This is a genomic window from Pseudomonas caspiana (assembly GCF_002158995.1).
Lineage (GTDB): Bacteria > Pseudomonadota > Gammaproteobacteria > Pseudomonadales > Pseudomonadaceae > Aquipseudomonas > Aquipseudomonas caspiana.
In genome coordinates this window covers 143,529-201,199 of the sequence record NZ_LOHF01000008.1, presented here as the reverse complement: position 1 = coordinate 201,199, position 57,671 = coordinate 143,529, and the positions used below count along the sequence as shown (strand labels likewise).

Below are 57,671 nucleotides of genomic sequence, written 5' to 3'. Positions count from 1 at the left end.
CAGGTCTTCCAGTACTTCCTTGTCTTCCTGCATCAGGCTGTCATCCAGATTGATGCGCTTGACGTCATGGCGCCCGGTCATCACGACGCTGACCAGGCCTGCACCCGATTGGCCGGTCACTTCGGCATTGGCCAGTTCTTCCTGCATCTTGGCCATTTTTTCCTGCATTTGCTGCGCCTGCTTCATCAGGCCAGCCATGCCACCTTTCATCATGGGATATCTCCTCGAAAGTTGATTGTTGTATCAGGCGAGACACCGTCGGGCATCACACCTTCAGTTAATGAGTCTGAGCCACCGGGGCATCCACGGGCTTGATCGTATCCTCCCGGATGACTGCGCCAAACTGTTCAAGCATCTGCTGGATGAACGGATCAGCATGAATCGACGCTTCTGCCTGCCGCTGACGCTCCACACGCAACCGCGAAGCCGCCTGCGCAGGGGTTTCCTGCTCGGGCTTGATCAACTCGATCTTGAGGTTGATCTTACGCCCGGTGAATTGATTCAGGCCATCGTTGATACGGCGCAACTGGGTCGCATTGAACAACGCGCTGTGCCCTGGATCCAGGTGCAGCAACCAGTCATCACCGTCCATCGAGACCAGCGTGCAGTTGGAGGCGATACTGCTGGTCATGCCGGAAATCGGCAACGTGTTAAACATGTCCAGCCATTCAGCGGCCAACCCCGTCGCCGGTTTTGCCGCCGGAGCAGGTTCAGCTTCGACCGTTTCAGTGACCGTTTCGTGCGCCAGTTCATCAAGGAAACTATAGGACGCCGGATCGATGTCCACATCCGGCTCGACGTAATCATCATCCGGTGGTGGCTCGTCGTCGCGATCCATCGGCGCAGGCACGTAGGCATCGGGGATGGCTTCAAGCATCGCCGGAGTGACCGCCTGCTCGGCAACCGGCTCAGGCTGCGACGCTTCAATCTCTGGTGCATCCGGCACGGGACTGGCTGGCGCCGGGGCTGGCATCGGAGTGAGTTCCGGCTGCTCGGCAACAGTGTCGAGTACTGGCTCGGCAACAAGTTCGTGAGCAGGTGTAGCGAGCGGTTCAGGTTCGTCTTCGACTGGCGGCAATGCCCGTGGCTCGTTCCATGGCAAGTCGACTTCTGCGACCGGCTCAGGCTCAGGCTCAGGAGCGGCTGCCACGGGAGTCGCCGCGGTCACTGGCAACTCAGCCTCGACAACCGGCGCGGTAACAACCGGAGCGGCCGCCTGTACGGGAGCAACTGCTACCGGCGCGACAGCTGTCGCACCGGCCACTTGTTGTGGGGAATCAACTGTGGCCGGGTTGATTCCCACTGTCTTTAGCGGCTGTCTTGGCGCGTCGCTGCTGTCTGCGGGTCGGAACGCCAACATGCGCAGCAGGACCATTTCGAAGCCGCCGCGAGGATCAGGAGCCAAAGGCAGGTCACGACGACCTATCAAGCCCATCTGGTAGTAGAACTGCACGTCTTCGGCTGGCAATGCCTGAGCCAGCGCAAATACCCGGTCGCGGTCGCCATGGCCGTTGTCGACACCTTCAGGCAGCGCCTGGGCAATCGCCACGCGGTGCAGCACGTTGAGGATTTCCGACAACACGCCATTCCAGTCCGGGCCCTGTTCGGCCAAATGACGGACGGCTTCCAGCAGACTGCGGGCATCGCCGTCGATCAAGGCGGTCAGCACGTCGAACACCTGACCGTGATCCAGCGTACCGAGCATGGCCCGTACATCAGCAGCCATGACCTTGCCTTCACCGAAAGCAATCGCCTGATCGGTGAGGCTCATGGCGTCGCGCATGGAGCCGTCGGCAGCACGCCCCAACAGCCAGAGTGCGTCGTCTTCGAACGGCACATTTTCGACGCCCAGCACATGGGTCAAATGCTCGACCACACGCTCCGGCGTCATGTTTTTCAGGGAAAACTGCAGGCAGCGAGACAAAATCGTCGCTGGCAGCTTCTGCGGATCGGTGGTCGCCAGGATGAATTTGACGTACGGCGGCGGCTCTTCAAGGGTTTTGAGCAACGCGTTGAACGAGTGGCTGGAGAGCATGTGCACTTCGTCGATCAGGTAGACCTTGAAGCGCCCGCGGCTCGGGGCGTATTGCACGTTATCCAGCAGTTCACGCGTGTCCTCGACCTTGGTACGGCTCGCGGCGTCGATCTCGATCAGGTCGACAAAACGCCCTTCGTCGATCTCGCGGCACACCGAACAGGTGCCGCAGGGCGTCGACGTGATGCCTGTTTCGCAGTTCAGGCACTTGGCGATAATCCGCGCGATAGTGGTCTTGCCCACCCCCCGGGTACCGGTGAACAGATAGGCATGGTGCAGACGCTGACTGTCCAGGGCATTGATCAGGGCCTTCAGCACATGGGTCTGGCCGACCATTTCGCGGAACGAGCGCGGACGCCATTTACGTGCAAGAACCTGATAACTCATCGAAAACCGTCGCAACTGGGAAGCGGAAGACCGCTAATGCTAGCGGAGCAGGGGCAAAATTGCATCTGGTGTCCTCTTCTATTCTGGCTAAGCTGTGCAAATGGATGTGAAGACACGCATTAATCGGGTCTTTAGAGAGCGTTTTATATATGGCTCGTAGTTGAGGGACCTTCTATGCGACGAACCCGTACCATTCTAATAGCGCTGTTGCTGCTGATTGCCTTGCCGGTTGATGCGAAAGAGCCGCCACTGCGGTTTTCGGTGGCGGAAAGCTGGTCGATGCCGCTGGTTCAACTGGAGGACTATCAGCCCACGTCCGGGATCCTGTTCGACATCATGCAGAGCCTGGCGCGTCAGGTAGGCCGTGAAGCCGAGTATCACGTCTTGCCGCGATTGCGGGTTCAAGCGGCGCTGGAGCGCGGTGAGATAGATATTCGATGCTACGCAGCCCAGGCCTGGGTGCCGAACCTCTCGGGTGATTACTTCTGGAGTTTGCCGATCATCTACCAGCGCGACTTGCTGATCGCCTCAGCCGCAACCGCCGCAGGGCCCTATCCCGAGCAGTTTGATAACGAAACCATCGGCACAGTGCTGGGCTACAACTACCCCGACCTGCAATATCTGTTCGATAACCATCAACTGGTTCGCGAGGACGCCCGCAATCAGGAGCAGACACTTCGAAAGCTGGTTGCGGGCCGCTATCACTACGCAGTGGCCAGCCAGCTGGTGCTGGATTGGCTCAACCGTGACTTGCCCGCCGATGAACAATTGAAATCCATCGCCCTGATCGCTGATCAGCCAGCCGGCTGCATCATCCGTAACGACCCTGGTCTGCCCACGCAGAAAATCCTGCGCACATTAGTACGCATGAGGGTTTCAGGAGAAATTCAGCAAATTATCGACCGTTACACCGCCCCTCGTACCTGACCTGCGCCGTACCCCGATCAGACCTGCTGTCGCAATACCGTCATATAGCGTGGATACCCTCGCCTGAAATATTTGGCAACATTTATACCGGGCAGGTAATCCACGATGAGCGACAAGTCAGACGATAACTCGCAGACCGACCCAAGCCGTCGCCGCTTTCTGGGCGGCATGGCTGCATTAGGAGCGGGTGTAACCTTGGGGAGCTACGCGACAGCCCAGGAAAAACAACCTGCATCAGCACCCGATACCGCACCGCTGACCGGCATGGCGCTGGACAAGGCTCTGCGTGACAACGTCAAAACCGTCGTCGTGATCTACGCCGAGAATCGCAGCTTTAACAATCTGTTTGGCAACTTCCCAGGTGTCGAGAAGCCTTTGTCCTCGCTCCAGCCCGCCGACTACCAACAGCGCGACCGCGACGGATCACTGCTGAAGACCCTGCCACCGGCCTGGGGCGGCGTGTTGCAGCTGGGGCCTCAAACGGTTGACGGAGTGAGCTATCCCGCTGGCGGCCAGTTTCAGGAGAACCTGCCCAACGCACCCTTCCCGCTCAAAGGCATGAATGGCGAAGACTTGCCGCTTAGCCTCGTCACCCGGGACCTGTGGCATGTGTTCTATCAGAACCAGATGCAGATCAATGGTGGCAAGAATGACCGCTTCGTGGCGTGGGCCGATTCGGGCGGTTTGCCCATGGGTTACTACGCGCAGAGTCAGTATTCATTGCGTCTGTGGGACGTCGCCAAAGAGTTCGTGCTCTGTGACAACTTCTTCCAGGGAGCTTTTGGTGGCTCGTTCCTCAATCACCAGTACCTGATTGCAGCCACCGCGCCGATTTATCCGAACGCGGCAAACTCGGCGGCCAAATCACAGATCGCCCAATTGCAGAGCGACAACCCGAAAGATCCGCGCCTCAAGCCACTGGAGCAATCACCGGCCAGCGCCATGACCGGTGCGCCGCAATTCGGCCCCAGCGCACTGACGCCCGATGGCTTTGCGGTCAACACGCTGGCACCGCCGTTCTGGCCGACCTGGCTGCGCGACCCGGCAAATCCGGACTATTCCAAACCGGACCTGCCCAATGTGCTGGTGCCACAAACTCACGAACATATCGGCGACAAGCTGTCGAAAAAGCACGTCGACTGGGCGTGGTACGCGGGTGCCTGGCAGGTCACCCTTGATGAGTTCAAGGACTCGACCGGGATCCCGAAGATCCCTAACTTTCAGTACCACCATCAGCCGTTTAACTACTTCGTTCAGCAAGGGCCGCAAAACCCGGCAGAGCGCAAAAAGCGCCTGCGCGACGGCGGGCTGGGGGACGAAGTCAGCAGCAATAAATTCCTCGCCGATGCCGAAGCCGGCAAGCTGCCTGCGGTGACGTTCTACAAGCCACAAGGCAACCTGAACATGCACGCTGGTTATGCCGACGTCGCCGCAGGTGATCGGCACATCGACCGGGTGATCAAGGTGCTGCGCAACAGTCCACAATGGGAAAACATGGTCATCGTCATCACGGTGGACGAAAACGGCGGCTGGTGGGACCACGTGGCGCCACCGCAAGGCGATCGTTGGGGGCCGGGCACACGCATTCCGGCGTTGGTAGTTTCGCCCTTCGCCCGCAAAGGCACGGTCGATCACACGGTTTACGACACGGCATCAATTCTGCGCTTGATCACCCGTGTTCATGGGCTGGAAAAGCTCGACGGCCTCAAGGAACGAGATCAGGCGATGATCGCGCGCGGGCAAACGCCCATGGGCGACCTGACCAATGCATTGCAATTTCATGCCTGACGGGCTGAATCTGAATTGAAATGAGATTGGGTTTTTGCCCGCAAAACTGGAGTGGGATCGGCTTTGAGCCGGGAAGACGCCGGAACAGCTTCTGAATGTGTAGCATCTGCAAGGCAGCTTTCCCGGCTGAAGCCGGTCCCACGCTCACCCCGCCAGCATCACCTTATTACGCCCCTGTTGCTTACCCAGATACAACGCCTGATCCGCTCGATTAAGAGCGCTTTGAAACGTTTCTCCCGAACGGATTTCGCTCACCGCCAGGGTTGCCGTTACGGTAAGCGGCCCCTGGTCCACCTGCCCGACCCATTCGCGGATACGCAATAGAATTCGATCGGCAACAACCTGCGCAGCCTGTTCAGAGGCATCCGGCATCAATACCAGAAACTCTTCGCCACCCCAGCGCGACGCCACATCCGAGGCTCGCACGTTGCTATTGATGGCTTCAGCCACCCGCTGGAGGATCAAGTCACCTTGCTCGTGCCCCAGACGGTCGTTGATCTGTTTAAAGTGGTCGATATCCAGCAGGATGATCGCCGCAGGTACGGAGTCAGCCAACTGTCGCACCCCATGCATCACCCTGCGCCGGGTGTAAAGATTGGTCAGACTGTCGCGATTGGCGGTATGGAACAGGTTCAGTTGCATAGACCGCGTAAAGCGCACAGACAAGGCCGTGCCATGCAATAACACGCCGACGGCGGTCAGCACGTTGACGATGCCAAATACCTCAAGCAACTGCGGCGCAACACCTGAGTTGATCCCCATCTGCCCGCGCAACGCGAAGCCCCCCACCGATACGACGAGAATGGCCAGGTTAAGCAGCAATCGTGGTCGACGCGCATTTTGAAAGCTGAACGCGATAATCGGGATCACGCAATACAGATAGAAATAGAAGTTGCTGTTCCAACCCAGCACCCATGTCGCCAGCAAGGCATGCAGGATGATCTCCATGCTCATCAGCATGCCGGCAAATCTATAACGCCCGGCCCGGATCGCCCTGAGACACGCCACGTAAACCAGAATGCTGAAACCGTTGCCCACCGCCAGCAAGGGTATTTTCAGTGTGCTGAACAAGACGAACAGGACGAGATGAATACAAAAAGCGATCTGCACGACAGGGACAATGTGCTGCCAGAACTGCGCAGTGGTTTCACGCAACAATTGCGCACGATCACTCGCCGATAGGGTGTTCATCAAGCAGCCTCAGTGGGGTGATGCATCGCAGCCGCGTGGGGCGAATCAGCATTGGATTTATGTCTATATTATCGGCTGACATCGAGTGGCCTTGATGTCGATCACAGACTGGAGTTGTGTTAATTCGGTTACTACGAGCACCTGATGGCACATTGAGTTCCCTGACCGGAGCGTGTCATGCAGTCAGCATACACATGGACACCCTATGCATTGGCAATCAACCCCAGCAAATCCGTAGATCCGACATCAACTCCGGCCTGAGTCAGCAACGTTGTCGCTTGCCCGCGATGATGGGTCTGATGATTGAAAAAGTGGATCAACAAGCCATAGAAATCGCGAGCGGCAGCAATCCCGGCGGTATTGGTGTAATGCAGCACCACGTCCAGGTCGTCCTGTTGCAACTCTGCCGTCCATTCAATGATCGCCTGGTCAACCCGTCTGCGCTGCACGGTCAGCTCAGCCAGGCTGTTGAACACTTGCTCATTCAAGGCTTCAGGATCACGCATACCCCGAATCACATCCAGAGTTGGAAACCCTGCCGGATGCTGTGCGAAGCGCTTGAGCCAGAGAATATCGCCCACCAGCAGATGATTCAGAGTCCCCAGAATCGAACCGAAAAATGCTTTGCGGTCTGCGCTTAATGCCTCGGCATCCAGAGTGCCGGCTGCCGTACAGAGCTTGTCGTTCATCCACTGGTTGTACGTGGCCATTAACTGGAGATGATCAAGACGATTCAAGGTGTGGGCTCGGGTGTAATAGGTGATGCTGGCAAGTGTGCCAGTTTTGATGGTCTTGCAGGCTATCTCGCAGGATCCACCGACAGATAAACCGAACGACTCAACACCTGCCCACTCTCAACTTCATGCCGATAATTTTCTCGTTTAAAGGTAATGACATGATTGAGATCAACAGCTACACCACCGTAAAACGCCGCGAGCGCGTCCCCCATGAGATTTTCGCGACTTACTGGCGCGACGTGCATGGCCCGCTCTGCTCCCGCCTGCCGGGGCTCGGCTTGTATATTCAGCATCACTTTTCGCGAAATCAGGATGCCCACCTGTGGCCTTTGGCCGATGGCGTTGAAGAGATAACCGATTACGAGCTGGACGGTGGCGTCGAGATCGGTTTCGCTTCAGCCGAGGATCAAAAACAGTTTCAGAACGCCAGCTCGATCCTGTTCTCGGACGAGCAAAACATGTTCGAGGAAACCCTGGCTTATGATCTCCCAGACGGCTCGGCGACTGTCGTCAACCGGCTAAATGACGAAACCTTCAACGGCACGGACAGATCTGACCGGATTCATGTGCATTTCAGCCCGCGCACCAGTCTTGCGCAGTTGCAGCAGTATCTGGCCAATGATCTGGGCGACGTGTTGGCTGGCGCGGAGGAAGTATTGAAATTGCGTCTGCACCTGTGTCAGCCGTTCAACAATGACGGCATGCATCCCCCTGCCCCCAACGTCGCGCACTACGCCAACCCTGCGCGGGCAGAACTGGTGATCATGGAAATAGCCTTCGAGAGTCCGTTAGCCCGGCGTCGCTTCTTCGAAAGCCCGGTATTTCAGGCCACGCTGGCGGGACAGTCTGAACACATTGCCCAGTTGAAAGCCTTCGCGGTATCCGGGCTCTACACCTACGTGCGCGACGGTAAGATCACCACGGCAGGCCTGCGTGGCAGCCGGGCAGCCGAGCTGATCGAGTATCTGGGGGCAGCCAATCAGCGGACTCCGGAGGTTGAGCATCTGCTGTTGACGGGTGCGTTGGACGCCGTCAGAACTTGACGGCCTGACTTGTCATGCATTTCTGTAGCTTACGAGCACCGCGAGGCGGCGATGGCGTTATGTCTGATACACCGCTCTCGCGGCCTCGCGGTGCTCGTGCACTCCTACAGGTCTACTATTTGCCGCAAAACAGCGCGACGGCATAGGCATAAGGGGCCGCTCCTGTCCGTCTGCAAAGCATGACCCTATGCCCAACAGTTATTTGACCATTTGATCAACTCTGCCTAGGGTAGCGGGCTTTGTTTCTGCCTGAGATACCTGCACCAGATATGACCAGCATGACTAGCCCTTCCAAATTGCCGCCTACCGTCTACCTGTTGAGTTTGACGATCTTCTCTCTGGTAACCGCCGAGTTCATGGTTGCCGGGATGATGCCCGCGCTGGCCGATGCGTTTTCGGTCAGCCTGGCGCAAGTGGGTAATCTCATCGCCTTCTATGCTCTTGGCATGGCATTGGGCGGGCCTCCTGTCACGGTATTACTGCTCAGCCGGGGCATCAGCAACAAACGTGCGCTGGTTGGACTGCTGGCTGTCTATGTAGCCGCCGGGATTCTGGCCGCCATTGCGCCCAGCTATCCGGTGCTGGCTTTCGCGCGAATCCTTATGGGCGTGGCAAGCGCCGCCTGTATCGGGCTGTGCCTGACGGTCTGTGCCGGGCTGGTCGCACGCGAAGTTCGAGGTCGTGCCGTGTCGGTGGTGCTGGCGGGCCTGATGCTCTCCCCAGTTGCCGGGGTGCCGTTGACCGCGTGGGTCGAGCAGCATTTCGGCTGGCGCGCCAGCTCCTGGCTGGTCGTGTTGCTGGCGCTGATCTGCAGCGCACTGGCCGCCGTCCGGTTGCCTGTCAGCGAAGCGGGCAGCGAACCGGCCCTGAGTACGCAGTGGGCCGCATTGAAAAACCGCAGTCTTTGGGCCGCTTACGTCACGAGCGGGCTGATTATCGGCGCGACCTTTGCTGCCTTCAGTTACTGCACGCCGATCCTGATTCAAGAGGTGGGCTTAAAGCCGAGTTACGTAGCGCCCATGCTCGCGTTGTATGGCGTGGCTAATTTACTGGGCAACATGGTGGTGGGACGCGTCGCAGATCGCTACACCTTCCAGGCACTCGGCTGGGGTCTGCTTTTGCTGGTTCTCGCGTTGACGGGTTTCGCTCTGGCGGGTGAGCACCTCTGGCTGAACCTGACCTGTTTCATCGCTCTGGGGCTGACAGGCGTGGCATTGAACCCGGCAATGGTCGCGCGCGTGATGAAAGCCGCCGAGCCAGCTGCGCTGGTCAATACATTGCATACATCGGTCATCACCGCCGGGCTGGCACTGGGCAGTTGGGCAGGAGGCACCGCGATCGATGCCGGGTACGGCCTGCGCGCTCCGCTGTGGGTGGGCGCCGGGCTGGCTTTGCTGGGACTGCTCAGCCTGGCGCGGCCGATGGCAGCGCGCAGTGTCGTCAGGCCTTGTCCACAAAGCTGACGGTGACGCTGGTCGCTACAACCTTTCACTCGAGCACGACGTCTACTACGGTGAATGCTGGACTTTATCCATTCGGGAGTAGGACACATGTTCAGAAAGCTATTACTGGCATTCGCAAGTCTGGTCCTGTGCAGCAGCCAGGTGATGGCAGACACCCTCAAGATCAGCGTGATTGGCGCCGGTAACGTCGGCGGTACGCTTGGCACGTTATGGGCAAAGGCGGGTCACTCGGTAATGTTTTCCTCACGGCATCCCGAGGAATTGAACGATTTGGTCAAGACTGCCGGGCCAAACACTCGCGCAGGCTCGGTCACTGATGCCGCCGCATGGGGTGATGTGATTGTGTTGAGCGTCCCCTATGGAGCGATGCCAGCGTTGTCCGAGCAACTGAAGGACAAGCTGAAAGGAAAAGTCGTATTCAGCGCCAGCAATCCATTCAGCGGCCGTGACGGTGAAGTCGGACGCAAAGCCCTGGATCAGGGAGTCGCCCTGGCAGACCAACAGTATCTGCCAGGGGTGCATCTGGTACGGGCATTCAACGCCATCGGCTATGCGTCGATGGAGAGCCAGTCGGGTAAAAACAAGTCGATTGCCACCTTCGCCGATGATGCAAAGGCTCGGGAGGTCGGCGCCCGACTGGTGCGCGACGCAGGTTTTACCCCGGTCATTCTGCCGCTCGCCCGAGCCAACGAAGGCTTACCCGGCGGCCCGGCCAGTGGTGTCTGGACCGAGGCTGAACTCAAGCAAAGGCTGGGCCTGTAGTCGCAAAAGCTTTTAGTCGCGATCGTGCCTCTAAGTACCACTGCGCCTGCCAGCAATGCGCTCTTGCAATGCAGCGCTTTATGCCCCTGCCCTGCCACCTGATCACTACGAGCGGCCGAAACCGGCACCGCGACCTGTTTAAAGTAGCCGGATATATATCCTCAGCCGCGATGTAATGCCCCTGCATGGTGCATCGCCAAATGCCCGGTCTTGTCACTCTTGACCTCATATTGAGGATCATCTTTTGAAGCCGGGCGATGCTTGCCCATGAACTCTACGTCCTTGGTATGGACCTTGATCACCTTGCCGTGGATTTCACCCGCCTCCGAATTCCAGCGCACGGTATCGCCAGCTTTGAATGAATGGGTCATCGAGTTCTCCTGGTAGAAAGCCTAACGGTTGTCGACGCATTGCATCAGCGCCGTTTCTTATCGAGCCAGCCGCGACCGATAAATTCACTTCGATAGCACCAGTAGTCGAACACCCCGCAAATCCTCTACAGAACGCTCTGAAATATCCGCCTGAACGCTTACAATCCTGCCCTTTATTGCACATTGGAAAGGCCAGTCCGTTTATGGCGCTCGACCCACCCACGTTACTGATTCTCACCATCGCCCTTGCAGCGGCTGCGGCCCTGTATCTGGCGATCGAGTGGCGCAGCGTTCGTGAATCTTCACTGCTTTACTGGAGCGCCGGTTTCGCAACAATCAGCGTGGGATCGACACTCGCGTTGCTGCGCATGAGCGGTTTTCTGCTGATTGGTATCTGGTTCGCCAACGGCCTGCTGATCACGGCGCATTGGCTGTTTCTGTTCGGCGTGGCGCGCTTCACAGAGACGCGCCTGTCGCGTGCCTGGGTCCTGATCCCTGCCGTCTGGCTGGCACTGCTTTTATTACCGAGCGATCCTTCGTGGTCGAAAGTCATGCTTGTGGTCAACTCATTGCTGATCGCCCTGCTGAGCCTGAGAGCCAGCTTTCTGCTGCGTCCCCATGGCAAGTCCTTGAGTGTCGGAGCGGTACAACTGCGCTATGTACTGTTGATTCACGGGATGTTCTACGCCGCCAAGGCCATACCGGCGGTAGTGCCGGGCACGCTCATTGATCTCGCCGCCTTCCGTGGCGAGATCATTCAGATATCGCTGGTCGAAGGTGCGATGGCGATCATGCTCATCGCACTTTCGATGACCGGAACCGAACGCTATCGCCGGGAGAAACGAATAGCTCGCCTGGCCGCACGTGATCCGTTGACAGCGCTTTACAACCGCCGCGCTTTTGAAGTTCGCGCACAGCGGGTGCTTGATCAAGTGACAGCCCATCGACCGGGCGCCTTGCTACTGATCGACATCGACAACTTCAAGCTGGTCAACGATCTGTTCGGACACACTGCAGGCGACCGATTGCTGGTCACGCTAAGCGAGATGATTCGATCAATCCTCCCCGAAGGAGCGCTGGCGGCACGATTGGGCGGTGACGAATTCGTCATCCTCCTGAGCAACACATCACAAGAGAAAATCCTGAAACTGGGCAACGAGCTGCGCAGCCAGTTTTACAACGCTACGTCACAGACGTTCGCCACTCCCCAAGCGGTGACCTTGAGTATCGGCGCTAACCTATTTGACCAACCACCTGCTGACCTGGCGACGTTGATTGAACAAGGCGACGCTGCGCTTTACAGCTCCAAGCGTGATGGGCGCGACAGTATTCGTCTGGTCGACCAGACAGGAGCGCCCCGCGAATCTTTAGCGGCACACTAATCCGTAATCAGCACGAGTGGCGTCTACTGGCATGGAGCGGCGCGGGATGGGCGTTTCAATATTCAGGAGGTGCGGTTAGAGTGTCGCCCCCCGAGAAATTGGATCCCGGGTTTTAGGCTATGGAGTTTCTATGAAGTACATCAGCAAAGTCGCGGCGTCTGCCGTTCTGGGTCTGGCTCTGGCGGGTTGCACCGGCACCGCAATCAAGTCCCCGCACTACGACAGCAATCAATACACCGTTCTGGGCCACAGTGAGGCAAGCGCCACTGGCCTGATGTTGTTCGGCGTTATCCCTATTCGCCAGAACAACCGCTTCGTGCGCGCTCAAACCTCCGCGATCAACGCCAAAGGCGGCGATGCGATGATCAACACTCAGGTTCAGGAAAACTGGTTCTGGGCGTGGATCCTGAGCGGCTACACCACCACCATCTCCGGTGATGTGATCAAGCTGAAAACCGCGCAATAATCCTGCCCCGATCAAGCAGCGCCGGGCTGCGATAGCGGTATGTCTGACACACCGCTTCGCGGCCGTCGTACCCTCCGAGCGCTCCTACAGGGGCTGATGTTTGACGCTAGACAGCGCGGTGCAATGTACACCGAGGTCAAGTGGAACTGACTGAAGTACCGACCAGTCAGATGCTGGCTCGTTACCTTGCCTACGCCTGCGCCATTCCTGATCGCAATGCCCGGTAACCCGCCACACCGTCAAAGGCTCGCCAGTGCAAAACCCGGTGTTTTCTGATTTGATGCGGTTATAACGGAACGACAATGCGAAAGTGGGAAATGCTTTGAACGATATGACTCGCGAAGAGCTTGAGGCCGAGATCGCGCGTTTGCGCAGAGTCCTCGAGGATGCAGGAATCAATCCACAGCCTCCCGCTGAACTGTCGACCGAGCACAGCGGCACTGATCGCCTCAGCCAGACCTCTCTGCGTGCAGCCGCCACCGCGCAAAGCTTTTCAGCCAATACAGTCGTTCCTCCCAAAGCAAGTCCTGCAGCGCTCGCCAACAGTGAAACGCGTCAGCAAGCAATCTTCGAAAGCGCCATCGACATCGCCATGATCGTCACCAACCCTGCCGGGCTCATAACCGACTGGAACCCCGGTGCCGAGCGAGTACTGGGCTGGACCGCTGAAGAAATGCTTGGCCAGACCGCTGAGCGATTTTTCACCCGGATCGACCGGGCCAATGGCCAGATCGAGCGCGAGATGCAGCGCGCACTTCAGAGCGGGCGTGCCCTGGATGAGCGCTGGCACCTGCGCAAGGGGCACCAGCAGTTCTGGGCATCCGGCGAAATGATGCCGCTCTATGGTGACGATAACGCCCACTTGGGGTACGTGAAGATTCTGCGTGACCGCACCAGCGAACACCTTGCAGGTGTCGCTATGGAGGAAACCCAGGAGCGCTATCGCCTGGTGGCCAAAGCGACCAGCGATGCCATCTGGGACTGGGACTTGCAGGCTGACCAGATTCTGTGGAACGAAGCGCTGGAAGAGGCTTACGGACACTCTTTGACATCCATCGGCACCACCGGTCAATGGTGGATCGATCAAATACATCCGGATGACCGGATCCGTATTTACAACTCGATTCACGCCGTCATCGACGGGGCCGGCAGCGCCTGGACAGACGAGTACCGCTTCCGCCGTCAGGACGGCTCATACGCAGACGTTCTGGACCGGGGCCACGTGATACGCAACGCCGCAGGCTTGGCAGTGCGCATGATCGGCGCAATGCTTGATCTGTCCCGGACACGCACTGCTGAAACCGCCTTGCGTCAAAGCGAAGAACGCTTCCGCACGATTCTGGAGACGATCGAGTCAGCGTTTGCCATCGTCCAGGTGAAGTTTGATGACAACGATCAACCGATTGACTATTGCTTCGTCGAGGCGAACCCGGCCTTCGAACGCCAGGCCGGGGTAAACCTGCGCGGCAAGTGGGTTACCGAGTTTGCTCCGGACCTCGAACGCTTCTGGTTCGAGACTTATGGGCATGTCGCCAAGACCGGTGAACCCGCTACGTTCGAGAATTATGCCGAAGCGTTCAAGCGCTGGTTTGATGTTCGGGCGGTCAGCGTCGGTGACCGGGCCGACAGGCAGATCGCGATCATCTTCAGTGATGTCACTGAACGGCGTAACGCACAGGAACGTTTGCGCATCAGCGAGGCAGTCGCACGACAGAACGTGGAGCGTGTTCAGTTGGCACTCGCGGCCGGCGCGATTATCGGCACATGGCACTGGGACGTGCCCAACGACCGCTTCACCATCGACGAAGCCTTCTCCCGCGCCTTTGGCCTTGATCCCGCACTAGGGCTGGAGGGCATGACCATGGCGCAGGTCGTCGAGTCGGTTCACCCTGAAGACAAGGCAAGCCTTGAGCAAACGATCAGTGCCGCCATTGCCAAGGGCGGTGCCTATGCCCATCAGTACCGGGTGCGTCGTGCCGATGGCAAGTATTACTGGATCGAGGCGAATGGACGGGTTGATCTTGCCGAGGACGGTAGCCCGCTCAGCCTGCCGGGCGTCGTCATCGATGTTGAGGGACGTCGTTCCATTGAAGCCGAACGCGACCGTGCGACGGCTGCGTTGCGTGCACTGAACGAGACACTGGAACAACGTGTGGCAGAGCGCACCGTCGAACTTATGCAGGCAGAGGAGAAACTGCGCCAGTCACAGAAGATGGAAGCGGTCGGACAACTGACCGGGGGCCTGGCGCATGACTTCAACAACCTGTTGGCGGGTATCTCCGGCGCCTTGGAACTATTGGGTGCAAGAATCGCGCAGGGCCGCTGGGCCGAGACCGACAAGTACATTACGACAGCGCAGGGTGCAACAAAACGCGCCGCAGCGCTGACCCACCGTCTCCTGGCTTTCTCCCGTCGACAAACCCTTGATCCACGACCGACCAACGTCAACATTTTGATCGAAGGCATGGGCGAACTTATCCAGCGCACCGTTGGGCCGAGCATCACCGTCGAGATTGCAGGCGCAGCAGGTGTCTGGTCGACGCTCGTCGATGCCAGCCAGCTTGAAAACGCCCTTCTTAATTTGTGCATCAATGCTCGGGATGCCATGCCGGAGGGCGGGCGGATCACGATTGGGACGGCCAATGTGTCGATGGCTCATGACACGGCCCGCACGCACGAAATGCCAGAGGGCGAGTATCTGGCGCTGAGTGTCACGGACACCGGCACGGGCATGACACCGGAAATTATCGCCAAGGCGTTCGATCCCTTCTTCACAACCAAGCCGATAGGCCAAGGCACAGGGCTGGGTCTGTCCATGATCTATGGATTTGCCAAACAGTCCGGAGGTCAGGTACGTATCAATTCGCAGGTAGGACTGGGCACAACCATCTGCGTCTACCTGCCTCGTTACGAAGGCGAGGCAACCGAAGAGGTACGCGAGACGAACCAGACGCCAGTTGCGCCGGCAGACACGGGAGAAACCATTCTGATTGTGGATGACGAGCCAACGGTCCGTATGCTGCTCATGGAAGTTCTGAGCGAGCTTGACTACCGGGTGATTGAGGCCGGTGACAGCATCGCCGGTCTCAAGGTACTGCGCTCCGATGTCCACATTGACCTGCTCATCACCGATGTCGGGCTACCAGGCGGCATGAATGGCCGACAAATGGCCGACGCAGGGCGGGAGGTCAGACCTACTCTCAAGACACTGTTTATCACCGGATACGCAGAAAACGCCGCCATCGGCGATGAACAGCTCGGCCCCGGCATGCAGGTGCTGACCAAGCCATTCGCGATCGACACCCTCGCCTCTCGGGTACGTGAACTCATCAAGTTATAGAGCGGTCGCTTAAGGCGTACCAATAAACCTGACGGCCTCGGTAACCTGGAAATATTGAGTTGATGCTGCGAGATAGCCCGGTGCCGGACACCGCGCTATCTCGCAGCAAACATTGGACCCGGCGTGCACCATCAATCCGTAGGACAGGCTTTAGCCGGGACGGCGTCATCGGCAACAGCGCCTATGTCGGGCATGAACGCTGCTAGCGGCTGAAGCCGCTCCTAAAACATAGACAGGAACTGTGCATGAGATACCCCGAGGCGACATCACTCACCTCGGGGCACTGGGATCAACGATTACGCGTTACTCTCCAGACCGTGTTGGCAAGGTCGTCGGCAATGATCAGTGCGCCTTTCGGGTCGACCGTCACACCGACAGGCCGACCACGGGTTTTCCCGTCAGCACCCCGGAAGCCAGTGGCAAAATCAACCGGCTCACCCGCAGGGCTGCCGTTGTTGAACGGCACAAAAATCACTTTGTAGCCCACCGGATTCGGACGGTTCCAACTACCGTGCTCGCCGACAAAAACGCCGTTGGCGAACTTGTCACCCATGGCCGGAATGGAAAAGTCTACGCCCAGCGCAGCGACGTGCGACCCGAGGCTGTAATCCGGCTTGATCGCCGAGGCGACCTTGTCAGGGTTCTCCGGTTGCGCACGCGGGTCGACGTTCTGACCCCAATAGCTGTAAGGCCAGCCGTAGAAACCGCCCTCCTTCACCGACGTCAGATAATCCGGAACCAGATCAGGCCCCAACTCGTCACGCTCATTGACCACCGTCCACAACTTCCCGGTTTCAGGCTGAATGGTCAGCGCCGTCGGGTTACGCAGGCCAGTAGCGTAAGGCTTGTGCGCGCCCGTTTCGGCATCAATCTGCCAAACCATGGCCCGATCAATCTCAACTTCCATGCCACGCTCGGTCACGTTGCTGTTCGAGCCAATCCCCACGTAAAGGTAACGACCGTCGGGGCTGATCGTCAGCGCCTTGGTCCAGTGGTGGTTGATCTGCGATGGCAGGTCGGTGATTTTGGTTGGGGCGCCGTTGGCTTTGGTCTGACCTTCCTGATAATCGAAGCGTACCAAGGCGTCCTGGTTAGCCACATAGAGCTTGCCATCGGCAAACGCCAGGCCATAAGGCGCATTGAGATCTTCAGCGAAAATCGTCTTCAACTCGTAATTGCCGTCGCCGTCAGCATCGCGCAACAACGTCAGACGATTGCCGCCTTTGACCTGAGTGTTGCCCTTGGCCTTGATCACACTGGCAATCACGTCCTTGGGTTTCAGTTTGGCCGCGCTGCCGCCACGCCCTTCTGCGATGAGGATATCGCCATTGGGCAGAACCAGAGTCTGACGCGGAATTCTCAGATTGGTAGCAATCGCCGAAATGCTGTAGCCCTCAGGAACTGTAGGCTTCTGGTCACCCCAAGCCACCGGCTCAGCGATCTTCATGCTCGGCAACAGTGTGCGTTGTGGCTCCGGCAACTTCGGATCCGGACCGCGTGCCTGGGTGCTTTCGCCATCGCCACCACATGCGCTTAATACCAGCGACATGCTCAAAATGGTCAGTGCGCCTGAATGCTTCATTCAGCACCTCCCGAACGTAGATTGGTAAGCCCGGTCCACGCGGCAACAACAGATAGCAAAGTCACGACTATCGACAAAATCAGGCCCGTCGGCATCATCGCCCAAGCGTCTTTGGCATGTTCAAAGGCGTTAATCAGGCCCAGCGCCCAAGTGACCAGCAGAAGCAGGAAATACGCTACCGGGCGGCCTGCCTTGTGGTCCGCCCGGATCAGATTGACCAGTGCAAACAACAACGCCAGACCACAAAAAAGCAGCCCTCCGGCAATAAGCCAAGCAGCGAAGTTGGCCCACTGAATCTGGTAGGTCTGGGCGTAAGCGATGTCACTCAGCAAGGCGCCGAGAAACAGCGGAACGGTACCGGCAAGCAAGATCGCGTGTAGCGGGCTTGGCGTGCTCCGGTAAAGGGGATGAGTAGTAACGGTCACGGCGGCTCCTTATCGTTGAGCGACCCTGGGCAATACTCAGCGCAAATGCACTGGCAGACAGGGTCGCGCTGACTGCGCAAAGAAAAGGATCGTTGTAACGGAGCGTTAGTTCAGTGCAGTTCGTGTCGAAATATTTTGAAAAATGACAATGAAGTGCATAGCTCGAATAGCGGGTAAGCGTTGGTGGGCTACACATACGGGGAAGAGATACTTATACCCCGCCTGGGCAAAAAACATATAAACAGCTGATCTGGAATGCTTTTCTGTGGGAGCGCACGAGCAGTGCGAGGCCGCGACGGCGCTCTGCCTGATGCACCGCTGTCGCGGCCTCGCGATGCTCGTGCGCTCCTACAGGTCCGTGCCGTCGCCGTGCCCAAAGTAGACGCCCCCCTGAGAAAGGAAAATTGCGTTGCAGGTCTGGAATACCCAAACCAGCAGCGCCACGACATTCACCGCTGCACCCTCAAAACCTGGTTTCAGCGACGTCGTAGAGACCAACAATCGAACGTGGCGAACGTTCGTACTGGATGACACCTAATCCAGTCTCAAACCGGGGCGGACGTGTCCGTCTGGAAAATCGTCCGTCTGGTGGGTTGCGCGTAACCCTTGAGATACGCGCGTAAACAGGGAGCAAAGCTAAAGCGGCGGACGCTGCAACCTGACCCACTCCTGCACACTCGCCCGTTGCCACTGGCGCTGGGCGTATTCCACCAACCCGGACGGCATCGAGTCGCCATTGAGTATCAGACGGTTCAGCATCACGGCCAGATCCACATCGGCAATCGACCATTCGCCGAACAGGTACTCGGGGCTATCCGCAAGCAGCGCTTGTGCGGCACTAATCAACTTACGTTTTGCGGCCTCGGCATCGGGCGATAACGGGCCTGCCTTCAGGCCATAGAACACCACCAGCGTGGACCGCTCCTGACGAATCGGCAGCAGGTCGCTGCGGATCCATGCCTGAACCTGCCGCGCTTTTGCGCGCTGCATCAAGTCGCGTGGATAAACCGGCGTTTGTGGAAAAGCATCCTCCAGGTACTCGGTGATCGCTGAGGACTCTGACAGTGCAAAGTCGCCATGCACCAGTGTGGGTACTCGCTGAGTCAGCGAAAGGCTGGCGTAATCAGCCGACTGATTTTCGGACGCCTCCAGATCCAGAGTGCTTAGTTCAAATTCGACGCCCTTCTCGCGAAGCGCTACGAATACCGACATGGCGTAGGGGCTGGTCAATTGCGAGTCAACATACAAGCGCAGGCTATTCACAGGGTCATCTCCTTATGCAGAAGACGACACGCTACGAGGTTCATTGAGATAAATAAAATTCATGATTTTCATGGGCGTATTCCGGTGCGGAATAGCTTTTGGCTGATGACGCTGACTGTAGAAAAAGTGGCGGTTAACGCTGCATTTCGGCAAGGGCACGACGCAAGGGTTCATCGGATACCAGGATCGGCCCATGAAGGACCTGCGGCGCGGCCTCGCGTAAAGCGGAAAACCTGTAGGAGCGCACGAGCACCGCGAGACCGCGATGGCGTCCTGCCTGATGCACCGCTATCGCGGCCTCGCGATGCTCGTACGCTCCTACAGGTTCATTGTTTGCTGAGCGAGTGCATTTTCCGCACGCCGCGTCATGAGGTCTCGCGAGCCCGTTTACGCAGCAAATCAATGAAGTGCTGCAGCTCGCGACTGACCGGTTCGCCTTTACGGCGCAGCAGCCCGAACGGCGCCATCTGCGCGTCCAGCGTGACGGGTAGCGCCTTGACCAGCCCCATCTTCAGATAGTCACGCATCGCCGACTCGGAGAGCACCATCAAAGCATCGGTCAGTTGCACCAGTTGCTGCATGGAGTACACCGAGCTGCACTCGATGATGTCGGCCGGTATTGGCAGTTCGAGCTTTTGCAGCGCTTGCTCGATAGCAATGCGGGCCGGGCTGGTTTCGGGTTGCAGGATCCACGGCCAGTCCCTGACCAGTTCTGCCCATTCCAGTTTGCGGCGCCGGGCCAATGGATGCCCGCTGTGGACCACGGCAATCAATCGCTCGTTGCCCAAGGGCTCGAACTCGTATTGCTCACGATCGGTGATGAGGTTGCGACGGGTAACCGCGATATCAACACGGCCTTGTTCCAGTAACTGGACCACCTGATCGCTGGTATCGCCCATGATCCGGATGCGTAATTTCGGGTTGAGCCCTTTGATTTCGGCGACGGCGTTCATCACCAGGTCCGGTGCCGCGCCCATGATCGTGCCGATCGACAAGTATCCGTAACCACCCTGCTTGCGCACGGCAATATCCGCAGCGCAGCGATCCAGCCCACTCAGTGCAGCCTCGGCAAAGCGCAGCAGTTCACGCCCCAATGCGGTCGGGCGCATGCCCCTCGGCAAACGCTCGAACAACTCGCAGCCGAACATGTCTTCGATTTCCTGAAGCATCCGCGTTGCAGCAGGCTGGGACATGCTCATGCTCAACGACGCGCGGTGTAAATTGAGGCTGGAGCCAAGCACGACCAGCATCTGCAAATGCTTGTAACGCAGCCGACCAAACAGCTGATGGGGAGACCGCTCGACACTCATGCTGCCCTCTGCAATCGATAACTTTAAGGTATCGACTATAAGCTTAATTCGATTAGTCACGCATCCCAGGTAGCAGTAGAGTCCTCAGCACAAGAAAACAACACCCACCGAGGTGAATCCAATGAAACGCTCTGCCGTCCTTTATTTGCCGCCCGCTTACACCCCTCGCGCTCCGCAACCCAGCCCGTCATCTGCATCCTGTTGAGGCTCAACGCCCTTCACCTGCTTTGAAAATTTACGCAGTCAAATAATTCCAAAAAGGAAACTGACGTGAACACTCTACCCGCGACTTTACTGCGCAAGGTCTCTTGGCGGCTGCTGCCGTTTCTGTTGCTGATGTACATCATGGCGTTTCTTGATCGTGCCAACGTCGGCTTTGCCAAACAGGCATTCCAGGCCGACACCGGTATCAGCGACGCCGCCTTTGCGTTCGGCGCTGGCGTTTTCTTCGCCGGTTACGCGTTGCTGGAGGTGCCCAGCAACCTGATCATGCACAAGATCGGCGCTCGCCTGTGGATGTGCCGGATCATGGTGACCTGGGGGCTTGTCTCCGCCGCCATGATGTTCGCCCACAACGAAACCACCTTTTACATCCTGCGCTTTTTACTCGGCGTGGCTGAGGCCGGTTTCTTCCCAGGCGTGATTCTGTACCTCACCTACTGGTTCCCCAGCGCCTCGCGCGGCAAGGCCATGGGCTTCTTCTATTTCGGCGCACCACTGGCGTTCATCTTCGGCAGCCCGTTGTCTGGCTTGCTGCTCGAACTGGACGGTTTCATGGGCACCCACGGCTGGCAGTGGCTGTTCGCGGTGGAAGGATTGATGGCCAGCGTGGTCGGTGTGTGGGCTTATTTCTATCTGGACAATCGCCCGGCCGATGCCAAATGGCTCACGCCCGAAGAACGTAGCCAGTTGCAAGCCGTGCTGGATGCCGAGGACAGCCAAAAACAATCCCATGGCAGCCTGCTGAAAATCCTTTGTCAGCCTGCGGTCCTGTATTTGTGCCTGATCTACATGCTGATTCAGGCCAGCGTTTACGGCGTGGTCTTCTACCTGCCGAGCCAGGTTGCAGGGCTGCTGGGCACCAAGGTCGGCTTGATGGTCGGTCTGGTCAGCGCCGTCCCATGGATCTGCGCGTTACTGGCTGCCTGGAAAATCCCCGGCATCGCTGACCGCACCGGCCAGCGCCGCACGGTTGCCGCGTTGACTCTCGTGGTTTCAGGGCTGGGAATCGCCGCCTCGGTGACTTTCGCCAGCCCGCTGCTGGGCATCCTCGCCCTGTGCTTCGCCGCCTCGGGTTTCATCGCGGTACAGCCGGTGTTCTGGACGTTCCCCGGAAGCTTTCTGGCAGGTGCCGCCGCAGCCGGTGCCATCGCGCTGATCAACTCTTTCGGCGCACTGGGCGGGTTCATCGCGCCCATTCTGAAGAACTGGGCGGAAGCCTCCTTCCACTCTCCGGCAGCAGGCTTGTACGTGCTGGCCTTCACCACACTCATTGCAGCAGCCCTGATCATGGGCATTCGCCCGCCGAGTCAGGCTGTCCCTCGTAAGCAACCGACTTTCCAAGTCTGACCAGGAGAAATCACATCATGGCCATTCCAACCATCAAACATGTTCGCGCCTTTGTCCTGCGCGGCGGTGGCGCTGACTATCACGATCAGGGCGACGGTCACTGGATCGACGACCACATCGCCACGCCGATGAGCAAATACCCGGAGTACCGCCAGAGCCGCCGCAGTTTTGGTATCAATGTGCTCGGTACTCTCGTCGTTGAGGTCGAGGACTCGGAAGGCAATATCGGTTTTGCCGTGACCACTGGCGGCGAACCGGCGGCCTATATCGTCGAGAAACACCTGGCGCGGTTTGTCGAAGGCGCGAAGGTCACTGACATCGAGCGTATCTGGGATCAGATGTACTTTTCGTCCCAGTATTACGGGCGCAAAGGGCTGGTGATCAATACGATTTCCGGCATCGATCTGGCGCTTTGGGATTTGCTCGGCAAAGTCCGTAAAGAACCCGTGCACCAGTTGCTCGGCGGTGCAGTGCGTGACGAACTACAGTTCTATGCCACCGGCGCCCGCCCGGACCTCGCGCAAAAAATGGGTTTTATCGGCGGCAAGCTGCCACTGCATCACGGCCCGGCAGAAGGCGAAGAAGGCCTGCGCAAAAATCTCGAGGCGCTGGCCGTCATGCGTGAACGCGTCGGCAAAGACTTCTGGCTGATGCTCGATTGCTGGATGAGCCTGGACCTCAACTACGCTACACGTCTGGCTCAGGGTGCCCACGAGTTTGGTCTGAAATGGATCGAAGAAGCTTTGTCCCCCGACGATTACTGGGGCTACGCCGCGCTTAAAAAAGCTGTCCCACCCGGCATGTTGGTCACCACCGGCGAGCACGAAGCCACACGTTGGGGTTTCCGAATGCTGCTGGAAATGGGCTGCTGCGACATCATCCAGCCAGACGTCGGCTGGTGTGGCGGTATCACCGAGCTGATCAAGATTTCGGCACTGGCCGACGCTCACAGCGCGATGGTCGTGCCCCACGGCTCGTCCGTTTATAGCTACCACTTTGTCGCGACCCGCACCAACAGCCCGTTTGCCGAATTCCTGATGATGGCGCCCAAAGCGGATGAAGTCGTGCCGATGTTCCATCCGCAACTATTGGGCGAACCGATACCGGAAAACGGTCGCATGCGCCTTTCAAAACTCGATCAGCCAGGTTTTGGCGTTACGCTGAACCCTGAATGCCAACTGCATCGCCCTTACCAGCACTGAATCAGTCAACCCTGGATGTCGGGTTTGGCTCGACGGGAGTCCACGATGAAAATGCCACGCAACGGCTTCAAGGCCGCCTTGGCCAAAGGCGAGCCGCAATACGGTATATGGGCAGGATTTGCCACGGGATACGGCGCGGAAATCACCGCCAGTTTTGGCTACGACTGGATGCTGATCGACGGTGAGCACGCGCCCAATACCGTGCCTTCGATCCTTGCCCAATTACAGGCAGTCGCGCCCTACTCCACAGCGCCCATCGTGCGTGCCGTCAGTCACGATCCGGTGCTGATCAAGCAGTTGCTGGATATCGGCACTCAGAGCCTGATGATCCCCATGGTCGAAACCGCCGCGCAGGCTCGCGCACTGGTGCAAGCCACTCGCTATCCGCCACACGGTATTCGCGGCGTGGGTGGCGGTTTGACCCGCGCCACTCGCTGGGACGGCGTGCCCGATTACATCAATACGGCCCATGAAGAGCTTTGCCTGATTGTGCAGGTCGAGTCTCGCGCAGGCGTCGATAACGTCGCTGAAATCGCTGGGGTGGAAGGCGTCGACGCGGTTTTCATCGGCCCCGCAGACTTGTCCACGGGGCTGGGCCATATCGGCAACCCGTCACACCCTGAAGTGCAGGAAAAAATCCGCCATGCGATTGATGCCACCCTCGCGGCTGGCAAGGTCAGCGGGATACTGGCCCCGGCCGAAGAGGATGCGCGCCGCTATCAGAGCTGGGGCTGTCAGTTCATCGCCGTGGCTATCGACATCAGCCTGATGCGCCAGGCCGCCCTCAGCAACCTGGCGCGCTACCGCGACAGTTGCGAACAACGCCCGGCCTCACGCACCTATTGATTGCAAAGGAGCCCGTCCATGTCTTCAGTACCGGTTTACGAAAACTATATAAACGGCGAATTCGTCCCCAGCGCGGAGCACTTTGAGGTGCTCAACCCGGCAACTGGCGCAGTGCTCGCCAGAGTCCCCGCCTCGGATGCCGATCAAGTGGATCGTGCGCTGGCCGCAGCACGCTCGGCCCAGTCCGCATGGGCAAAGCGCCCGGCCAACGAGCGTGCAGGTTATCTGCGCAAGATCGCCAGCAAACTGCGTGAAAACGTCGCCCACCTCGCCCGCACCATTACCCTGGAGCAAGGCAAGATCTATGGGTTGGCCGAAGTAGAGGTCAACTTCACCGCAGACTACCTCGACTATATGGCCGAATGGGCACGACGCATTGAAGGTGAAATCATCACCAGTGATCGTCCTGGCGAAAACATCTTCATGTTTCGCAAACCGCTAGGCGTCGTAGCGGGCATCTTGCCGTGGAACTTCCCGTTTTTCCTGATCGCCCGCAAGATGGCTCCCGCCCTGGTTACGGGCAATACCATCGTGATCAAGCCAAGCGAAGAAACACCCAACAACTGCTTTGAGTTTGCCCGACTGGTCGCGGAAATCGACCTGCCACCCGGCGTGTTCAACGTAGTCTGCGGCGATGGCCGGGTGGGCGCAGCGCTGACCTCACATCAGCAAGTGAACATGATCAGCTTCACCGGCAGCGTTGAAACCGGCGCACGAATCATGAGCGCCGCGGCACCCAACATCACCAAACTCAACCTTGAACTGGGCGGCAAAGCCCCTGCCATCGTGCTGGCTGATGCGGACCTGGACCTCGCCGTCAAAGCGATTCGCGACTCACGGATCATCAACACCGGGCAAGTGTGCAACTGCGCTGAGCGGGTGTATGTCGAGCGCCGTGTCGCGGATGAATTCATCGACAAGATCAGCGCCGCAATGGCAGCGACCCGCTACGGTGATCCACTGGCCGACAGCTCGGTAGAAATGGGCCCGCTGATCAACCGACAAGGCCTGGAAAGCGTCGCCGCCAAAGTCAAAAAAGCCCAGGCACAAGGCGCCAACCTGATCACTGGCGGCAACATCGCCGACCTCGGCCAGGGCTTCCACTTCCAGCCAACGGTACTGACCGGCTGCAGCGCCGACATGGAAATCATGCGCAAAGAAATATTCGGCCCGGTGCTGCCCATCCAGATCGTCGATGACCTCGATGAAGCCATCGCCCTGGCCAATGACTGCGAATACGGCCTGACGTCATCGCTGTATACCAAGGATCTGAGCAAGGCCATGTACGCCATCCGTGAAATCGACTTCGGCGAAACCTACATCAATCGAGAGAACTTCGAGGCCATGCAGGGCTTCCATGCCGGCGTCAGAAAGTCTGGCGTGGGCGGTGCCGATGGCAAGCATGGCTTGTACGAGTACACCCATACGCATGTTGTCTATCTTCAGGTTTGAAACATCGACAGGGCACATCAGTTGAACTGAATGTGCCCGCCAGCTTTCCCACCTTTTCAACGCCTCGAAAGCAGCCAATGCCCACGGGGCGTTTTACCGTTCAGCGAGAGATTCTGAAACCTTGTAGTCAACTTTACGGACTATCTGTAACGCGTTGCTGTAGGCGTCGCGGGCCTTATGGGCTTTTCGCCTTGAATTTAGTAGATGGCAGCTTTCGGCGCGATAGAGGATCATGGTCAGCGTAATTCACCTACAGACCCACTGAATCACGTTTAGAATCACCGCGAATCATTCAAGAATTACCAGTTGAGCAGAAACATGAACCGCCAGAAAAAACTACAGCAGCTATTCAAGGCTAAAGCCAAAAAGGCCAGTGCCAAACTGGCACCCAAAAAGCCTAAATACATCAGCAAGGCTGACCGGTTAAAGCTCGAGGCTGAACCCGGCCAGGAAGTCGGCGCGCCCTCCGAAGGTTGATAGATTGCTGCGAGAGCCGGGCTTGATCATGCATCCGGTTGCGTGATCAAGCCGCGCCGACTAACCGGCTCCGAGTCAGTCAACCACTCGACCTTTACTTCGCAAACTTATACTCACCGCCCTGCTCCAGCGCCTTGCGATACGCAGGTCGCTCCTGGAAGCGCTGCACCCATGCCGCCACATTCGGATAAGGCTGCAACTTGCCTTGAGCCTTGGCGAGTTCGCCAATAAAGCTCATCTGGATATCCGCACCGGTCAACTCTTCACCGACCAGAAACGGGGTCAATCCCAGCGCTTCGTTCAGGTATCCGAGATAATTGGCCACCTCCGATTCGATACGCGGATGCAACGGCGCACCCGCTTCGCCCAGGCGCCCGACATACAAGTCGAGCATCAACGGCAGCATTGCCGAACCTTCAGCGAAGTGCAGCCATTGCACGTATTCATCGTACGTGGCGCTTGCCGGGTCCGGTTGCAGACGACCGTCGCCGTGGCGGCGGATCAGGTAGTCAACGATAGCGCCGGACTCAATCACAACGTGAGGACCGTCCTCTATCACCGGGGATTTGCCCAGCGCATTAATGGCCTTGAGTTCAGGTGGCGCAAGGTTGGTTTTCGGGTCGCGCTCATATCGCTTGATTTCGTATGGCAGGCCGAGTTCTTCGAGCAGCCAGAGGATGCGCTGCGAACGCGAGTTGTTGAGGTGGTGGACGATGATCATGAAAGCTCCGTTAGCTGAGAGTGGGTCTATAGGAAAAGACTACTGCGTCCTTTTGGAGTGCCCTGATTTTTCAGCACTCATCCATACCCGTTGGCAGTCAGAGTTTCACAAATTTTTCACATTAGCCTTTAACGCTGACAAATTTCCTGACACTATAAATAGCAACAATTCTCATAAGCATTACATTTAACTATCTGGTCAGGAAGCCGTTCATGTCACGCTTTGCCCCGCTGCATTGTTTCAGCCCGTCCCGTAATTTATTGGCCGTGGCCATCTGCATGGCCACATTGACTCCGGCAATGGCCGATGACAGCAGCGAGACGAAGGCGAAACCCGTCCCGACTACCGTGGAACTGGGCGCCAGTGAAATCAACTCGACGCAACTGCAACTGGGCAGCACCACAGAAGGCAGCAATTCTTACACCACCGGGGAAATGGCGACGGCGACCAAGCTGCCGCTGACCATGCGTGAAACACCTCAAGCTGTTACCGTGATTACCCGTCAGCGCATGGACGATCAGGCCATGACCAGCATCAATGATGTGGTCAGAGCCGCCCCGGGCTTGTTCCTCAACTATGCCAATGGCCCCGGTCGGCAGTCCTACATGTCTCGCGGTTTCGACATCGATAACCTGATGTACGACGGTATCCCCAGCGGCTATAACGGCGTATCGGTGGGTGTTCAGCCTAATCTGGCGATGTTCGACAGGGTTGAAGTGGTACGCGGCGCCACCGGCCTGGTTACGGGCGCAGGTAATCCATCAGCGGCTATCAACCTTGTCCGCAAGCGGCCACTGGCCGAGCAAAAAGTCACCCTGACCGGCGCTGCTGGCAGCTGGGACGATTATCGCGGCGAGCTGGATGCCTCCAGCCCGCTCAACGACAGCGGCACCTTGCGCGGCCGTGTTGTCACCTCCTATCGCGACGCCAACAGTTTCATTGATGGCGTGGAAGAGGACCACGGCCTGTTCTACGCCGTGACCGAGGCGGACCTTAACGAAGACACCACGTTGACAGTCGGCTTCTCCCATCAGAAGGACAAGACCAACTACTTCTGGGGCTCTTCGATGATTGGCGAGAATGGCCATCACCTGGATCTGCCCCGCTCGTACAACCCCGGCACCAAGTGGGAAAACAAGGATCAGGAGACCAACACCGTTTTCGCCGAATTGCGTCATCGTCTGGCCAACGACTGGAAGCTTCAGATCAATGCCAACTATGCCGAACAGAATGCGCTGTTCTCAGGCTCTTACCAGTCGCGCTGGGCTGCCGACAGGGAGCTGCAGCGTACGGTTTACCAGTCCGCAAACGATGAAAATCAGGCCGGGCTGGATGCCTTCGCCAGCGGGCCTTTCGAAGCGTTTGGGCGCACACATGAACTGGTGGTGGGTGCGAGCAAGCGTATCTACGACATGACCACACACAGCTACTCGCCGTACGACTTGTTCTGGCCGATCGATGCAGGCAAGCCGGACTTCACTCATACCGGAAATGATCGCGAAGTCACGACTCAGGATGGTGTGTACATGACCACCCGCTTGAGCCTGGCCGATCCGCTGAAGCTGATTCTTGGTGGTCGTCTGGACTGGTATGACTATGACAACCGTGATGGCGATGGCGACTACAAAGTCACCCGCAACGTAACGCGCTATGCAGGTTTGATCTACGATCTGGACGATCACCACTCGGTCTACGTCAGCTACAGCGACATTTTCACCCCCCAAAGCGCCAAAGACACTTCCGGCACTCCGCTCAAACCCATTGTGGGCAAGAACTACGAGGTTGGCATCAAGGGCGAATACTTCGACGGCGCACTGAACGCAAGCATGGCCGTATTTCGTGTAGATCAGGAAAACCGTGCAGTGAGCGTGGTGGTGCCGAACTGCCCACAAGCGTCTTGCTCAGAGGCATCCGGCGAGATTCGCAGCCAGGGCATCGACTTCGAACTGCAAGGTGCGCTGACCGAGAATTGGCAGGTTGGCGGTGGCTACACCTACGCTCGCACACACACCGTCAAAGATGCCTCTGCGCCACAAAACGTTAATCAGCGCTTTGACACCGACTTGCCGGAGCACCTGTTCAAACTGACCACCAGCTATCACTTCCAGGGCCCGCTGGAAAAACTGCGCGTCGGCGGCAACGTCTCTTGGCAGAGCCGCATGTACAACGACATCGACCTGGCCGACGGTGGCAGCTATCGCCTGGAACAAGGTGGTTACGCCATCACCGACCTGATGGCTGGCTATCAGGTTAATAAAAACCTCGACCTGCAGCTCAACGCCAACAACGTCTTCGACCGCAAATACTACTCGAGCATCGCCAACTCCTCGGATTATGGCGGCGACAGTTATGGCACTCCACGGAACATGATGCTGACAGCCAAGTACAGCTTCTGACTTGTCGAGGCGCAGGGATGCGCTTTGGGTGATGCAAGAACTCGCCGCAGCTTTGCCTGGCGCCAATGGCACTGCGCTGTTTCGCATCAAATAGTAGATCTGTAGGAGCGCACGAGCACCGCGAGGCCGCGATGACGGCCTGTCTGATGCACCGCTATCGAGGCCTCGCGGTGCTCATGCGCTCCTACAGAAAAAAGCATCTCAAATTAGATAGTTGAATTTTGTACGGTAACAGCCACTGTTTACTGCGCTACATCTTCGTTTCGACTATCCCCTACGTGCTCACGCCAGCAATTCAGTAATCCACCGAACCTGCCGCGCAGCGTCCTCAAGTTTCTGCTCGGGGAGCGCCTGCCGAGCCCGGGCAAAGTGGTTCAGGGTCTGTTGCTTATGGCGCAGCATGCGTCGCCACTTGAGCAGAAATGCCGGGCTACGAGCTTTCATCTGTAGCGGGCCGAAGTACAGTTCCTCGGCGGTATACGTCACCGGTCCAGCGCGCTCGGCGACGATGACTTCATAGTCGAAACGGTTTTCCCGCAGGACTTCCTCACTGAGGATGCAATAACCGTTGTCCATCAGCCATTGACGCAGTGGCTGCTCGCCGCCGTTGGGTTGCAAGACCAGACGCTCATCACCACTCAAATGCGCTTTACCACTGTCCAGGATGTCGCGGATCGTTTCGCCGCCCATGCCGCAGATGCTGATTGCGGTTATCCCGTCCTCTGGCTGAATTGCTGCCAGACCATCTGCCATGCGCACGGTAATCAACTGATCCAGATCGTTCTCGCGCACCGTGCGTTCGGCCGAGCGAAACGGCGTCAATGCAACTTCACCCGCCACGGCCGCCGCGATAGATCCACGGCGCATCAAAGCCACCGGCAGGTAGCCGTGATCCGAGCCGATATCGGCCAGCCGCGCACCGGCTGGCACATGCGCCGCCACGCGCTCCAGGCGCATGGACAATGTCTGTTCGTTCAACTGCAGCCCCTTTCACCACTCATGTCCGGCGCGATTGGCTGGACAGGGGCGCGATTCTGGCGAGCAATGCCGGGCATATCAACCTTGAACGACAAATGCCTTGGCTCGCTGCCAGCCTGACGCTTGTCTATCAAGCGAAAGCAGACACAAGCTCAGTATCTCGTTTACCAAGCGGCCTTAACAGAATGCAGCAACTCTTGAATTGTCGGATACCGCAAATGCATGCGACTTAAGTTGTTGGCAAAGTGTGGACAGTAGCGCGAGGAACTCCTCGTTGACGGCTTCAGACCACTTGCTGCCAAACCTGAGTGTCAGGTGCACGGAACTGACCGGATCGCCGCTCTGAGTGGATTCAACGCTATAGAACTGCCCTGCAGAATACGTACCTTGAGCACAGCCTGGAAAAAACGAATCCAGTGTGGCGTTAACCGAATCCAAAGCGCCGATATCATTCAGACTCTCGACGGCACTCAGGTCCTCGGCATCAGCGTTCGAGGGTCTCAAAATGATAATGTCAAAGCTCATTGCTGATCCTGCTTACGTTTATCAAATGATGGATATCCCTGCGCACTTGCTAATTCCCCCAATGCCTCTGAAGCACCGAACAAACAGCAGCATGCCGATCAATGTCCAATAGCGCGGCATGAAACCCCGGCCGTGATGTTTGCAGGTGTTCACGAGCACTGGCCCAGCGCGTAACGACACAAGCGAGAATCTCGACGGCACCGGGCTCTTCAGGTCGCCACGCCGAGGTATTTTCAAATACATCACTGAAAGCGTCCCAGTGCTCATACAGCCGGGACGTTGCACCGTTAACCAGGTGCTGTAACTGATCTTTATTCGCGGCAGACAACCAGCGCTCCGGGTAATCGATAACGCCAATGGCTGCATAACAGTTGGCGGCGATGTAAGCCAGACTTCGCAGTTGCAGGGCTCGTTCATACGGATTAAAGGACAGCAGTCCCGAGGCAGGAAACTCCAACCCGAGACAGGTCAATATCGCGGCGCTCTCGGTCAGCACGGTGCCGTCGGGTAAAACCAGAGTCGGCACTTGCAGTAACGGATTGAGCCGACGCAGTTCATCACGGCCACTGCCCTCCTCCCAGGAACTGGCTGTCACCAAGCGGTACTCGGCACCGCAATATTCCAGCGCTGTCTCGATAGCGGCCGAACCGGACCTCTTTGCCCCAAAAAGCGTGTACATGCTTCAACCCTCAGTTGGCCGAAAGCACGAGGGTAAGATTTGCCCGCTATTGCGTCTACCTGCCGTAGCGAGCGGAGGCAAATACCGACAACCGCCTTTAACGCGTCCGAATCAGCATCAAATCTCTGGTGAAGAAATGCTCGCGCCGCATCGCAAAGAGTGCGGCATCGGCGTTGGCGCTGGTCCTTCATGAGCTGGGCGCGAACGCGTTGCTGACTCGCCTATTGAGCGGGGTGCTCCTCTGACGAAGTTGGTCTGGGAATTGGACTTTTTAAAGTCCTGACTAATCGATGCCCTACCGGGGCATCGGTGCAGGCATTACCTGTAATTTTCTACAACACCGCCCCATGGCTGGATCTTGCAACCCGCTATTTATGCCAACTCAATCGACCAGGTGCCCTGCTTGTGTTGAGTACCATAACGTTGATGCCACTGCCCCTCATAAAGATCATCGGCCTGCCGATTAAGCGTCGCAGTGAAAAGATAATCGTCGCCTTCAAGTTCTTGACGGATGTTGAACTGCCCATCGGCTGTTTGAACCGCCTGATAAGTATTGCGGCTGCCTGCCTCATCAACATATTCAACCACCATTAGATTGTCGCGCATCACCACTTTACAGGCGCTGAACTGCTCATCGCTGACGCCTTCTGTGGTGTGGTACATACGGGAATCCGGAAAATTCATAAAGTCTCCTTACTTTGGGAACACGCGATCGCGGCACTTTACTCTGAATTCATATACGCGAAAACAGAATGAGAAAGCAGCCTGATATCAACCACTTAATCCGCCTGTATCCACGGCATTCAATGGTATTCAAGTACCACTCTCCCGCCCCTCAACTACCTCACCCTGCCCCCTCAATACCGTGATATCGCGCTTGGGAGGCACGCCGAACAGGCGGCTGTATTCGCGGCTGAACTGGGAGGGGCTTTCGTAGCCGACCTTGAAGGCCGCAGTGGATACGTCCTTGTGTTCATTAAGCATCAAGCGTCGTGCTTCGTTCAGACGCAGCCATTTCTGGTACTGCAAAGGGCTCATGGCGGTGAGCTGACGGAAGTGATGGTGAAAGGTTGCGGCACTCATTTGCACACGTGCTGCAAGTTCGTCGACGCGCAGCGCAGAGGTGTAATTCAGTTTCAGCCAGTCAATCGCTTTGGCGATGCGATAGCCCTGCCCGTCAACCGCTGTAATCTGCCGCAGCCTGTTCGCTTGGTCACTCATCAATAGTCGGTAGTGAATTTCACGCTTGATCAGCGGAGCCAGAATCGGAATGGCTTCGGGCTCCTCCAGCAACGCCAACAAGCGCTCGAAAGACGCCAATAACGCATCGGTCACAGAGCCGATGCCAACGCCCGCCACAACCGATCGATCCCGAACCGGCGACAGGCCGCCCTGCGCCACCAGCTCAGCCAGCATGCGCACATCCAGCTTCAATGTCAGCCCAAGGCACGGTTGCGCCGGGCTTGCTGCGAGTACCTCTGAATTGGCAGGCAAATCCAGCGAGGTGATCAGGAATCGCGATGTGTCGTACGGATATCCCTCGCCGCCGACCCACAGCTGCTTCTCGCCATGGGCGACGAGGATGATGCTCGGCTCGACCATGCACACCACCGGTGACGATGGATGTTCACGCCGGAAGAAACCAAGCCCTTCAATGGCTGTGCCGAAATCACCCGGTCTGGCAATTCGGTCGCCAATAATTTGCGCCAGCCTTTCCTGTGTCGATGAGTGTTGAGCAGCAGTGTTCTGATTGATCGCCATATTCGTCTCGCACCTCTTCCCTGAACTCTAACCCGGCGATATTCGGACGTCCTGCAAAAAAACAGAGACTCAGAGGATCGGGCAAGTAACTCATTGGAATGCACTACAAAGCTCGCATGGGGCCCGGGAAAATAGGCCGCCATAAGGTGCTGTGCGCAAAACCTCCAACCCACCGTTCCACTTTTGCAGCATCGACTCTGCTGCAACGCTTCAAATCTTCAAGGATCCATCAGCCAATGACCGATACCTCTCTCCCAACCCGACAGGACAGCGCGCACTCCTGGGGCGCTGTTCTGGCGATGTCGCTTGCTGCATTTGCGCTAGTGGCCTCAGAGTTCATGCCGGTCAGCCTGCTGACACCTATCGCTGCCGACCTGGGTATTACCGAGGGACAAGCAGGGCAAGGCATCTCCGTGTCCGGCCTGTTCGCCTTGTTCACCAGCCTGTTGATCCCGACGGTGGCGACGCGGGTTAACCGCAAGCCGTTGCTGCTGTCGCTCACCCTGTTGATGATCGTCTCGGGCACCGTCGTGGCGTTTGCGCCTACCTACACCATATTCATGGCCGGACGCGCGCTGATCGGCGTCGCCATCGGTGGGTTCTGGTCACTGTCGGCAGCGACCGCAATGCGTCTGGTGCCGGAGGACCAAGTCACACGAGCAATGGCCATCGTTAATGGCGGTAACGCGCTGGCAACAGTCATAGCAGCACCTATGGGAAGCTTTCTGGGCGCATTGATCGGTTGGCGCGGGGCGTTTTTCTGCGTCGTGCCGGTCGCCCTGCTGGCTTCTGCCTGGCTGCTGTTCAGCCTGCCCAACATCAAATCGGTCGCCAACAAAGGCAGCAGTAACGTCTTACGCCTGATGAGAAAGATGCCCGTCGCATTAGGCATGGTAGCGGTCAGCGTGTTTTTTATGGGTCAGTTCATGCTGTTCACTTACTTGCGCCCATTCCTTGAAACGGTCACGCATGTCAGCGTTTCCATGCTTTCACTGATGCTGCTCATCTTGGGCCTGTCGGGTTTGGCGGGCACCTTTCTGATTGAAATGTTCCTGAAAAACGGCCTGCATCGAACGCTGATTGTTATCCCGATACTGATGGCGGTGATTGCCTTGGCACTGGTTTTATTCGGTAGTTCGGTGATGACGACCACCGTATTGCTGGGTCTCTGGGGCCTGGTTGCCACAGCGGCCCCCGTAGGCTGGTGGACGTGGCTAGCCAAAACTCTGCCCGACGATGCAGAAGCAGGCGGCGGCCTGATGGTCGCTATTGTTCAGTTGGCAATCGCACTAGGCGCCACAGTAGGCGGCGTTGTGTTCGACCTGAGTGGCTACAGGGCAACTTTTGAACTGAGCGCGACGTTGCTGGTGGTTGCCGCAGTTTTCGCGCTGATGGCGGCACGGGCAGCATCCCGCCAGTCGTTGATGAGCGCCGAAACGGTGAGCTGACTCGTCAGCGCAGTAGAACCTCTGTGCTGACTCGAAGGAGACGTTCATGAGCAAGAAAAACGGTCATCTACGGTACTTGCGCCTGAGTACCCCGCGCCTGCTACTGGGGCTGCTGATGCTCGGCACTACGGTCATTCCAGCCTCAGCCATCGCGCAGACAACCGCGACGTCCACACGAGCAAATGAGCAACGCGTCTGGATGACTGTTGGCCAACGCCGGTTCTCAATCATCCTGGCTGACAACGAGACCAGCCGGGCATTCGCGGCGAGACTACCGCTCAGCCTGGACATGCCTGACCTGAACAGCAACGAGAAACACGTAACCCTCGCGCACAAGCTACCCACGCAACCGTACCGTCCAGGTGTGATCCATAACGGTGATCTCATGCTGTACGGCTCGAGTACTTTGGTACTGTTTTATCTGACCTTTGACTCGCCCTACTCTTACACCCGTATTGGCCGGGTTGAAGATGTAGACGATCTGGCTCGGGTGCTTGGCCGTCACAGCGCTCGGGTAGTGTTTTCTGCGCAATAGGCAAACCGGGCTATCCAACAAAAACAGCGCACTCATATCTGCCGAATGAAAAAAGCCGCAGTTCTTTCAAAACCGTAGTCGGCCATTCTTTGGCAGAGCAGGACGTTGAGACGGCATCTGACTTGAAGCCCCTGGCCGCCTCAAGACTCGCCCCCCAGCAGAGACAGGCTTGCCGCAAGCTCGTCCTTGCGGAACGGCTTGGTAAGCCGCGGGATATCCGGGTCCAGTCCTTCTCGTTCGGCATAACCAGAAACGAGGAGGATCGCAGTCCCAGGCCGGGAAGTACTGACTGCCCTGGCAAGATCGGTCCCACTGATGCCCGGCATCAGATGGTCCGTAACGAGCAGATTGAATGGCTGCCCGGTGTGCAGCAGGTGCAAAGCCTCCTCGCCCGACGCGGCCTCGATCACGCGGTAGCCCAAGTCAGCCAGCATGTACGAAGTGCTTGCGCGTACAAGCTCTTCGTCGTCGACCAACAGCGCAACACCACGCACCGATTGACGCTCCAGAATTTCGACAACACGCAAGGCCGCTGTCGGCACGGCCATGCTGCGTGGAAGCCAAAGCTCCACGTTAGTCCCCAGACCAGGCAAGCTCTGAATAGTGAGCGCACCGTTCAACTGGGATGCCAGTCCATGCACCATCGAGAGGCCCAGACCAGTTCCTTTGCCGACGCCCTTGGTCGAGAAGAACGGTTCCACCGCCCGGGCGAGCGTGGCGGCGTCCATACCCGTGCCGGTGTCCGCGACAGACAGACAAAGATACTCGCCCGCCGGAAGCTTCGAGCGGTGGCCATTACCGACCAACTCCGTGATGGCCGATATCCTCATCGTCCCCCCTTCAAGCATCGCGTCGCGCGCGTTCACGGAGAGATTCAGGAGTGCCATCTCGAGCTGGTTCGGATCCGCCATCGCCGCAGGCAGATCCTCCGGAGCATCGACGACTACCCTGATTTGCGGACCGGTGGTGCTGGCTACGAGGTCGCCCATGTCGCTCACCAGCTTCGCCACGTCGACGGGAACCGCCTGGAGCGGTTGACGGCGAGCGAAGGCAAGCAATCTCTGCACGAGCGTCTTCGCACGATCGGCCGACTGCAAGGCTCCAGAGATCAGTCGCTGTTCCCGCTCGCCGCCCACGCCTCTGCGCTGGAGCATGTCCAGCGTGCCGACGATTGGGGTCAGCAGGTTGTTAAAGTCATGAGCTACGCCGCCAGTAAGCTGCCCCATGGCTTCCATTTTTTGACTCTGACGCAACGCCTGTTGGACCTCTTCCCGCTCGGCGATAGCCTGGGCTACCCTCGCCTCAAGCGTGGCATTGAGCTCGCGCAGCTCCTCCTCGGCAGCCTTGCGGGCGGTGACATCCACCACCGTGCCGGTAAAGCGCAGGCAGCGGTCAGCCGCATCGAACACTGCCCGGCCCTTGGCCGCCACCCAGCGAACAATGCCATCCTCCCGGCCAATCGTGCGGTAGTCCACTTCGTAGAGCGCGCGGCGCTCGGGGTCGACAGCCGCTGCGAAGGCCTCGGTCGTTGCTGCTCGATCCTCGGGATGCAGGCCTTCATAGAAGTTCTGCAATGTGACCGGCACGTCGGGCGAGATACCGAACATCGCCTTGGTCTGTGGCGGCCAGATAAGCGTGTCATGAACGATATCCACGTCCCAGAAACCAATATCGGCGTTTTCAACGGCAAGGCGCAGTCGCTCCTCGCTCTCGCGCAGACGCATCTCGGCGCCCACCCGTTCGACATGCGCCCAACAGCGCTCGACAACTTCCCTGACCAGTAATATTTCGGACGGCTGCCAGTCGCGCGGCTGGTTTTGATGAACGGCCATCATTGCCGTGAGTCGGCCATCCTTTACAAGCGGGCAGCAGATGATCGCGTCGATGCCGATGGCCCGAAAGGTCTCAAGGCCCGCGCCGCGATCAAGCTCTGCGATGACGTCACGTATGATCAGCGTACAGCCGGCGCGCATGTCATCCGCAGCCCGCGGTCCAAAAAGGTCGAGGCTATAGGTGCCCGCCGAACTCTGGATGCCGGGCGCATTGTAGTCACTGCGAATCCAGAACCGGTCGTGGTCGATATCGACGTCGGCATAGGCGCAGCGCGATACGTTTAACGTCCGTCCCAGCAGCTCGGTCGCCGCAAACATCGCGTCTTCTGCATGGCGGATGTTAAAAAGCCGACTGTCGAGTTCATCAAAAAAGCGCAGTCGCGCCGCGCTCTCTTCCAGCGCAGCTTCCGCCTGGTGCTCGGTCGTGCGGTCGCGAAATATCTTCACAAAACCGCCATGATCCATGGCGAGCGGCATCATCAGCCCCGAGCCCCAGAAGCGCGTACCATCCTTGCGCACGTGCCAGCGTTCGTTGACCGCCCGCCCCTGATCCTGGGCGATTTTGAGCTCGTCGTGGAACACACGCTCAGCCTGGTCCATGTCTGTGTAAAAGAGGTCGCCCTCGCGCCCCATCACCTCTTCGGCGTGGTAGCCGATAATTCCCTGGGCACCGATGCTCCAACTGCTGACGGCTCCTCGTGCATCGAAGGTAATAATCGCGAAGTCCTCGGCGCCCTCGACGATCTGGCGGTAGCGCGCCTCGCTGATCCGGATAGCGGCCTTCGCTTGAACGCGATGGACGACAAGCCCGATCGTCTGGACAACGAAGTCGACGATCTGAATATCCGTCGCCAACAGCTCGCGCGGCTCATAGTGGTACATGACAAAAGTGCCAAGCACTGCGCCCTGCGCCGAACGGATCGGGAATGACTTGCAAACGTGCAGGCCATGTCCGATGGCCTTCTCACGGAACCCGGCCCATAGCGGGTCGTTCGCGATATCGGACACAAGTACCGGCTCGTTGCGCAACCTCGTGGTGCCGCTCAAGCCTGGGCCCGAACCAATGCTGATGTCTTTTATGGTGTCATTGAATGCAGCGGGAAGACTCGGTCCTGCGCAATGCTGCAGCTGCTGGCCCTGCTCGTTCAGGAGCAAGATGCTTCCCAGAAAACGGGAGGTGGACAGCGCTTCGACCTCGCGGACGATCGCATCCAGCGCGACATTGAGCGGTGTCTCTTCGACGGCCAGTTTCAAGATGCGGTTCTGTGCAGCCCCAAGTGCAGCGGCGCGATTACGTGCTTGAGTAAGCCGTGCATTCTCAATGGCAATCGTCGCCAGGCGCGCCAGACTTTCCAGCCGTTTGATCGTGTCGGGGTCGTGGGTACGGACCTCCGACCAGTAAGCTCCGAGCGCCGCGACCGGAACAGGTCGTCCGATAGGCACCATCACCATGCTACGCACGAACGTCGGCGAATAGGCATCCTGCGGAATGCGCGGGTCGAGGCGGACGTCGGGGATGGCGACCGTCTCGCCGTGGTGCATCACCCACCCCGAAATGCAGTGGTCGGCAGGAAAAGTCTGCCCTTGCCACAGCGCAGACACAGCGTCTTCGGCCACATAAGAACAACGCCCGTCATGCTCAATGACGACTGCAACGCCCTCCGCTCCGACAGCAACACGCGCGGTATCGCGAAGCACGGCAACGACCTCTTCCACCGATCCAGCCATAACCAGACGCTCACTGGCATCCAGCACATGGGACAAGCGCTCGTCACCGCCTGGATCGACCGGAAAAGTAGGCAAATGAATCTCCCAACGGCAGCCTCAGAATCTATTTTCCACGGACTGCTTCAAAGTGAATGTAGCAAAAGAAAGATTATATAGAGCATCCCGCCTCGGCATGCCCCGATTTCAGCCACAGATGAAGCTCACTGCCAGCAGCTTACCGACGACGCAGCTATGAAGCGAAGATCCACTCGTCACTGCCTGCCATCTGATTCCACCTCACTGACAGGCTGATCGGTATATAGGCCGGGAGGAGAATCCGGGTAGTCAACAATATATGTATCGATTAGTATTTAAATAACTTTAGTTAGAAAGCCCTATTTAAGTAGCTCCATTGAATAACCCTGAAGGAAATCCGGCATGGCACAGATGGGACGTCCGCGCACGTTTGACCGTGACGTAGCGATCACTCAGGCACTGCATTTATTTTGGGAGCATGGATACGATGCAACCTCTCTTAGCCAACTGAAAGCCGGTATCGGTGGCGGCATCACCGCGCCCAGCTTTTACGCCGCATTTGGCTCGAAACAGGCTCTGTTCAATGAAGTCATGGAACGCTATCTCACGACCCACGGCCGGGTCACTGACAGCCTGTTTGATACGTCCCTGCCGCCCAGGGACGCGATTGAACTCACCCTTCGCCGTTCGGCGAAAATGCAATGTGAGCCCGATCATCCCAAGGGATGTTTGGTGTCGCTAGGCCTGATGAGCGCCTGCACAGAAGAGAGCAAGGCCATCTCTGAACCGCTCGCCAGGGCGAGGAATCTGAACCGTGCGGGCATCGTCGCCTGTATCGATCGTGCCATCGCCGCAGGAGAATTGCCTGCGACGGTGACACCGGAAGCTCTCGCATCGGTATTCGACAGTTTCATGCTCGGCCTTTCAACGCTGGCGCGCGATGGAGTTCCACATGCCACGCTGGATGCTGCAGTAACTCAGGTGATGGGGCTATGGGACAGCTTGCGCATTGACGCGCCGCCACTGCCCGGGTGAGATCTTCTCCCACTGCCGAAAAGCCCGGGGAAGCATACTGCCCTTCGCTCCATGTCCACGCGGGACATAAGTTGTACCTGCCCGATTCTTCCAGCCACAGATGTGAAGCTAGATTTTTCGTCTTCTTCTCGCGCAACTCTGCTCAGGACAAATCCGGGTGAACTTTCAAAACCGCTCTGACCTCCCATCTTCACGCGTCGGATGAATCATCAACCGCATGCTTTACGTTATTAGCTAGATACGAAGATGGAGTGATCACTATGAGTAACCAACTGGCAGGCAAAAAAGTACTTTTCATCACCTCCAATACCGGGATCGAACGGGACGAACTGGTTAAACCGCTGGAGGCTCTCAAGGCGCAGGGTGCATCGGTTACCCATGGTTCGAGTGACGGCGGTACCACTCAGACATTCGTTCAGGACACCGAGAAAGATCGCACTGTCGAGTCTCAGGTTGCGCTGGCCGGGCTCAAAGCGTCGGATTTTGATGCGCTCGTGATTCCAGGCGGTACGGTAAATGCCGACACGCTGCGCCTGGATGAAAACGCCCAGCGCCTGGCCAAGGAATTCGCCGATGCGGGTAAAGTCATCGCCGCGATTTGCCATGGGCCGTGGCTGCTAATCAATGCTGGAGTTATCACTGGCAAGACCCTCACCTCCTACCCCAGCATCAAGCTTGATCTGGAAAATGCCGGTGCTGCCGGTTGGGTAGATGCTGAGGTCAAGCAATGCCAAGCCAATGGATGGACCCTGATTACTTCGCGTACTCCCAAGGACATCCCGGCGTTCAACGAAGCTATCGTCGCGGCGCTGGCGTAAGGCGCAAATAAGTCAGAGGCTTCAGCCATCCGGTCAATGGATCAGTGGCTGGGGCCTCTGGAGAGGTCTGCCCTTTCGGCGTCTAGCCGATCTCTACCGGTGCCGTTAGCGCCATAGCCTGCAATGGGCTCCAGGCGTGCAGCTCAACGAGGGCTAGGTCGCGGCATAGATGTAGATCTGGTCATCACCCCCTCACTCCTCTACGATCAAGTGGCACCGGATAAGGAGATGGGAATGGCTGGCTTGATCAGGATTTCAACGACCGCGGACGCGACGGTTATCAGTCAGGTCATCATTGCAGCGTTGCGCGAGTCCAATGCGCAAGACTACTCACCAGAGATCATCAGGCGAGTAGAGCAAAGCTTTTCCCCTTCAGCGATTCTCGACTTACTTACCCAGCGGCAAGTCTACGTTGCTGCAATAGACGGTCAGATCGTTGCAACTGCAAGTCTTGATCGCAACATCATTCGAAGCGTATTCGTCGATCCGCCCCACCAAGGGATGGGCATAGGACGTCGACTGATGGTGCATCTCGAGTCAGTAGCCACCAAGGACGGACACGAGCTGATGCGTGTTGCGTCTTCTATTACGGCCGAGGGCTTTTATGCCTCTCTCGGGTTCTCGAAAATTCGGGATGAGTTTCATAACACGGAACGCACAATCGTTATGGAAAAGAGACTGGGCCGATAATACCTCGGAACACCCTTCCACGCGCCAATACTCGCGGATCGTGAAAGCCTGGCTAACTTCTATCGATCAGGCCCCGGTGCGGCCGTACGGCACCGATACGGTGAGTCGGACCAAGACACCTGATCCATAGCAATCAGAGACACCGGGCAGTCACCCTTCACTTTCGGCCAATTGCCGGGCTTCAGGAACGCAGGCATTGTTGCCAACCGGCAGTCAGCGTTGACGTATCATAGGCGTTCGCTTCCGCACGGATCTCATAATGATTAGCCAGCATCCTCCCTCCACAACTCGCTCTTGGGCATTTTGGTGCAAACCGGCGTTGTTTCTTCTGGTGGCCGTAGTTGGCCTGTACTACGTCAAGTGGTCACCTTATTACCTCAAATCGTTCATCGCCGCCGACACGCATAGCATTGGCGGCTCGATCCTCGACGATAATGTCGCGTCGCCCCTGGTCGCTGCGCTGGCTTACGCCCAAGTGTATTTTCTAGCCATCTGGAAGGCTGCCGTGCTGGCGATCATCCTTGGTTCGTTGGTACAGGTGCTTATTCCCCGCGACTGGTTGCTGCGCGCGTTCGGAAAAGCCGGTATTGGCTCCACGTTGCGAGGGAGCCTGTTCGCCTTGCCGGGCATGATGTGCAGTTGCTGCGCGGCCCCCGTGGCGGCCGGCCTGCGGCGACAGAACGTGTCGCAGGGTGCGGCGTTGGCGTTCTGGATCACAAACCCGGTACTGAACCCCGCCACATTGATTTTCATGGGTTTCGTTCTCGGCTGGGAGTTCACCGCCCTGCGCCTGGTGGCCGGCGTCGCACTTGTGCTGGGTGTCTCAGTCCTTGCCCAGCGCATTTCGCGACCAGATGCCCTGCCGAAAGCGGCCGTGGATGCTGTTGAGGTGGCCACTGCCGCAGATACCCGCAGTCTCCCGGTGCAGTGGTTACGCACGATGTGGCAGTTGTTCTGGACCACCATCCCGATCTACGTGCTGGCGGTGCTGATCCTCGGAGCGGCACGGGTATGGTTATTCCCTCACGTTGATGGAGCAATGACCAATAGCTGGCTATGGCTGGTACCACTGGCTGTCGTGGGCACTTTGTTTGTGATCCCCACCGCAGCAGAAATCCCTATCGTGCAGGCCCTCATGGGCCTCGGCTTAGGAACAGCTCCGGCAGTAGCACTATTGATTACACTGCCAAGCGTCAGCCTGCCTTCGCTATTGATGCTGCGCAAATCCTTTGATCGTCGGGTGCTGGTGGCCGTCGCGTTGCTGACCATGCTGGTGGGCATTATCAGCGGCGTCATCGCGGCGCTGGTCTTCTAGAAAGGCGGAGGCGTCGCTGGGTTCACGCGCGGCGGCGCTGCAATAAATAGTCCCTGACTGCAGCGTGGTCACCGGCAAACTCGATTCGCTTGGACTTGCTGTCCCGCTGGTAGGCGTACATGGGGTCATAGTATTCGTTGAGCAATTGCTCGATCCATTGTCGATGAGCATCCACCTGCCCCGTTTTCTGCTGGGTCTGCAAGGCGCCATCCATAATCACCGCCAGGCGTTGGTAACGCTCGCCCCCCAAGCGTCTGAGGTTGCTGGCCAGACTCTGGCGCAACCGCTCAGCGAACGCATTGAATCCTTCCTCCACTCCATGAACTGCGACAAAATCTGCGCACAGGTCGATAACGTAATCCTTGAGAATACGTTCAACCCGGTTCTCAACGCTGTCTTGCAGCCACACCAGAGGCGCGGATTGCATCTGCCGAAACAGCGAAAGAGGCACAGCGCGGCTGCCAATCGCGCGACCTTCATCCTCGAGGACCAAATGGTCGGCACCGCGATGACGTTTCTTCAGAATGTCCACAGCCAAAGCATTTTCAAAGTCGATCTGTCCGGGCTGGCCACTGACACGTTTGCCGAAGCTGGAGCCGCGATGGTTCGCATGGCCCTCAAGGTCGAGGCCGTTGCTCAACTCCGCCAGCACTTCAGTCTTGCCGGACCCGGTCAAGCCCCCTACAACGACCAGTTCACACTCCTGAACAGCGCGCTCGATGGTGTCGATAAGGAAGGTGCGCATTGCCTTGTAACCGCCTAGCACCCGCGGGTAAGGAATACCGGCAATGTCTTTCAACCACTGCTGGGTGATCTGCGACCGCAGGCCACCGCGAAAACAATACAGATAGCCTTCAGGCTGACGCCGGACGAACTCCGCCCAGCTCTCAATACGTGCTTCCTTGGTAGCGCCAGACACCAGCCGATGCCCCAACTCGATGGCGACCTGCTGCCCCTGTTGTTTATAGGCAGTGCCGACGGCCTCACGCTCGACATCGTTCATCAGCGGCAGATTAACGGACTGGCCGAAGGCCCCCTTAGCGAACTCCACGGGGGCGCGGACGTCCATCAGGGGAATATCGTTTAGAAAAATATGGCGCAAGTCGGCGCTGTTGTCGCGCATCAGAACACCTCAACGGCGTTGGCCTGGCGCTCGATTAGCGTGCCTATGGGGCGCAAGCTCAGGCCAAGATCGGTGGCGGTCTGCAGAAACTGCGCCTGGCCCTCTGGCGCTACCGCGACCAGCAGGCCGCCACTTGTTTGCGGGTCGCATAGCAGATGTTTCTGCCAGTCGGTCAATTTACCAATGCGGCCACCGTAGCTGTCAAAATTGCGCTGCGTGCCTCCCGGTACGCACCCCCGCTCAAGGTAATAATCAACACTGTCCAGGCGCGGCACAGCGCTCGCCTCGATACGTGCGGTCAATCGGCTGCCGTCAGCCATTTCCACCAAATGACCCAGCAGGCCGAAACCAGTGACATCAGTCATCGCGGTGACCCCGGCAAGCTTGCCGAAGCGGCTGCCGACCGTATTGAGAATGCACATCTGGTCGCGCGCGACGTCTATATCGGCGTCGCGCAACAAGCCTTGTTTCTCGGCGGTGGTTAGCACACCGATCCCCAATGGCTTGGTCAGATAAAGCGTACAGCCTAAGGTGGCGGTGTCGTTACGTTTCATGAAGCGCTTTTCGACCAGCCCCGTGACCGCAAGGCCAAAGATCGGTTCTGGCGCATCGATGGAGTGTCCACCGGCCAACGGGATACCCGCAGCATCACACACTGCTCGGCCACCGCGAATCACTTCGCGAGCAATTTCCGGAGCAAGCACGTTGACCGGCCAGCCGAGAATAGCGATAGCCATGATTGGATCTCCGCCCATGGCGTAGATATCGCTAATGGCGTTGGTGGCGGCAATGCGGCCGAAATCGTAGGGGTCGTCGACGATAGGCATGAAGAAGTCGGTAGTTGAGACGACTCCGCGCTCTTCATCAATCGCGTAGACCGCCGCGTCGTCTCGCGAAGCATTGCCCACCCAAAGCTTTGGATCGAGATTTTGGGCGCCGCTGCCAGCGAGGATCACCTCAAGCACTTGAGGCGAAATCTTGCAACCGCAGCCGGCGCCGTGGCTGTATTGGGTCAAACGGACCGATGCGCTCATTGGATGCCACTCTGCGTGTAAAGGGGTAGCATTCTACCAGAGGCAAGGCACACCTGATTGCGCTGACTCATTAGTGTGACGCAGCCCTGAACGCCATTCTGGTTAAGCACCGCGCCAACGCAGCTTGTATGATTACCAGCTTGATCGACAGGCCTTGGCATAGGGCGTCCTGCGCCTCACTTGCTGCTGAACGCCAGCCCCCGAATCACCAAACTGACTGAATGGTGCGCCAATGTTTCTCAGCCTCGAAGTTCGCAGCTACGACGGAGAAAACCCTTATCACCAACATGACCATGTTCAATTGGTGCTGCCACTGCGCGGCCGAATGGATATCGACGTGGAGGGTCGTGGGGGATGCATCGATCAGTCAATGGCAGCGCTTGTAGCACCTGGCTCGGAGCACTCGCAGCTCACCGATATCGACAGCCGTTTTCTGGTCCTGGACTGTGCGCCGACAATGCTGGAGGCATTACACATGGGGCGTCTGGCTGAAAGAATCTATGTGCCTATTCTTCCGGCAACACGTCGGCTTATCGAGTTCGCGGAGTTGATAGGTAGCGAGCAATTGTCCGTCAGCGCCCCGCAATTGGGCCCTCTGCTCCTGTCGTCCCTGGGTTCGGACACACCCCGTGTTTCGCCCCCCATGGAACGGTTGATCAACCGTCTGCGGGCAAATCCTGGAATACACTGGAACAACGAGGCCATGGCTCAAGTAGCGAACATGAGCATGAGTCAACTGCACCAGCGATTCCGGCAATTGTTCAAGATGAGTCCTCAAGCCTGGTTGACTGATTTACGCGTACAAGAAGCTCAACGATTGCTGCGTGGAACCTCACTACCAATAACTGAAATTGCCTCGCTGGCAGGTTTTTCCGACCAGGCATCGCTCACCCGTACCATGCAACGTGTGAGCGCTACGTCTCCGGCGGCTTATCGCAAAGCCCAAAAACAGCCTCGGTAAAAAACTCAACAGTTAACGACAATACCCTCCGAGCCAACTGCTCCAGACTTCGTGTTTTACGTTTGGAGCGGTGGTTAAATGTTTGCTGATCGATCACTGCTGAAAGGCATCGGCTATGGGGTGTGCGCGGGACTGTGCTGGGGCGTGATTTTCCTCGGGCCGCAGTTGACCCCGGAATTGAGCGGCCTGCAGTTCGCAGTGCTGAGATTCCTCTGCTACGGCGCGATCTCGGCAGCTTTGCTTATGCCCCGCTGGCGGCGTGTCTGCATTAATCTCACCATGGCCGATTGGCAGTCACTCTTCTGGCTTAGCCTGATTGGTAATCTCGTCTACTACACGTTGGTGGGCACCGGCGTGCAGTTGGTTGGCATTGCTACGACGTCCCTGATTGTCGGACTTATCCCCGTGCTCGTCACTCTGGCGGGGCGTAACGACGCAAACGCAGTGCCTTTGCGCAAGCTCTTACCCTCGCTGTGCTGTGCAGTAGCTGGGGTCTTGCTTATCAGCTGGCATGCACTGATCAACGGCGACAGGCCAGATGCATTGACAAGCATCGCCGGAATTTTATGCGCAACAGGCGCACTGGTTACGTGGAGTTGGTTCGCCGTGAGCAATGCCCGGCGCCTGCTTCAGGTTGCCAGCGTTTCCTCGCATGACTGGGCACTGCTGACAGGGATCATGACCGGCGCTCAGTCACTGCTTCTGGCGGTGCCTGTCTTGGGTTTTCAGACAGATACGCATGGCATCGCCGAATGGCGAGGCTTCCTCTTGGTAGCCGGTGGTGTAGCTCTTTTGTCTTCGGTTGTGGGTGGCGCGTGCTGGAACCAGGCGAGCCGACTTCTACCGTTGGCACTCAGTGGACAAGTACTCGTGATTGAAACGCTGGCGGCGCTCTTATTTGGCTTTCTATGGAGCCATCGCCTGCCCGACGGGTATGAGCTGGCGGCCATCGCGTTGCTGCTCACCGGTGTTGTCTGGTGTCTGAATTGCTATCGTGCTCCACTCCCCTCCCCGGCTATCTGACTCATGAGTGCCCCTTGACGCCAACGTTACCGACTGCAATCGGCTGATTCTGTTGAAAACAGTCGATCCTGGTTCGCGGCGCGGAGGTCATCGCTCACACAAAGCGTCTCTACTGAAAAAATCGCCCCACCTAAAAAATCGAATCTGCTCTGGCCATTAAGCTATACGGAGCAGACATTTATCCCTGCAAAACCCTCAAAGTGGCCTTTAAGTGCCAGAATCTCCCCACTAGCTCGTTTTGGAGATCATCATGCTTCGCGCGTTTGAACAACGGCTCGACCCTTTTCCACCCGACGAGGCCCCGCCACCGCCTGAGGGTTTAGGGCGGTTTTTGTGGGCCTGTACCCGGGGTGCCCGCGGCTATATTTTTGCGTTTGCACTGCTCAGTGCCGGTGTGTCGATTTACGAAGCCTGGCTGTTTTCTTTCCTCGGGCAAGTCGTAGACTTGCTATCGACCTGGCAAACAGGCGGCGATACGGCCGGGCAGGAAAGTCGAGTGCTATGGGGCATCGGCATAGTCCTCGTGACCAGCATTGGGCTTGTGGCGTTGCGCACCATGGTGCAGCACCAGGTATTGGCGATTAACTTACCGCTACGGCTGCGCTGGGACTTCCATCGGCTGATGCTGCGACAAAGCCTTTCGTTCTTTTCCGATGAGTTCTCCGGTCGGGTGACCACCAAGGTGATGCAAACGGCGTTGTCCGTGCGTGAAGTCCTGTTCACCATTATCGAAATCGCCCCCGGAATCGGGGTGTATTTCATCGCGATCATCGCACTGGCCGGCGGCTTCGACCTGAGGCTGATGTTGCCGTTTATAGCTTGGGTAGTGTTGTTCGGTCTGGCCATGCGCTACTTCGTGCCCCGCCTTGGAAAAGTCGGCCAGGAACAGGCCAATGCGCGCTCCTCGATGACCGGACGGATCTCGGACGCCTACACCAACATCACGACGGTGAAACTATTCTCCCACTCCAAACGTGAAGCGCATTTCGCTCGCGCGGCGATGGAGGATTTCAAAATAACCGGCTTTCGTCAGATGCGTCTGGTCAGCCAGTTCGAAATCGTCAATCAGGCGTTGGTGGTTGCGTTGATCATGGGCGCAGGCGGTTATGCCCTATGGCTGTGGCACCTAGGTGAAGTCGGTACCGGGGCGGTAGCTGCAATTACTGCCATGGCGTTGCGGATCAACGGCATGTCGCACTGGATCATGTGGCAAATGACGTCTCTGTTCGAGAACATCGGCACCGTGCAGGATGGCATGGCAACCTTGACCCAAGGCCCGAAAGTGCAAGATGCGCCGGACGCGACAGCGCTGGTCACCACCGGTGGCGCAGTGACGTTCGACAAGGTGAGTTTCAACTACAATGGCGAACGGCAGGTGCTCGACAACCTGAGCCTGACTATTCGTCCGGGCGAAAAAATCGGTCTGGTGGGTCGCTCAGGCGCGGGCAAATCCACACTCATCAACCTGCTGTTGCGCTTCTACGACGTGGACGAAGGTGAGATTCGCATCGATGGGCAAAACATCGCGCACGTCACGCAAGACAGCTTGCGCAGCGCCATCGGCATGGTCACTCAGGATACGTCCCTGCTGCACCGCTCGATTCGCGACAACATCGCTTATGGACGCCCTGATGCGACCGACGCGCAAATTCGTACCGCTGCCGCCAACGCCCAGGCCGATGGTTTCATCAGCCAACTGAGCGATAAACAAGGCCATTCAGGCTACGACACTCTGGTGGGTGAGCGTGGCATCAAGCTGTCCGGCGGGCAGCGTCAACGCGTCGCGATTGCCCGGGTGATGCTCAAAAATGCTCCGATCCTGCTCCTTGACGAGGCCACCAGCGCACTGGATTCAGAAGTCGAAGTGGCCATTCAGGAAAGTCTCGATGAAATGATGCAGGGCAAAACCGTTATCGCCATCGCCCATCGGCTGTCGACGATTGCGGCCATGGACCGGCTCATTGTCATGGATGACGGACGCATAATCGAACAAGGCACCCACGCCGAACTGCTCGAGAAGAACGGTACCTATGCGCGACTGTGGCAGCACCAGAGCGGTGGATTTCTGGGCGAGGATCAGGGCGTGGCTGAGGCGATGGAGTAGCTTGGCAGGTACAAACGTCGCCTATGGGTACACGACGCGAAGGGGCCACGCATGATGCGCGGCCCCTGCACGCGGGCAGTCAGAAGCTCATCAGTCGCAGGCAGGAATATTCAGTTCAACTTCCTGAAGACAGCGCAGTAAAAGGGTTCTATCAATGGTACGAGTGAACGCAGATCTGATTACTGACTGGCAGACATTCCACACGGTTTTTTCGGATGTGTTCGGCTTCCCTGGCTTCTACGGCTGCAATATGGACGCCTGGATTGATTGCCTCTCGTACCTTGATGACCCCGGCGCAGAAATGTCGTCAGTGCATGTTCAATACGGACAAACGCTATCACTGGTCATCGACAATGCTCAGAGCTTCAAGCATCGCTGCCCTGAACAATTTGCAGCGCTGGTGGAGTGCGCGGCTTTTGTAAACTGGCGCGCCGTTGAGGCGGCTGGCGCTCCACTTCTAGCGCTCGCCTTCATTGTTTGAATGGTTAGCCGTGGCTGTCATCCACAGCCAGTCATTTTCCACGGAGGACATCCAGTGCTCATCGCTCACCTGTCAGACTTGCACATCCGGCCACAAGGCGCGCTCTACAAAGGGTTGGTGGATTCAAACACGATGTGCAAACAAGCCATCGAGCACTTGAACGCCCTGCATCCGCGCCCGGACGTGGTGATCATCACCGGCGATCTGGTGGATGAAGGACAACCGGCCGAGTACGAAATGGCCCGCGCACTTTTGGCGGAGATTGAACAACCACTGTTGATGATCCCTGGCAATCATGACGACCGCGAGTTGTTCAGGTCTGCGTTTGTCCAGGCAGAAAGTGCTACACGCGAAGGGCCGTTGCACTTTGTTGCGTCACATCTTGGCCCTGTCCGCATCATTGGACTGGATATCACCGTGCCCGGCGAACATCACGGTGACATGACCGAAGCAGCACAGGCATGGCTGGAAGCTGCCCTGGCAGAAGAGCCGGATCGACCAACGCTGATCATGCTCCACCAGCCGCCATTCTTGAGCGGCATTCCTTACATCGATACGTATGCGTGTATCAATGCGCACCGGCTTGCTCAGGTGGTGGAGCGCTACCCCGCCATCGAACGAATAGTCTGCGGGCACATCCACCGATCCATGCAACTGCGCTTTGGCGGCTCCTTGTTGTGCACCGCCCCCAGTACAACCACAGCCATCGCGTTGGCGCTGGACGCAAATGCTCCGCAAGCCTCTTACGTAGAGCCGCCAGCCCTGCTTTTGCATCACTGGAAACCTGATACGGGGCTTATCACTCATTGGGTGCCGATCGGCAAATTCCCTGGGCCGTTGCCGTTTGCCTGATGGGTGAACTGCGCACGTATTTTCCGGCAGAACAGTGCCTCTCCCAAAACGGGCGCAAAAAATGGGGGGAATTACAGGCGGTGAATCTGAATATCCAGCCCCTCCTCCGGCGTTGGTGCCTGAAAATATCGGGTGATCAAATCAAACTCCGCGTCGGTTGCCGCGAAGTCATGCTCACCGCGTACGTTGCGGGCGCGCAGTCGAGCACGGCAAACATCATCCTCCACGTCCAGATAGTGCAAACAGTGCTTCACCTCACCCGCTTCCGCCAAGCCCCGCAACCACTCGCGGTCTGCACGAGTATTGCCGGGAAAATCCAGAACCACACTGATACCCGACTTCAGCATGGTGCTGACTAGCGGGCCAACGACATCGCGAATTCGACGGGCGAATTGCACATAGTCGGTCACTGACTTGATCTCGCCAGGATAAAGCCTGGCAAGCCAATGATCCTCACTCAGCAGGATTGCTGAATGCTCAGCGACGAGTGCCTTGGCAAGTGTTGATTTGCCGGAAGCGATCTTGCCGCACATGAGATGAAGTTTCGCAGTAGTCATCGAGCTGTCCTGTTTTCAAAATGTGGTGGGTATCTGCTTGAAGCACATTCAAAGATCCCGCCCCATCAGCCAGTGTTCTTTATCCCACGCCTGAAAACACTCCAGAACCTGCCAGCCGCGCTTGGCGTAGTACTCATGGCGGTCATGGGTGTGCAGACACAGCCGCGTGTTGCCGTTAGCCTTCGCTGCGGTGCAAATGCCCTCGATCAGTTGTTCCGCCAGACCTCGCTGTCGCGCATGCGGGGCGATGAAAACACAGGCCAGCCATGGGCCCAGCTCCGGGCGTTCAGCCAGGTCATTTCTAGCCAGCGCAGCGCCGCCCAGCAGTTGCCCATCCTCGACGGCAATCAGGCATTGCCAGTCACCATTAACCTGCCCTTCGGCAAATTCACGCTGCCAGTCACTCAATGATTGACCGACGTATTCATATGCAAATTGTTCGTGCAGCCACTGTGCGAAAGTGTTGCTGTACTGCATATCGTCGCGCAGCCAGATCAGGCGGGGCATGTGGCTTTCCTTCTTTTTCACCGTCGACGAGTTGAGTATCTCCATCACCATCGGCCTTGGGTACTTCTAAGCTGGGTCAGTGCCCGGCGGTTCAGTGCTGCGAATGCAATCGTCTTGATTGAACCGGCTAAGAGTCAAGCAGAACAATCGCCCATCACTCGCTGGCAGCACTCGACATCCAGGCTCACATTCTGCAAGAGTGTGAGTCGATCTGGTGATACCGCTTTAAGGACCTCGCGCCATGGAAAGCCCGCATACACTGCAAACCGCTCGCTTGACACTCACTCCACTGCAACTGACCGACGCCTCCGATATCCAGCAGTTGTTCCCCCACTGGGAAGTGGTCCGCTACCTCGACCGTCGGGTGCCATGGCCTTACCCGGATGATGGCGCGCTGACGTATGTTCGTGACGTAGTGCTCCCGGCCATCGCGGCAGGACGCGAGTGGCACTGGATGATCCGTCTGGGTTCAGAGTCAGGGCAAAGCATTGGCAGCATCAGCCTGTACGACCAGCCTGGCAACAACCGGGGATTCTGGCTCGCCCCGCGATGGCAGGGCAAAGGCTACATGCGTGAGGCCTGCGAGGTCATCAACAGATACTGGTTCGAAACACTGGCGCGTCCGGTCATGCAAGTGCCCAAAGCAGTCGAAAATCAGGCCTCGCGCAAGGTCTCACAGCGTGAGGGCATGCGCCTGATCGGGACAACAGAAGGCCACTTTGTCTCGGGACCGATACTCAAGGAAATATGGGAGATGACGCGTGCTGAGTGGTTGAGCAACCCGGAAAACGGCCGGGCCTCTCTTGATCGGCCTGTCAAAAGCGCAAAGTAAGACATTGCAGGAGATCGCCGTGTGCTTCTAACACGGCACTTTAGCGCAGCGGACACCTATCTGTAGGAGCGCACGAGCAACGCGAGGCCGCGATGGCGGTGTGTCAGGCGGAAAGCCATCGCGGCCTCGCATTGCTCGTGCGCTTATACAGAAAGCGTTTGGCAGTCCTACAGAAACGGACATGCACCGCCGGGGTTCAGGTCAAGTCACACTTAATCGTAAAACGGCTCTACCGACGTCCGACTACCAACAAAGAAACTGTCCGCGACTAATCGCAACGGCTGCAAATCCAGATCACTGGCTTTGCTGCCAATCAACTGCTGAAAATGCCGATACACCGCCGCGTACTCGCCCTCCTCCGAATCAGCCTGTCGCACGCCGTCAATGCTCAACAGCGCACCACCGTTGTCCAGCCGCAAAACACCTTCGGCACAGCGAATTTCGATACTCCAGAGCTCATCATGACCATGGTCAAAGTCGAACTCCGCGCGCACGTCGAGCTGGCGCGCATCAGACATTTTAATGGATGCAGCGATAGGCGACTGACAGTTACTCGGGACTCGCAGTTCGGCGGACTCAACGAACAGCGGCAACGGCAAAAGATAGGTCGCAATCGACAACGCATTGATGCCGGGATCAAAAACGCCCAGACCGCCCGGCTGCCAGATCCATGCCTGACCGGGATGCCATTTACGCACGTCCTCTTTCCAGTCGATCTGCACGCTTTGCAGCGTGCGAGTGGCCAGCCAGTCACGCGCAGCTTCGATCCCGGGTGCATAACGCGAATGCCAGGCGAACAAGCCGCTGACGCCCTCCTCCGCAGCCTGACTCGCCAACGCCATCGCTTCGCCCAACGTGGCACACGGCGGCTTCTCGACCAACACGTGTTTCCCCGCAGCCAACGCCTGTCGCACCAGCGCAAATCGCCCCTGCGGTGGCGTGCAAAACGCAATCGCATCGACATACGGACCTTTTTCCAGCAACTCACTCAAGGACTGAAAGTTCTCTACCCCGGCACAAGGCTGCCCTTGCGTCGCAACAGCCACCAACTGGAACGCGGGGTTAGCGGTAATAGCGGGCACGTGCTGATCCTGGGCAATCTTGCCGTAGCCCACCAGACCGAGACGGATCGGTTGCATCGATGACTCCTGAATTTTTGTAGTTATTGGGAAAGCGAGATGACTCGATTATGGACGCGCAACGGGCTAGCCGTCGATGACCCAGCTTATTGTTTGCCTACGGGTTGCGTAAATCCTGTGCGAGTTTTTCCACGAAGAACGATAGCGCGTGTTATCTGGCAAACCGAGACGATTATCCGCGGCGATGGGGTAAGAATAAGTATCTTGATCAAGCTATTTATGCGCGGTAAAGCTCCCGGAGATTAATCACTGTCTTGTGCTGAACTTCACACTCTTCTTTACTCAATGCCCGCTCGCAATACTCGCGACTCAAGAAAAGGATGGTGTCATTCCCGTCAGGTTCGCTAGGGTAATCCGGGTGCCGTCCAACTTCTGCCAACAGTGAATGCGTAACAGGAACCACATGAAAATGCAGATTGAAACCTGCAGAAAAACCCAACTTGTAGACAACAACCTTCCAGGGCTCAAAGGCCTGAAAAAGAAGTTGCTCGGTTTGCCGCAGGACGTCGCCGAGTGAGGCCAGTGCTGAATCGCTGAGGTCCATGAAATCCGAAGCAGCAGCGATTGAGCTGACCATCAGGTAACCGCTATGACGTGCATCGCGGCGATGGCTGACTCGCCAGTGTTCCGTTTCGAAAATGTCCCATTCAGTCATGCGTACTCGTGCTCCAACTGTTCTCATGTTTGGTTTGTCATGAATGAGGTGCCCTTGTCGGCGCTCCCGGTTCTGTGCAAGGATTGGCCATGACCAACTCTATTCCATGCAACCGACATCACCATCACGGACCTCGCTCAAGGTGCCGCGGTTGCTCATGCTCATCGATTCATCAGAACTCAAACCACTTGTTCTGACGACTCAATGAACAAAACCAAGGCGCCCATGGCGCCTTTTTTATTGCCTGTAAATTGGAGATCACAAAAATGACAATGCTACGTGGAACGCGAATAGTAACCGGGAAAGAAGCAGCAATCATGCGCGAAGTAGAAGGCCGTTTTCGGAGCTGTCTTCATCGAAGCTGGAGCTGAGGAAGCGATTGTTCCAGCGTTATGGGGTCAGGACACTTTTATCGAAAAGGCCGGCGGAAGTGAAATAATCGGGCAAATGTGGGCCTTCGATGATAAGGCCGGACGTCCCTGCTGCCTCATCCCGGAGGCAACCGCGCTTTTTCAGGAGCGCAACGATGTACTTCTCGGATCGCGGGAAGAAGCAATGTTTTTCTACGTAGCTCGATGCTATCGATATGAGCGCCCTCAAGCTGGCCGGTACCGCGAGTTCACCCAACTGGGTCTCGAAATCCTGAGTGCCGACCCTGCGCAGGCTTTGCAGCGTAGTCAGGCTATTTGCATCGGTTTCCTTGACTCGCTGGGGCTCGACTATGAACTCAATCTGGCGGTGAAACGAGGGCTGAGTTACTACCTGGAGGGCAATGGCTTCGAAGTGCGATGCCCCGCCTTGGGCGCACAGCAACAAGTTGTCGGCGGCGGTGCCTATCGAGAGGGGGCGGGTTTTGGCATTGGGCTTGAGAGGCTGGTCCTGGCTCTGCGTTGACTGGATCTGAGTGATCTGTAGGAGCCAACGTGTTGGCGAGACGGTTTTTCTGCCACAGCGAGTTAAGCGGCTCGCGAACAAGTTCGCTCCTACAGGTTCGTCGTTGCCACGAGACCTCACCGTGAGAGGCGTTGAGCCCCAGCAAACGATTGTGATGATGGATGCAAATGGCGCAAATGCTTTAATACATCACAGCTCAAACATAATCAGGAAAATCCGCAATGCCAGACGCCACCGACCTAGCATTCTATGACCGCGCAGACGCGCACATCGAGTTGTCCAACGAGCAGCTTAAAGCGTTCGAAAAGCTCGGACAGGTCAGTGCATCCATGATGTTTGGAACCACACGATTCAATGCCTGGGTCAGTGCGCGCAGCTTCAAGTCCGGCGAGGAAATGGCTCAGGCACGTGGGGCGATGCTGAAGTACTTCTGCGATCAGTACCGGCTGATGCTTGAGGATAATCTGGACGATCACATCAATAATTTCAGCCAGTACATGATGGTTCAAAAACCGGATTGATAGCGATAACTGAGCACCGGTCTTTTTATTGGCCCGTCGAGGCTGATTGCCTCCAGTCACGCTTATGAGAAAAATACTACTGACTGTAGGAGCTCACCGAGGTTACGAGGTCAGCGATAGCGGTTTGTCTGACACTCCGCCATCGCTGACCTCGTAACCTCGGTGAGCTCCTACAGGCCCCAGGTTTGCCATAGTAAGATCCGGCTAAACCAAAAGAACAAACCGGCACTCAGCAGTATCGTCACCCATCTGCGGTTCCAGCCGGAACCCGCACCGTTCAAGCACTTTCCTGGAGCCAAGGTTTTCCTCGAAGACATAAGCGACCAGTTGCGTAAGCCCCCAACGCGCCCTTGCCTGCTCAATCAGGTGCTTCAACGCCAGTGTCCCCAGCCCCTGCCCGCACGCCTCCTGATCAATTCGATAACCAACCTCCGCAGTCTGGCCTGACGAACTGATGCCTTTGAGATTTGCGCGTCCGACGATTCGCCCACTGCAATCCTCGATGACAAATGGATGCCAGACGCCAATGGCGAAGTCGGCGAGATAGCAGTCGATATGCTCTGCGACACCTTGCAACGAATAGAAGTCAGGCTCGCGGGCATCAATGTGCGATTCAAACCACTCACGGTTACGCACTTCAAAGGCCAGCAGTGCTTCGGTGTCGGCTGGGGTTAATTCACGAATTAGAAAAGGCTTCATGGGCGTTTAACGCTCTGATGAGCTTGAAGATAGGCCGTCAACATCAAGGTCAACTGCTCTTCGAGGCAGGTCTCGAAGTCAGGATTGCCATGCCCTTCGAGCAAGGCACGTACAGGCCCGACCACTGCCGTATGCGAGATCGAGGCAATCAAGGCGGGATTATCAAAATGGGCGTCAGACGCCGTGGTCAGCATGGTCGTCATCGCGACTAGCATACGGGCGTTTATGCGGGCGACCAGTTCGGCTCCACCCCGCTCTGCTGCGATGGCGTAGAGCGCTTTCGACACCACCGGATCACGCAGTTTGACGGCCAGAAACGCCACAATAAAACCCGACGCCATTTCGGCCACTGTTTTACCGTGGCATCGACCGCAGGCGAGCTCAACAGTGTCGACAACTTCCTGCAGATGCTTTTCGAGCACCGCAGCCAGCAGCGCGTCGCGATTCGGGTAGTACTGATAGACGCTGCCAACCGACATTCCAGCCCGCTCGGCAACCCGCGTGGTGGTGCAGCGGGTTAGCCCGTATTGGGTCAAAACCTGAAGGGTAGCCGTGTGAAGCGCCTCAACCGTCGCGACGGATCGGGCCTGAACGGCTGATTTTCTTGGCTTTAGTGACGGTTTGACTGTGCTCATGGAATGCGAATTCAAAACCTGAAGGTTCCTTCATATCATAGTTTTTCCTCACGCAAAGCAAGAGCGATAGATATGACGGATGCTTTAAACAAAAGAGGCAACAAAAGCGGCACGTTCAATCTCGGCGACCGCCAGGTGAAGCGAATCGGTTACGGCGCAATGCAGTTGGCAGGCCCCGGTGTGTTTGGTCCGCCCAAGGATCGTCAAGCCGCGGTGGCAGTCCTGCGTGAGGCTGTCGAATCTGGCGTGGATCACATCGACACCAGCGACTTTTACGGGCCGCATGTGACCAACCAGATTATTCGCGAAGCACTGCATCCCTACCGAGATGACCTCACGATAGTTACCAAGGTGGGCGCCGTTCGCGGCGAAGACGGCTCCTGGATTCCAGCCACGTCGAAAAAAGATCTGACCCAGGCTGTACACGACAACCTGCGCAATCTGGGCCTGGACGTGCTGGATGTAGTGAATGTGCGCATCATGTTCAGCGCAATGGGACCAGCCGAAGGTTCGATCGAAGAACAATTGAGCGCCGTTGCGGAATTACAGCAGCAAGGACTCGTTCGCCATATCGGCATCAGCAATGTCACGCCCACGCAAGTCGCCGAAGCGCGGAAGCTGACCAAATTCGTCTGCGTGCAGAACCTTTACAACATCGCCCACCAACACGATAACGCCATGATCGACGAGCTGGCCCGTGACGGAATTGCCTACGTGCCGTTTTTCCCACTGGGTGGATTCACACCGATTCAATCGTCGGCACTGTCGACGGTCGCACAGCGACTCGACGTGACGCCAAAGCAGTTGGCACTGGCATGGCTGTTACGCCGCTCACCTAACATTCTGCTGATCCCCGGCACATCCTCGGTCATCCACTTAAGAGAGAATCTTGCAGTGAGCGAATTGGTTCTGTCGGATGAAATCATGGCAGAGCTGAACGCCATCGCGGATTGACCGCAGGCGATCAACGTTGCGCGTAACCGGTCGACCATCGGCCGGTTACGCGCAGGTTTAAAGCATCAGCTTGCATCAACCCCTGACCCTATTTAAAAACCGGAACCGAAGTCGAACTCTCTTGAGATTGCGCCTGCTGACGCAGTCGGTTCCCGATTTCAGCGATGTTTGCTTCACCGGCACGCAGCGCTTCCTCGCTGGTGTGC

54 protein-coding genes (2 of these 54 cut by a window edge) are annotated in these 57,671 nt (G+C 57.6%); 29 read left to right on the top strand and 25 right to left on the bottom strand.

The window, feature by feature from the left end:
* Both AUC60_RS12280 and dnaX read right to left on the bottom strand, forming a co-directional pair.
* Positions 1-213: the 5' portion of a YbaB/EbfC family nucleoid-associated protein gene (locus AUC60_RS12280; protein ID WP_027900954.1), read on the bottom strand. The gene continues 114 nt to the left of window position 1, outside the view; 213 of the gene's 327 nt are visible here — the first part of the coding sequence; its start codon is at positions 211-213; the stop codon falls past the left edge of the window.
* A gap of 64 nt (positions 214-277) precedes the next feature.
* Positions 278-2,422, bottom strand: coding sequence for a DNA polymerase III subunit gamma/tau (gene dnaX / locus AUC60_RS12275; RefSeq protein ID WP_087267363.1), 2,145 nt, complete (start codon positions 2,420-2,422; stop codon positions 278-280).
* A gap of 174 nt (positions 2,423-2,596) precedes the next feature.
* On the opposite strand from dnaX, the gene AUC60_RS12270 reads away from it, so the two are divergent.
* Both AUC60_RS12270 and AUC60_RS12265 read left to right on the top strand, forming a co-directional pair.
* Positions 2,597-3,349, top strand: a complete 753-nt coding sequence (locus AUC60_RS12270; protein ID WP_087267359.1) for a substrate-binding periplasmic protein — start codon at positions 2,597-2,599, stop codon at positions 3,347-3,349.
* 105 nt (positions 3,350-3,454) lie between these two features.
* Positions 3,455-5,137, top strand: a complete 1,683-nt coding sequence (locus tag AUC60_RS12265) for an acid phosphatase (protein WP_087267356.1) — start codon at positions 3,455-3,457, stop codon at positions 5,135-5,137.
* 144 nt (positions 5,138-5,281) lie between these two features.
* Here the strand turns inward: AUC60_RS12265 and AUC60_RS12260 are convergent, their stop codons facing one another.
* Both AUC60_RS12260 and AUC60_RS12255 read right to left on the bottom strand, forming a co-directional pair.
* The gene (locus AUC60_RS12260) at positions 5,282-6,328 is read right to left on the bottom strand and encodes a diguanylate cyclase (RefSeq protein WP_087267354.1); all 1,047 of its coding nucleotides are present in this window, start codon (positions 6,326-6,328) and stop codon (positions 5,282-5,284) included.
* A 203-nt stretch (positions 6,329-6,531) separates the two neighbouring features.
* Positions 6,532-7,065, bottom strand: a complete 534-nt coding sequence (locus AUC60_RS12255; RefSeq protein WP_087267351.1) for a DinB family protein — start codon at positions 7,063-7,065, stop codon at positions 6,532-6,534.
* A gap of 158 nt (positions 7,066-7,223) precedes the next feature.
* On the opposite strand from AUC60_RS12255, the gene AUC60_RS12250 reads away from it, so the two are divergent.
* The 3 genes from AUC60_RS12250 (at position 7,224) to AUC60_RS12240 (ending at position 10,333) form a co-directional block, all read left to right on the top strand.
* Entirely contained in the window at positions 7,224-8,108 is an 885-nt protein-coding gene (locus AUC60_RS12250) for an EthD domain-containing protein (protein WP_087267348.1), read from the top strand.
* A gap of 278 nt (positions 8,109-8,386) precedes the next feature.
* Positions 8,387-9,571, top strand: a complete 1,185-nt coding sequence (locus AUC60_RS12245) for an MFS transporter (RefSeq protein ID WP_087267404.1) — start codon at positions 8,387-8,389, stop codon at positions 9,569-9,571.
* Between the two features lie 87 nt (positions 9,572-9,658).
* Positions 9,659-10,333 (top strand): NADPH-dependent F420 reductase, encoded by a 675-nt coding sequence (locus AUC60_RS12240; protein WP_087267345.1) that lies wholly within the window; start codon positions 9,659-9,661, stop codon positions 10,331-10,333.
* Between the two features lie 161 nt (positions 10,334-10,494).
* Here AUC60_RS12240 and AUC60_RS12235 read toward each other — a convergent pair whose 3' ends face one another.
* A complete protein-coding gene (locus tag AUC60_RS12235) occupies positions 10,495-10,704 on the bottom strand; it encodes a hypervirulence associated TUDOR domain-containing protein (RefSeq protein WP_087267341.1) in 210 nt (69 codons plus the stop codon).
* A 203-nt stretch (positions 10,705-10,907) separates the two neighbouring features.
* On the opposite strand from AUC60_RS12235, the gene AUC60_RS12230 reads away from it, so the two are divergent.
* The 3 genes from AUC60_RS12230 (at position 10,908) to AUC60_RS12220 (ending at position 15,892) form a co-directional block, all read left to right on the top strand.
* Positions 10,908-12,086, top strand: a complete 1,179-nt coding sequence (locus AUC60_RS12230; protein WP_087267338.1) for a GGDEF domain-containing protein — start codon at positions 10,908-10,910, stop codon at positions 12,084-12,086.
* 130 nt (positions 12,087-12,216) lie between these two features.
* The gene (locus tag AUC60_RS12225) at positions 12,217-12,552 is read left to right on the top strand and encodes a hypothetical protein (RefSeq protein ID WP_087267335.1); all 336 of its coding nucleotides are present in this window, start codon (positions 12,217-12,219) and stop codon (positions 12,550-12,552) included.
* A gap of 331 nt (positions 12,553-12,883) precedes the next feature.
* Positions 12,884-15,892 (top strand): PAS domain-containing hybrid sensor histidine kinase/response regulator, encoded by a 3,009-nt coding sequence (locus tag AUC60_RS12220; RefSeq protein ID WP_087267332.1) that lies wholly within the window; start codon positions 12,884-12,886, stop codon positions 15,890-15,892.
* Positions 15,893-16,181: 289 nt separating this feature from the next.
* Here AUC60_RS12220 and AUC60_RS12215 read toward each other — a convergent pair whose 3' ends face one another.
* From AUC60_RS12215 to AUC60_RS12200, 4 genes are all read right to left on the bottom strand, one after another.
* Positions 16,182-17,474 (bottom strand): PQQ-dependent sugar dehydrogenase, encoded by a 1,293-nt coding sequence (locus tag AUC60_RS12215; RefSeq protein WP_087267329.1) that lies wholly within the window; start codon positions 17,472-17,474, stop codon positions 16,182-16,184.
* Positions 17,471-17,899, bottom strand: a complete 429-nt coding sequence (locus AUC60_RS12210; protein WP_087267327.1) for a DUF2231 domain-containing protein — start codon at positions 17,897-17,899, stop codon at positions 17,471-17,473. Before AUC60_RS12210 ends, AUC60_RS12215 begins: the two co-directional genes overlap by 4 nt.
* Positions 17,900-18,535: 636 nt before the next feature.
* Entirely contained in the window at positions 18,536-19,162 is a 627-nt protein-coding gene (yfcF, locus tag AUC60_RS12205; protein ID WP_087267324.1) for a glutathione transferase, read from the bottom strand.
* Between the two features lie 365 nt (positions 19,163-19,527).
* Positions 19,528-20,472, bottom strand: coding sequence for a LysR family transcriptional regulator (locus AUC60_RS12200; protein WP_087267321.1), 945 nt, complete (start codon positions 20,470-20,472; stop codon positions 19,528-19,530).
* A 270-nt stretch (positions 20,473-20,742) separates the two neighbouring features.
* On the opposite strand from AUC60_RS12200, the gene AUC60_RS12195 reads away from it, so the two are divergent.
* The 5 genes from AUC60_RS12195 to AUC60_RS12175 all read left to right on the top strand — a co-directional run bounded on the left by AUC60_RS12195 (position 20,743) and on the right by AUC60_RS12175 (position 26,018).
* Positions 20,743-22,041, top strand: coding sequence for an MFS transporter (locus AUC60_RS12195; RefSeq protein ID WP_087267318.1), 1,299 nt, complete (start codon positions 20,743-20,745; stop codon positions 22,039-22,041).
* 17 nt (positions 22,042-22,058) lie between these two features.
* The gene (gene rhmD / locus AUC60_RS12190; RefSeq protein WP_087267315.1) at positions 22,059-23,243 is read left to right on the top strand and encodes an L-rhamnonate dehydratase; all 1,185 of its coding nucleotides are present in this window, start codon (positions 22,059-22,061) and stop codon (positions 23,241-23,243) included.
* A gap of 45 nt (positions 23,244-23,288) precedes the next feature.
* Entirely contained in the window at positions 23,289-24,089 is an 801-nt protein-coding gene (locus tag AUC60_RS12185; protein ID WP_087267312.1) for an HpcH/HpaI aldolase family protein, read from the top strand.
* A gap of 18 nt (positions 24,090-24,107) precedes the next feature.
* Complete coding sequence (aldA, locus tag AUC60_RS12180) at positions 24,108-25,541, top strand: aldehyde dehydrogenase (protein WP_087267309.1); 1,434 nt, start codon at positions 24,108-24,110, stop codon at positions 25,539-25,541.
* Positions 25,542-25,859: 318 nt separating this feature from the next.
* Positions 25,860-26,018, top strand: a complete 159-nt coding sequence (locus AUC60_RS12175; protein WP_087267306.1) for a DUF2986 domain-containing protein — start codon at positions 25,860-25,862, stop codon at positions 26,016-26,018.
* 94 nt (positions 26,019-26,112) lie between these two features.
* On the opposite strand, the gene AUC60_RS12170 is transcribed toward AUC60_RS12175, so the two are convergent.
* Positions 26,113-26,739: a glutathione S-transferase family protein gene (locus tag AUC60_RS12170; RefSeq protein ID WP_087267303.1), complete on the bottom strand. Its 627-nt coding sequence runs from the start codon at positions 26,737-26,739 to the stop codon at positions 26,113-26,115.
* Between the two features lie 212 nt (positions 26,740-26,951).
* Here AUC60_RS12170 and AUC60_RS12165 point away from each other — a divergent pair, with 212 nt between their 5' ends.
* Complete coding sequence (locus AUC60_RS12165) at positions 26,952-29,135, top strand: TonB-dependent siderophore receptor (RefSeq protein WP_087267300.1); 2,184 nt, start codon at positions 26,952-26,954, stop codon at positions 29,133-29,135.
* A 282-nt stretch (positions 29,136-29,417) separates the two neighbouring features.
* Here the strand turns inward: AUC60_RS12165 and AUC60_RS12160 are convergent, their stop codons facing one another.
* The 5 genes from AUC60_RS12160 to AUC60_RS12140 form a co-directional block, all read right to left on the bottom strand.
* A complete protein-coding gene (locus AUC60_RS12160) occupies positions 29,418-30,113 on the bottom strand; it encodes a tRNA (adenine(22)-N(1))-methyltransferase (RefSeq protein ID WP_158099116.1) in 696 nt (231 codons plus the stop codon).
* Between the two features lie 177 nt (positions 30,114-30,290).
* Positions 30,291-30,638: a hypothetical protein gene (locus AUC60_RS12155; RefSeq protein WP_087267294.1), complete on the bottom strand. Its 348-nt coding sequence runs from the start codon at positions 30,636-30,638 to the stop codon at positions 30,291-30,293.
* Positions 30,639-30,687: 49 nt separating this feature from the next.
* Positions 30,688-31,317 carry a glutathione S-transferase family protein gene (locus tag AUC60_RS12150; RefSeq protein WP_087267291.1) on the bottom strand — a complete coding sequence of 210 codons (630 nt, stop codon included), beginning with the start codon at positions 31,315-31,317 and terminating at the stop codon, positions 30,688-30,690.
* A gap of 372 nt (positions 31,318-31,689) precedes the next feature.
* Entirely contained in the window at positions 31,690-32,001 is a 312-nt protein-coding gene (locus tag AUC60_RS12145) for a hypothetical protein (RefSeq protein WP_087267288.1), read from the bottom strand.
* 129 nt (positions 32,002-32,130) lie between these two features.
* Positions 32,131-33,078, bottom strand: a complete 948-nt coding sequence (locus AUC60_RS12140) for an AraC family transcriptional regulator (protein ID WP_087267285.1) — start codon at positions 33,076-33,078, stop codon at positions 32,131-32,133.
* Positions 33,079-33,314: 236 nt separating this feature from the next.
* On the opposite strand from AUC60_RS12140, the gene AUC60_RS12135 reads away from it, so the two are divergent.
* The gene (locus AUC60_RS12135) at positions 33,315-34,526 is read left to right on the top strand and encodes an MFS transporter (protein WP_405622836.1); all 1,212 of its coding nucleotides are present in this window, start codon (positions 33,315-33,317) and stop codon (positions 34,524-34,526) included.
* A gap of 46 nt (positions 34,527-34,572) precedes the next feature.
* Positions 34,573-35,061: a cyclophilin-like fold protein gene (locus AUC60_RS12130; protein ID WP_238599565.1), complete on the top strand. Its 489-nt coding sequence runs from the start codon at positions 34,573-34,575 to the stop codon at positions 35,059-35,061.
* A 140-nt stretch (positions 35,062-35,201) separates the two neighbouring features.
* Here AUC60_RS12130 and AUC60_RS28125 read toward each other — a convergent pair whose 3' ends face one another.
* Entirely contained in the window at positions 35,202-38,591 is a 3,390-nt protein-coding gene (locus AUC60_RS28125; protein WP_405622948.1) for a PAS domain S-box protein, read from the bottom strand.
* Between the two features lie 447 nt (positions 38,592-39,038).
* On the opposite strand from AUC60_RS28125, the gene AUC60_RS12110 reads away from it, so the two are divergent.
* The 4 genes from AUC60_RS12110 (at position 39,039) to AUC60_RS12090 (ending at position 42,494) form a co-directional block, all read left to right on the top strand.
* The gene (locus tag AUC60_RS12110) at positions 39,039-39,671 is read left to right on the top strand and encodes a TetR/AcrR family transcriptional regulator (RefSeq protein WP_087267280.1); all 633 of its coding nucleotides are present in this window, start codon (positions 39,039-39,041) and stop codon (positions 39,669-39,671) included.
* Between the two features lie 260 nt (positions 39,672-39,931).
* Positions 39,932-40,489: a type 1 glutamine amidotransferase domain-containing protein gene (locus tag AUC60_RS12105; RefSeq protein ID WP_087267277.1), complete on the top strand. Its 558-nt coding sequence runs from the start codon at positions 39,932-39,934 to the stop codon at positions 40,487-40,489.
* A 234-nt stretch (positions 40,490-40,723) separates the two neighbouring features.
* Positions 40,724-41,179, top strand: coding sequence for a GNAT family N-acetyltransferase (locus tag AUC60_RS12100; RefSeq protein WP_087267274.1), 456 nt, complete (start codon positions 40,724-40,726; stop codon positions 41,177-41,179).
* 259 nt (positions 41,180-41,438) lie between these two features.
* Positions 41,439-42,494, top strand: a complete 1,056-nt coding sequence (locus AUC60_RS12090; protein WP_087267271.1) for a permease — start codon at positions 41,439-41,441, stop codon at positions 42,492-42,494.
* Positions 42,495-42,516: 22 nt separating this feature from the next.
* Here AUC60_RS12090 and mnmH read toward each other — a convergent pair whose 3' ends face one another.
* Positions 42,517-43,617: a tRNA 2-selenouridine(34) synthase MnmH gene (mnmH, locus tag AUC60_RS12085; protein ID WP_087267268.1), complete on the bottom strand. Its 1,101-nt coding sequence runs from the start codon at positions 43,615-43,617 to the stop codon at positions 42,517-42,519.
* Positions 43,617-44,651: a selenide, water dikinase SelD gene (selD, locus tag AUC60_RS12080; protein ID WP_087267264.1), complete on the bottom strand. Its 1,035-nt coding sequence runs from the start codon at positions 44,649-44,651 to the stop codon at positions 43,617-43,619. The genes mnmH and selD overlap by 1 nt, the downstream gene beginning before the upstream one ends.
* A gap of 232 nt (positions 44,652-44,883) precedes the next feature.
* On the opposite strand from selD, the gene AUC60_RS12075 reads away from it, so the two are divergent.
* The 5 genes from AUC60_RS12075 to AUC60_RS12055 all read left to right on the top strand — a co-directional run bounded on the left by AUC60_RS12075 (position 44,884) and on the right by AUC60_RS12055 (position 50,072).
* Positions 44,884-45,612 (top strand): AraC family transcriptional regulator, encoded by a 729-nt coding sequence (locus AUC60_RS12075; RefSeq protein WP_087267261.1) that lies wholly within the window; start codon positions 44,884-44,886, stop codon positions 45,610-45,612.
* A gap of 78 nt (positions 45,613-45,690) precedes the next feature.
* Complete coding sequence (locus tag AUC60_RS12070) at positions 45,691-46,635, top strand: DMT family transporter (RefSeq protein ID WP_087267258.1); 945 nt, start codon at positions 45,691-45,693, stop codon at positions 46,633-46,635.
* Positions 46,636-46,885: 250 nt separating this feature from the next.
* Positions 46,886-48,739: an ABC transporter ATP-binding protein gene (locus AUC60_RS12065; RefSeq protein ID WP_087267255.1), complete on the top strand. Its 1,854-nt coding sequence runs from the start codon at positions 46,886-46,888 to the stop codon at positions 48,737-48,739.
* Between the two features lie 154 nt (positions 48,740-48,893).
* Positions 48,894-49,220: a barstar family protein gene (locus AUC60_RS12060; RefSeq protein ID WP_087267252.1), complete on the top strand. Its 327-nt coding sequence runs from the start codon at positions 48,894-48,896 to the stop codon at positions 49,218-49,220.
* A gap of 54 nt (positions 49,221-49,274) precedes the next feature.
* On the top strand, positions 49,275-50,072 hold the full coding sequence (locus AUC60_RS12055) for a phosphodiesterase (protein ID WP_087267249.1): 798 nt from the start codon (positions 49,275-49,277) through the stop codon (positions 50,070-50,072).
* Positions 50,073-50,143: 71 nt separating this feature from the next.
* Here the strand turns inward: AUC60_RS12055 and AUC60_RS12050 are convergent, their stop codons facing one another.
* Together AUC60_RS12050 and AUC60_RS12045 are read right to left on the bottom strand one after the other, a co-directional pair.
* Entirely contained in the window at positions 50,144-50,629 is a 486-nt protein-coding gene (locus tag AUC60_RS12050) for a P-loop nucleotide/nucleoside kinase family protein (protein WP_087267246.1), read from the bottom strand.
* A 48-nt stretch (positions 50,630-50,677) separates the two neighbouring features.
* The gene (locus AUC60_RS12045) at positions 50,678-51,136 is read right to left on the bottom strand and encodes a GNAT family N-acetyltransferase (protein ID WP_087267243.1); all 459 of its coding nucleotides are present in this window, start codon (positions 51,134-51,136) and stop codon (positions 50,678-50,680) included.
* Positions 51,137-51,377: 241 nt separating this feature from the next.
* On the opposite strand from AUC60_RS12045, the gene AUC60_RS12040 reads away from it, so the two are divergent.
* On the top strand, positions 51,378-51,968 hold the full coding sequence (locus tag AUC60_RS12040) for a GNAT family N-acetyltransferase (protein ID WP_087267240.1): 591 nt from the start codon (positions 51,378-51,380) through the stop codon (positions 51,966-51,968).
* 212 nt (positions 51,969-52,180) lie between these two features.
* Here AUC60_RS12040 and AUC60_RS12035 read toward each other — a convergent pair whose 3' ends face one another.
* Together AUC60_RS12035 and AUC60_RS12030 are read right to left on the bottom strand one after the other, a co-directional pair.
* Positions 52,181-53,107, bottom strand: coding sequence for a Gfo/Idh/MocA family protein (locus tag AUC60_RS12035; protein WP_087267238.1), 927 nt, complete (start codon positions 53,105-53,107; stop codon positions 52,181-52,183).
* A gap of 217 nt (positions 53,108-53,324) precedes the next feature.
* Entirely contained in the window at positions 53,325-53,762 is a 438-nt protein-coding gene (locus AUC60_RS12030) for an HIT family protein (protein ID WP_087267235.1), read from the bottom strand.
* 354 nt (positions 53,763-54,116) lie between these two features.
* Here AUC60_RS12030 and AUC60_RS12025 point away from each other — a divergent pair, with 354 nt between their 5' ends.
* Positions 54,117-54,656, top strand: a complete 540-nt coding sequence (locus tag AUC60_RS12025; protein ID WP_087267233.1) for a class-II aminoacyl-tRNA synthetase family protein — start codon at positions 54,117-54,119, stop codon at positions 54,654-54,656.
* Positions 54,657-54,877: 221 nt separating this feature from the next.
* Entirely contained in the window at positions 54,878-55,177 is a 300-nt protein-coding gene (locus AUC60_RS12020) for a DUF3144 domain-containing protein (protein WP_087267229.1), read from the top strand.
* Between the two features lie 204 nt (positions 55,178-55,381).
* Here the strand turns inward: AUC60_RS12020 and AUC60_RS12015 are convergent, their stop codons facing one another.
* A complete protein-coding gene (locus AUC60_RS12015) occupies positions 55,382-55,876 on the bottom strand; it encodes a GNAT family N-acetyltransferase (RefSeq protein ID WP_087267226.1) in 495 nt (164 codons plus the stop codon).
* Positions 55,873-56,511 (bottom strand): TetR/AcrR family transcriptional regulator, encoded by a 639-nt coding sequence (locus AUC60_RS12010; RefSeq protein WP_087267224.1) that lies wholly within the window; start codon positions 56,509-56,511, stop codon positions 55,873-55,875. The genes AUC60_RS12015 and AUC60_RS12010 overlap by 4 nt, the downstream gene beginning before the upstream one ends.
* A gap of 72 nt (positions 56,512-56,583) precedes the next feature.
* Between AUC60_RS12010 and AUC60_RS12005 the strand changes: the two genes are divergently transcribed.
* Positions 56,584-57,465, top strand: coding sequence for an aldo/keto reductase family oxidoreductase (locus AUC60_RS12005; RefSeq protein WP_087267221.1), 882 nt, complete (start codon positions 56,584-56,586; stop codon positions 57,463-57,465).
* An 88-nt stretch (positions 57,466-57,553) separates the two neighbouring features.
* Here the strand turns inward: AUC60_RS12005 and AUC60_RS12000 are convergent, their stop codons facing one another.
* On the bottom strand, positions 57,554-57,671 hold the final stretch of the coding sequence (locus AUC60_RS12000) for a pirin family protein (RefSeq protein WP_087267218.1). Its footprint extends 767 nt past the window's final position; the window shows 118 of its 885 coding nt (coding positions 768-885); its start codon lies off the right edge, out of view; its stop codon occupies positions 57,554-57,556.

Bases quoted from the DNA above. Each gene is read 5' to 3' on its own strand.
- dnaX (WP_087267363.1), bottom strand. From the start codon at position 2,422: ATGAGTTATCAGGTTCTTGCACGTAAATGGCGTCCGCGCTCGTTCCGC.
- AUC60_RS12270 (WP_087267359.1), top strand. From the start codon at position 2,597: ATGCGACGAACCCGTACCATTCTAATAGCGCTGTTGCTGCTGATTGCC.
- AUC60_RS12265 (WP_087267356.1), top strand. From the start codon at position 3,455: ATGAGCGACAAGTCAGACGATAACTCGCAGACCGACCCAAGCCGTCGC.
- AUC60_RS12260 (WP_087267354.1), bottom strand. From the start codon at position 6,328: ATGAACACCCTATCGGCGAGTGATCGTGCGCAATTGTTGCGTGAAACC.
- AUC60_RS12250 (WP_087267348.1), top strand. From the start codon at position 7,224: ATGATTGAGATCAACAGCTACACCACCGTAAAACGCCGCGAGCGCGTC.
- AUC60_RS12245 (WP_087267404.1), top strand. From the start codon at position 8,387: ATGACTAGCCCTTCCAAATTGCCGCCTACCGTCTACCTGTTGAGTTTG.
- AUC60_RS12240 (WP_087267345.1), top strand. From the start codon at position 9,659: ATGTTCAGAAAGCTATTACTGGCATTCGCAAGTCTGGTCCTGTGCAGC.
- AUC60_RS12235 (WP_087267341.1), bottom strand. From the start codon at position 10,704: ATGACCCATTCATTCAAAGCTGGCGATACCGTGCGCTGGAATTCGGAG.
- AUC60_RS12230 (WP_087267338.1), top strand. From the start codon at position 10,908: ATGGCGCTCGACCCACCCACGTTACTGATTCTCACCATCGCCCTTGCA.
- AUC60_RS12225 (WP_087267335.1), top strand. From the start codon at position 12,217: ATGAAGTACATCAGCAAAGTCGCGGCGTCTGCCGTTCTGGGTCTGGCT.
- AUC60_RS12220 (WP_087267332.1), top strand. From the start codon at position 12,884: ATGACTCGCGAAGAGCTTGAGGCCGAGATCGCGCGTTTGCGCAGAGTC.
- AUC60_RS12215 (WP_087267329.1), bottom strand. From the start codon at position 17,474: ATGAAGCATTCAGGCGCACTGACCATTTTGAGCATGTCGCTGGTATTA.
- AUC60_RS12200 (WP_087267321.1), bottom strand. From the start codon at position 20,472: ATGAGTGTCGAGCGGTCTCCCCATCAGCTGTTTGGTCGGCTGCGTTAC.
- rhmD (WP_087267315.1), top strand. From the start codon at position 22,059: ATGGCCATTCCAACCATCAAACATGTTCGCGCCTTTGTCCTGCGCGGC.
- AUC60_RS12185 (WP_087267312.1), top strand. From the start codon at position 23,289: ATGAAAATGCCACGCAACGGCTTCAAGGCCGCCTTGGCCAAAGGCGAG.
- aldA (WP_087267309.1), top strand. From the start codon at position 24,108: ATGTCTTCAGTACCGGTTTACGAAAACTATATAAACGGCGAATTCGTC.
- AUC60_RS12175 (WP_087267306.1), top strand. From the start codon at position 25,860: ATGAACCGCCAGAAAAAACTACAGCAGCTATTCAAGGCTAAAGCCAAA.
- AUC60_RS12170 (WP_087267303.1), bottom strand. From the start codon at position 26,739: ATGATCATCGTCCACCACCTCAACAACTCGCGTTCGCAGCGCATCCTC.
- AUC60_RS12165 (WP_087267300.1), top strand. From the start codon at position 26,952: ATGTCACGCTTTGCCCCGCTGCATTGTTTCAGCCCGTCCCGTAATTTA.
- AUC60_RS12155 (WP_087267294.1), bottom strand. From the start codon at position 30,638: ATGAGCTTTGACATTATCATTTTGAGACCCTCGAACGCTGATGCCGAG.
- AUC60_RS12150 (WP_087267291.1), bottom strand. From the start codon at position 31,317: ATGTACACGCTTTTTGGGGCAAAGAGGTCCGGTTCGGCCGCTATCGAG.
- AUC60_RS12145 (WP_087267288.1), bottom strand. From the start codon at position 32,001: ATGAATTTTCCGGATTCCCGTATGTACCACACCACAGAAGGCGTCAGC.
- AUC60_RS12140 (WP_087267285.1), bottom strand. From the start codon at position 33,078: ATGGCGATCAATCAGAACACTGCTGCTCAACACTCATCGACACAGGAA.
- AUC60_RS12135 (WP_405622836.1), top strand. From the start codon at position 33,315: ATGACCGATACCTCTCTCCCAACCCGACAGGACAGCGCGCACTCCTGG.
- AUC60_RS12130 (WP_238599565.1), top strand. From the start codon at position 34,573: ATGAGCAAGAAAAACGGTCATCTACGGTACTTGCGCCTGAGTACCCCG.
- AUC60_RS12110 (WP_087267280.1), top strand. From the start codon at position 39,039: ATGGCACAGATGGGACGTCCGCGCACGTTTGACCGTGACGTAGCGATC.
- AUC60_RS12105 (WP_087267277.1), top strand. From the start codon at position 39,932: ATGAGTAACCAACTGGCAGGCAAAAAAGTACTTTTCATCACCTCCAAT.
- AUC60_RS12100 (WP_087267274.1), top strand. From the start codon at position 40,724: ATGGCTGGCTTGATCAGGATTTCAACGACCGCGGACGCGACGGTTATC.
- AUC60_RS12090 (WP_087267271.1), top strand. From the start codon at position 41,439: ATGATTAGCCAGCATCCTCCCTCCACAACTCGCTCTTGGGCATTTTGG.
- mnmH (WP_087267268.1), bottom strand. From the start codon at position 43,617: ATGCGCGACAACAGCGCCGACTTGCGCCATATTTTTCTAAACGATATT.
- selD (WP_087267264.1), bottom strand. From the start codon at position 44,651: ATGAGCGCATCGGTCCGTTTGACCCAATACAGCCACGGCGCCGGCTGC.
- AUC60_RS12075 (WP_087267261.1), top strand. From the start codon at position 44,884: ATGTTTCTCAGCCTCGAAGTTCGCAGCTACGACGGAGAAAACCCTTAT.
- AUC60_RS12070 (WP_087267258.1), top strand. From the start codon at position 45,691: ATGTTTGCTGATCGATCACTGCTGAAAGGCATCGGCTATGGGGTGTGC.
- AUC60_RS12065 (WP_087267255.1), top strand. From the start codon at position 46,886: ATGCTTCGCGCGTTTGAACAACGGCTCGACCCTTTTCCACCCGACGAG.
- AUC60_RS12060 (WP_087267252.1), top strand. From the start codon at position 48,894: ATGGTACGAGTGAACGCAGATCTGATTACTGACTGGCAGACATTCCAC.
- AUC60_RS12050 (WP_087267246.1), bottom strand. From the start codon at position 50,629: ATGACTACTGCGAAACTTCATCTCATGTGCGGCAAGATCGCTTCCGGC.
- AUC60_RS12045 (WP_087267243.1), bottom strand. From the start codon at position 51,136: ATGCCCCGCCTGATCTGGCTGCGCGACGATATGCAGTACAGCAACACT.
- AUC60_RS12040 (WP_087267240.1), top strand. From the start codon at position 51,378: ATGGAAAGCCCGCATACACTGCAAACCGCTCGCTTGACACTCACTCCA.
- AUC60_RS12035 (WP_087267238.1), bottom strand. From the start codon at position 53,107: ATGCAACCGATCCGTCTCGGTCTGGTGGGCTACGGCAAGATTGCCCAG.
- AUC60_RS12030 (WP_087267235.1), bottom strand. From the start codon at position 53,762: ATGACTGAATGGGACATTTTCGAAACGGAACACTGGCGAGTCAGCCAT.
- AUC60_RS12020 (WP_087267229.1), top strand. From the start codon at position 54,878: ATGCCAGACGCCACCGACCTAGCATTCTATGACCGCGCAGACGCGCAC.
- AUC60_RS12015 (WP_087267226.1), bottom strand. From the start codon at position 55,876: ATGAAGCCTTTTCTAATTCGTGAATTAACCCCAGCCGACACCGAAGCA.
- AUC60_RS12010 (WP_087267224.1), bottom strand. From the start codon at position 56,511: ATGAGCACAGTCAAACCGTCACTAAAGCCAAGAAAATCAGCCGTTCAG.
- AUC60_RS12005 (WP_087267221.1), top strand. From the start codon at position 56,584: ATGACGGATGCTTTAAACAAAAGAGGCAACAAAAGCGGCACGTTCAAT.